This is a genomic window from Halomonas ventosae (assembly GCF_004363555.1).
Classification (GTDB): domain Bacteria; phylum Pseudomonadota; class Gammaproteobacteria; order Pseudomonadales; family Halomonadaceae; genus Halomonas; species Halomonas ventosae.
On the sequence record NZ_SNZJ01000019.1, the window covers coordinates 1 to 55800 of the forward strand.

The 55800-nt window shown below is 67.3% G+C and carries 52 protein-coding genes (1 of these 52 only partly in view); 11 read left to right on the forward strand and 41 right to left on the reverse strand.

Annotated features, from left to right (window positions below):
- The 3 genes from DFP85_RS14755 to DFP85_RS14765 all read right to left on the reverse strand — a co-directional run.
- Positions 1–284 (reverse strand): dioxygenase (locus tag DFP85_RS14755; RefSeq protein WP_279512947.1); only part of this gene is annotated, 284 nt, incomplete at its 3' end.
- A gap of 65 nt (positions 285–349) precedes the next feature.
- Positions 350–640, reverse strand: a complete 291-nt coding sequence (gene catC, locus DFP85_RS14760) for a muconolactone Delta-isomerase (protein WP_106232437.1) — start codon at positions 638–640, stop codon at positions 350–352.
- Between the two features lie 66 nt (positions 641–706).
- On the reverse strand, positions 707–1825 hold the full coding sequence (locus DFP85_RS14765) for a muconate/chloromuconate family cycloisomerase (RefSeq protein ID WP_133637204.1): 1119 nt from the start codon (positions 1823–1825) through the stop codon (positions 707–709).
- Between the two features lie 104 nt (positions 1826–1929).
- Between DFP85_RS14765 and DFP85_RS14770 the strand changes: the two genes are divergently transcribed.
- Positions 1930–2832, forward strand: coding sequence for a LysR family transcriptional regulator (locus DFP85_RS14770; RefSeq protein ID WP_133637205.1), 903 nt, complete (start codon positions 1930–1932; stop codon positions 2830–2832).
- A 92-nt stretch (positions 2833–2924) separates the two neighbouring features.
- Here the strand turns inward: DFP85_RS14770 and pobA are convergent, their stop codons facing one another.
- A complete protein-coding gene (pobA, locus tag DFP85_RS14775) occupies positions 2925–4109 on the reverse strand; it encodes a 4-hydroxybenzoate 3-monooxygenase (RefSeq protein WP_133637206.1) in 1185 nt (394 codons plus the stop codon).
- 160 nt (positions 4110–4269) lie between these two features.
- Here pobA and DFP85_RS14780 point away from each other — a divergent pair, with 160 nt between their 5' ends.
- Positions 4270–5163, forward strand: coding sequence for a helix-turn-helix domain-containing protein (locus DFP85_RS14780; RefSeq protein WP_133637207.1), 894 nt, complete (start codon positions 4270–4272; stop codon positions 5161–5163).
- Between the two features lie 70 nt (positions 5164–5233).
- Here DFP85_RS14780 and DFP85_RS14785 read toward each other — a convergent pair whose 3' ends face one another.
- The 5 genes from DFP85_RS14785 to DFP85_RS14810 form a co-directional block, all read right to left on the reverse strand.
- On the reverse strand, positions 5234–6523 hold the full coding sequence (locus DFP85_RS14785; RefSeq protein WP_133637275.1) for a TRAP transporter large permease: 1290 nt from the start codon (positions 6521–6523) through the stop codon (positions 5234–5236).
- Position 6524: 1 nt separating this feature from the next.
- The gene (locus DFP85_RS14790; RefSeq protein ID WP_133637208.1) at positions 6525–7052 is read right to left on the reverse strand and encodes a TRAP transporter small permease; all 528 of its coding nucleotides are present in this window, start codon (positions 7050–7052) and stop codon (positions 6525–6527) included.
- Positions 7053–7058: 6 nt separating this feature from the next.
- The gene (locus DFP85_RS14795; protein ID WP_133637209.1) at positions 7059–8087 is read right to left on the reverse strand and encodes a TRAP transporter substrate-binding protein; all 1029 of its coding nucleotides are present in this window, start codon (positions 8085–8087) and stop codon (positions 7059–7061) included.
- Between the two features lie 393 nt (positions 8088–8480).
- A complete protein-coding gene (locus DFP85_RS14805) occupies positions 8481–9296 on the reverse strand; it encodes a M48 family metallopeptidase (RefSeq protein WP_133637210.1) in 816 nt (271 codons plus the stop codon).
- Positions 9297–9335: 39 nt separating this feature from the next.
- A complete protein-coding gene (locus DFP85_RS14810) occupies positions 9336–10259 on the reverse strand; it encodes a LysR family transcriptional regulator (protein ID WP_133637211.1) in 924 nt (307 codons plus the stop codon).
- A gap of 156 nt (positions 10260–10415) precedes the next feature.
- Here DFP85_RS14810 and DFP85_RS14815 point away from each other — a divergent pair, with 156 nt between their 5' ends.
- Genes DFP85_RS14815 through DFP85_RS14825 form a run of 3 tightly spaced genes read left to right on the forward strand, consistent with a single transcriptional unit; the run spans position 10416 to position 13401 of the window.
- Entirely contained in the window at positions 10416–10628 is a 213-nt protein-coding gene (locus DFP85_RS14815; protein WP_133637212.1) for a hypothetical protein, read from the forward strand.
- Positions 10621–12084, forward strand: coding sequence for a sodium:solute symporter family protein (locus DFP85_RS14820; protein ID WP_133637213.1), 1464 nt, complete (start codon positions 10621–10623; stop codon positions 12082–12084). The genes DFP85_RS14815 and DFP85_RS14820 overlap by 8 nt, the downstream gene beginning before the upstream one ends.
- Before the next feature lie 18 nt (positions 12085–12102).
- Positions 12103–13401, forward strand: a complete 1299-nt coding sequence (locus DFP85_RS14825) for an amidohydrolase (protein ID WP_133637214.1) — start codon at positions 12103–12105, stop codon at positions 13399–13401.
- Positions 13402–13535: 134 nt separating this feature from the next.
- Here the strand turns inward: DFP85_RS14825 and DFP85_RS14830 are convergent, their stop codons facing one another.
- The 6 genes from DFP85_RS14830 to DFP85_RS14855 form a co-directional block, all read right to left on the reverse strand.
- Positions 13536–14624, reverse strand: a complete 1089-nt coding sequence (locus DFP85_RS14830; RefSeq protein WP_133637215.1) for an NAD(P)-dependent alcohol dehydrogenase — start codon at positions 14622–14624, stop codon at positions 13536–13538.
- 105 nt (positions 14625–14729) lie between these two features.
- Positions 14730–15641 (reverse strand): SphA family protein, encoded by a 912-nt coding sequence (locus DFP85_RS14835; RefSeq protein WP_133637216.1) that lies wholly within the window; start codon positions 15639–15641, stop codon positions 14730–14732.
- Positions 15642–15710: 69 nt separating this feature from the next.
- Positions 15711–17177: an aldehyde dehydrogenase family protein gene (locus tag DFP85_RS14840; RefSeq protein WP_133637217.1), complete on the reverse strand. Its 1467-nt coding sequence runs from the start codon at positions 17175–17177 to the stop codon at positions 15711–15713.
- Positions 17178–17212: 35 nt separating this feature from the next.
- The gene (locus DFP85_RS14845; RefSeq protein WP_133637218.1) at positions 17213–18763 is read right to left on the reverse strand and encodes an FAD-binding oxidoreductase; all 1551 of its coding nucleotides are present in this window, start codon (positions 18761–18763) and stop codon (positions 17213–17215) included.
- Between the two features lie 32 nt (positions 18764–18795).
- Complete coding sequence (locus DFP85_RS14850) at positions 18796–19341, reverse strand: hypothetical protein (RefSeq protein ID WP_133637219.1); 546 nt, start codon at positions 19339–19341, stop codon at positions 18796–18798.
- A gap of 4 nt (positions 19342–19345) precedes the next feature.
- Positions 19346–19735, reverse strand: coding sequence for a c-type cytochrome (locus tag DFP85_RS14855; RefSeq protein ID WP_133637220.1), 390 nt, complete (start codon positions 19733–19735; stop codon positions 19346–19348).
- Between the two features lie 346 nt (positions 19736–20081).
- On the opposite strand from DFP85_RS14855, the gene DFP85_RS14860 reads away from it, so the two are divergent.
- Positions 20082–21791, forward strand: a complete 1710-nt coding sequence (locus DFP85_RS14860; RefSeq protein WP_133637221.1) for a sigma-54-dependent Fis family transcriptional regulator — start codon at positions 20082–20084, stop codon at positions 21789–21791.
- A 111-nt stretch (positions 21792–21902) separates the two neighbouring features.
- On the opposite strand, the gene DFP85_RS14865 is transcribed toward DFP85_RS14860, so the two are convergent.
- From DFP85_RS14865 to DFP85_RS14905, 9 genes are all read right to left on the reverse strand, one after another.
- Positions 21903–22595: a protocatechuate 3,4-dioxygenase subunit alpha gene (locus DFP85_RS14865; protein ID WP_133637222.1), complete on the reverse strand. Its 693-nt coding sequence runs from the start codon at positions 22593–22595 to the stop codon at positions 21903–21905.
- A gap of 58 nt (positions 22596–22653) precedes the next feature.
- Positions 22654–23382 carry a protocatechuate 3,4-dioxygenase subunit beta gene (gene pcaH, locus DFP85_RS14870; protein ID WP_133637223.1) on the reverse strand — a complete coding sequence of 243 codons (729 nt, stop codon included), beginning with the start codon at positions 23380–23382 and terminating at the stop codon, positions 22654–22656.
- A gap of 103 nt (positions 23383–23485) precedes the next feature.
- On the reverse strand, positions 23486–24412 hold the full coding sequence (gene pcaQ, locus DFP85_RS14875; RefSeq protein WP_133637224.1) for a pca operon transcription factor PcaQ: 927 nt from the start codon (positions 24410–24412) through the stop codon (positions 23486–23488).
- A gap of 136 nt (positions 24413–24548) precedes the next feature.
- On the reverse strand, positions 24549–25727 hold the full coding sequence (locus tag DFP85_RS14880) for an alpha/beta fold hydrolase (protein WP_133637225.1): 1179 nt from the start codon (positions 25725–25727) through the stop codon (positions 24549–24551).
- Positions 25728–25829: 102 nt separating this feature from the next.
- Positions 25830–26660 carry a 3-oxoadipate:acetyl-CoA acetyltransferase gene (locus DFP85_RS14885; RefSeq protein WP_133637226.1) on the reverse strand — a complete coding sequence of 277 codons (831 nt, stop codon included), beginning with the start codon at positions 26658–26660 and terminating at the stop codon, positions 25830–25832.
- A 72-nt stretch (positions 26661–26732) separates the two neighbouring features.
- Positions 26733–27935, reverse strand: coding sequence for a 3-oxoadipyl-CoA thiolase (pcaF, locus tag DFP85_RS14890; protein ID WP_133637227.1), 1203 nt, complete (start codon positions 27933–27935; stop codon positions 26733–26735).
- Between the two features lie 12 nt (positions 27936–27947).
- A complete protein-coding gene (locus tag DFP85_RS14895) occupies positions 27948–28721 on the reverse strand; it encodes a CoA-transferase subunit beta (protein WP_133637228.1) in 774 nt (257 codons plus the stop codon).
- Positions 28721–29566 carry a CoA transferase subunit A gene (locus tag DFP85_RS14900; RefSeq protein WP_133637229.1) on the reverse strand — a complete coding sequence of 282 codons (846 nt, stop codon included), beginning with the start codon at positions 29564–29566 and terminating at the stop codon, positions 28721–28723. The genes DFP85_RS14895 and DFP85_RS14900 overlap by 1 nt, the downstream gene beginning before the upstream one ends.
- Positions 29567–29743: 177 nt before the next feature.
- Positions 29744–31132 carry a class-II fumarase/aspartase family protein gene (locus DFP85_RS14905; protein WP_341776980.1) on the reverse strand — a complete coding sequence of 463 codons (1389 nt, stop codon included), beginning with the start codon at positions 31130–31132 and terminating at the stop codon, positions 29744–29746.
- Between the two features lie 101 nt (positions 31133–31233).
- Here DFP85_RS14905 and DFP85_RS14910 point away from each other — a divergent pair, with 101 nt between their 5' ends.
- Entirely contained in the window at positions 31234–32025 is a 792-nt protein-coding gene (locus DFP85_RS14910) for an IclR family transcriptional regulator domain-containing protein (RefSeq protein WP_208108518.1), read from the forward strand.
- Between the two features lie 27 nt (positions 32026–32052).
- Complete coding sequence (locus DFP85_RS14915) at positions 32053–33003, forward strand: AEC family transporter (RefSeq protein WP_133637230.1); 951 nt, start codon at positions 32053–32055, stop codon at positions 33001–33003.
- Positions 33004–33013: 10 nt separating this feature from the next.
- On the opposite strand, the gene aroQ is transcribed toward DFP85_RS14915, so the two are convergent.
- A complete protein-coding gene (gene aroQ / locus DFP85_RS14920) occupies positions 33014–33469 on the reverse strand; it encodes a type II 3-dehydroquinate dehydratase (RefSeq protein ID WP_133637231.1) in 456 nt (151 codons plus the stop codon).
- Positions 33470–33836: 367 nt separating this feature from the next.
- Here aroQ and DFP85_RS14925 point away from each other — a divergent pair, with 367 nt between their 5' ends.
- The gene (locus tag DFP85_RS14925; RefSeq protein WP_133637232.1) at positions 33837–34640 is read left to right on the forward strand and encodes an SDR family NAD(P)-dependent oxidoreductase; all 804 of its coding nucleotides are present in this window, start codon (positions 33837–33839) and stop codon (positions 34638–34640) included.
- 25 nt (positions 34641–34665) lie between these two features.
- On the opposite strand, the gene DFP85_RS14930 is transcribed toward DFP85_RS14925, so the two are convergent.
- The 16 genes from DFP85_RS14930 to trmB all read right to left on the reverse strand — a co-directional run bounded on the left by DFP85_RS14930 (position 34666) and on the right by trmB (position 53402).
- Positions 34666–36438 carry an ABC transporter substrate-binding protein gene (locus tag DFP85_RS14930; RefSeq protein ID WP_133637233.1) on the reverse strand — a complete coding sequence of 591 codons (1773 nt, stop codon included), beginning with the start codon at positions 36436–36438 and terminating at the stop codon, positions 34666–34668.
- An 80-nt stretch (positions 36439–36518) separates the two neighbouring features.
- On the reverse strand, positions 36519–37256 hold the full coding sequence (locus DFP85_RS14935) for a sulfite exporter TauE/SafE family protein (RefSeq protein WP_133637234.1): 738 nt from the start codon (positions 37254–37256) through the stop codon (positions 36519–36521).
- Positions 37257–37378: 122 nt separating this feature from the next.
- Complete coding sequence (locus tag DFP85_RS14940) at positions 37379–37969, reverse strand: malonic semialdehyde reductase (RefSeq protein WP_133637235.1); 591 nt, start codon at positions 37967–37969, stop codon at positions 37379–37381.
- Positions 37970–38024: 55 nt separating this feature from the next.
- Positions 38025–38888, reverse strand: coding sequence for an intradiol ring-cleavage dioxygenase (locus tag DFP85_RS14945; RefSeq protein ID WP_133637236.1), 864 nt, complete (start codon positions 38886–38888; stop codon positions 38025–38027).
- A 4-nt stretch (positions 38889–38892) separates the two neighbouring features.
- Positions 38893–39795, reverse strand: a complete 903-nt coding sequence (locus DFP85_RS14950) for an NAD(P)-dependent oxidoreductase (protein ID WP_133637237.1) — start codon at positions 39793–39795, stop codon at positions 38893–38895.
- Complete coding sequence (locus DFP85_RS14955) at positions 39792–41156, reverse strand: amidohydrolase family protein (protein WP_133637238.1); 1365 nt, start codon at positions 41154–41156, stop codon at positions 39792–39794. Before DFP85_RS14955 ends, DFP85_RS14950 begins: the two co-directional genes overlap by 4 nt.
- Entirely contained in the window at positions 41153–42232 is a 1080-nt protein-coding gene (locus DFP85_RS14960; RefSeq protein WP_133637239.1) for a maleylacetate reductase, read from the reverse strand. Before DFP85_RS14960 ends, DFP85_RS14955 begins: the two co-directional genes overlap by 4 nt.
- A 53-nt stretch (positions 42233–42285) precedes the next feature.
- Positions 42286–43860 carry a sugar ABC transporter ATP-binding protein gene (locus DFP85_RS14965; protein WP_243737312.1) on the reverse strand — a complete coding sequence of 525 codons (1575 nt, stop codon included), beginning with the start codon at positions 43858–43860 and terminating at the stop codon, positions 42286–42288.
- Positions 43857–44816, reverse strand: coding sequence for an ABC transporter permease (locus DFP85_RS14970; RefSeq protein WP_133637240.1), 960 nt, complete (start codon positions 44814–44816; stop codon positions 43857–43859). Before DFP85_RS14970 ends, DFP85_RS14965 begins: the two co-directional genes overlap by 4 nt.
- 14 nt (positions 44817–44830) lie before the next feature.
- On the reverse strand, positions 44831–45841 hold the full coding sequence (locus tag DFP85_RS14975; RefSeq protein WP_243737313.1) for an ABC transporter permease: 1011 nt from the start codon (positions 45839–45841) through the stop codon (positions 44831–44833).
- A gap of 238 nt (positions 45842–46079) precedes the next feature.
- On the reverse strand, positions 46080–47018 hold the full coding sequence (locus tag DFP85_RS14980; protein WP_133637241.1) for a sugar ABC transporter substrate-binding protein: 939 nt from the start codon (positions 47016–47018) through the stop codon (positions 46080–46082).
- Between the two features lie 428 nt (positions 47019–47446).
- A complete protein-coding gene (gene glnE / locus DFP85_RS14985; RefSeq protein WP_133637242.1) occupies positions 47447–50434 on the reverse strand; it encodes a bifunctional [glutamate--ammonia ligase]-adenylyl-L-tyrosine phosphorylase/[glutamate--ammonia-ligase] adenylyltransferase in 2988 nt (995 codons plus the stop codon).
- Positions 50435–50501: 67 nt separating this feature from the next.
- The gene (locus DFP85_RS14990) at positions 50502–50873 is read right to left on the reverse strand and encodes a diacylglycerol kinase (RefSeq protein ID WP_133637243.1); all 372 of its coding nucleotides are present in this window, start codon (positions 50871–50873) and stop codon (positions 50502–50504) included.
- 18 nt (positions 50874–50891) lie between these two features.
- The gene (gene dacB, locus DFP85_RS14995) at positions 50892–52325 is read right to left on the reverse strand and encodes a D-alanyl-D-alanine carboxypeptidase/D-alanyl-D-alanine endopeptidase (RefSeq protein ID WP_133637244.1); all 1434 of its coding nucleotides are present in this window, start codon (positions 52323–52325) and stop codon (positions 50892–50894) included.
- Positions 52326–52356: 31 nt separating this feature from the next.
- The gene (locus DFP85_RS15000) at positions 52357–52689 is read right to left on the reverse strand and encodes a DMT family transporter (RefSeq protein ID WP_181243640.1); all 333 of its coding nucleotides are present in this window, start codon (positions 52687–52689) and stop codon (positions 52357–52359) included.
- Positions 52686–53402 (reverse strand): tRNA (guanine(46)-N(7))-methyltransferase TrmB, encoded by a 717-nt coding sequence (trmB, locus tag DFP85_RS15005; RefSeq protein ID WP_133637245.1) that lies wholly within the window; start codon positions 53400–53402, stop codon positions 52686–52688. The genes DFP85_RS15000 and trmB overlap by 4 nt, the downstream gene beginning before the upstream one ends.
- A gap of 189 nt (positions 53403–53591) precedes the next feature.
- On the opposite strand from trmB, the gene DFP85_RS15010 reads away from it, so the two are divergent.
- Both DFP85_RS15010 and coaD read left to right on the forward strand, forming a co-directional pair.
- Positions 53592–55481 carry a beta-ketoacyl synthase gene (locus DFP85_RS15010; RefSeq protein WP_133637280.1) on the forward strand — a complete coding sequence of 630 codons (1890 nt, stop codon included), beginning with the start codon at positions 53592–53594 and terminating at the stop codon, positions 55479–55481.
- On the forward strand, positions 55481–55800 hold the 5' portion of the coding sequence (coaD, locus tag DFP85_RS15015; RefSeq protein ID WP_106232470.1) for a pantetheine-phosphate adenylyltransferase. It continues 160 nt past the right edge of the window; the window shows 320 of its 480 coding nt (coding positions 1–320); its start codon is at positions 55481–55483; the stop codon falls past the right edge of the window. Before DFP85_RS15010 ends, coaD begins: the two co-directional genes overlap by 1 nt.

A 55800-nucleotide genomic window follows, 5' to 3' on the forward strand; every position in this document is an offset into this window, starting at 1 on the left:
CGCTCGCGGTCGGCGGCGTCCATGCGCATGTCCAGGTAGTGGTCGAAGCCCAGCCCCGGGGCCAGCAGGCCGAACTGGGTGCCGTTGCCCAGCGCATTGAGCACGCTGACGGCGGACCAGAACTCCTCGGCGCTGACGTCGTAGTCGTCCATCAGGCGGAACAGGTCGGAGAGCAGGCGGTGCATGATCTGCTTGGCGCGCTCGCTGCCGCCTTGCTGGTCGAAGCCGGCGACGGTGGTCAGGAAGTCCTGGACCTCGGGGGTGTCGAATATCTTCACGGTCATGGTCGGTTATCCTCGATCGTTATCTGGTGCAGTCCCGCAGCGGACTGGCGTGCTTCATCCGCGACTCAGGCGTCGTCCTCGCGGATGGAGGACGGGTGGCGACACAGCGGTTTGACGCTGATCTCCATGTAGGGAAAGAGCGGCAGGTTGCTGACCAGCTCCTGAAGCTCGGCGTTGTCCTCGACGTCGAAGATGCTGACGTTCGAGTAGCTGCCGGCCACGCGCCACAGGTGGCGCCACTTGCCGGAGCGCTGCAGCTCCTGGGAGTAGGCCTTCTCGGTCGCCTTGATCTCGGCGGCCTGTTCGGCCGGCATGGACGGCGGCAGCTTGACGGTCATTTCCACCTGAAACAGCATGATGTTCTCCTCCTCTCTTCGGGACTGGCCCGATAACGATTGATGGCGGCCTCTTTGGGGCGGGCCTTACTGGCGCGCGTAGTGGGCCAGCTTGTCTTCGTCCAGGGTGATGCCGAGCCCCGCGCCCTGGGGCAGGTCGACACCGAACTCGCGGTAGTTGAGCGGCTCGGCGACGATGTCGTCCTTGAGCAGCAGCGGGCCGAACATCTCGGTGCCCCAGGCCATCTCGTCCTGTGTCGCCCAGGCGTGCAGCGAGGCCGCGGTGCCGATGGTGCCCTCGAGCAGGGTGCCGCCGTAGAGGCCGATGCCGGCGGCCTGGGCCACATGGGCCAGCTCCAGCACGCCGTGCAGCCCGCCGGACTTGGCGATCTTGAGGGCGAAGGCGCCACTGAAGCCGCCAGCCACCAGGTCGAGCCCGTCGCGGGCGTCCTGCACCGCCTCGTCGGCCAGCATCGGCACGTTGAAGCGGTTGGCCAGGCGAATCAGGCCGGCATGCTCGCGGGCGGGAATGGCCTGCTCGATCAGCTCGATGCCGGCGTCCTGCAGCGCCTGGATGCCGCGCACCGCGGTGGACTCGTCCCAGGCCTGGTTGACGTCGACCCGCACGCTTGCCCGGTCACCCAGCGCCTCCTTGATGGCGGCCACGTGGCGCACGTCCTGATCCACCGGGTTGGCGCCGATCTTCAGCTTGAAGTCGCAGTGGCGACGCTGCTCGAGGCGCAGCAGGGCCTCGTCGATGTCCTTGCGGGTATCGCCGCTGGCCAGGGTCCAGAGCACCGGCAGGTGCGTCTGGCGGGCGCCGCCCAGCAGATCGGCCACGGAGAGGCCCAGGCGCTTGCCCTGGGCGTCGAGCAGCGCGGTCTCCAGCGCCGACTTGGCGATGGCGTTGCCGCGGGCATGGCGATTCAGCCGGGCACGCAGCGCATGGACGTTGCCCGAGGGCTGGCCGACCAGCAGCGGCGCCAGGTAGGTGTCGATGTTGGTCTTGATGCTCTCGGGACTCTCAGGGCCATAGGCCAGCCCGCCGATGGTGGTGCCCTCGCCGAGGCCCTCGATGCCATCGCTGTGGCGCATCCGCACGATGACCATGGTCTGGCAGGCCATGGTGGTCATGGAGAGCTTGTGCGGGCGGATGGTCGGCAGGTCGACCAGCAGCGTCTCGATGCTTTCGATAACGGATGACATGGGGGCTCCGAAGTCCGGGAATCTGGTGATTGCATGGCAGTCTGATTGCAGCGGGAAGACCGAACCAATATTGTTTGGGTGCCCTGCCATACCCAGGAGGTATCATGGAACTGCGCCACCTCAGGTACTTCTGCGTGGTCGCCGAGGAGCTGAACCTGACCTGTGCCGCCGAGCGGCTGCACATGTCACAGCCGCCTTTATCCAGGCAGATCAAGCAGTTGGAGAAGGAGGTCGGGGCCGAGCTGTTCGAGCGGGGCTCCCGCGGCCTGCGCCTGACCACCACCGGGCAGTTCTTCCGGCAGCACGCCATCCAGATACTCGAGAAGGTGGACGTCACCCTCGAAGCCACACGACGCATGGCCCGCAGCAAGCGCGTCATGTTCGGCATCGGCTTCGTGCCCTCAGTGTTCTATGGGCAGCTGCCGCTGCTGGTCCGCGACTTACGACAAAAGGATAATGTCGAGCTGAGCCTGGCCGAGCTGACCACGGTGCAGCAGATCCAGGCCCTGAAGGCGGGTCGTATCGACATGGGCTTCGGTCGCCTCAGGATCGACGACCCGGACGTAGAACAGGAGGTGCTGTTCGACGAGCCGCTGATGGCGGTGGTGCCGACCGGCCACCCACTGGAAGGCACCACCCCGACCCTCGAGCAGCTCGCCCGCTACCCGCTGATCCTGTTTCCCGCCAAGCCGCGCCCCAGCATGGCCGACATGGTGCTCGGGCTCTTTCGTCGCCAGGGGTTGAAGGTGGAGGTGGTGCAGGAGGCCAACGAGCTGCAGACGGCACTGGGCCTGGTAGCCTCGGAGATCGGCATCAGCCTGGTGCCGGAGCAGGTGCGTCGCGTGCAGCGCGACGGCATCAGCTATGTCTACCTCGCCGACAGGAGCATCACCACCCCCGTGATTTGCAGCCGTCGCCGCGGAGAGGCCCCCTCCCCCGTGATGCAGGAGGCCAACGCCATCCTCGAGGTACTGGTGGAGAACCGCCGCAGCGGGCGCTATCCCTGAGACGCCGCCGGGGCCCTGCGGACAGTGATCGCCCACGACGACACCCGGGCCATCGGGCCCGGGTCGCGAGGTGATACTGGCGAGCGGTCGCGTTACTCGAGCGACTCGTAGGGCAGCCCCACGTAGTTCTCGGCGATGGTGGTCAACCCCGCCTCGGAGCTCGTCACGTAGTCGAGCTCGGCCTGCTGCATGCGAGTGGCGAAGTCCTCCTCCTCGGAGAACTTGTGCAGCATGGAGGTCATCCACCAGGAGAAGCGCTCGGCCTTCCAGATGCGCTTGAGGCAGGTCTCGGAGTAGCTGGGGATCAGGTCGGTGCGCCCCTCCTGGTAGACCTTCACCATCAGCCGATAGAGGGTGTTGACGTCGCTGGCCGCCAGGTTGAGCCCCTTGGCGCCGGTGGGCGGCACGATATGTGCGGCATCGCCGACCAGGAAGAGGCGCCCGTACTGCATGGGCTCCACCACGAAGCTGCGCAGCGGGGCGATGCTCTTCTCGATGGAGGGCCCCGTCACCAGCTTCTCCGCCACGTCGTCGGGGATGCGGCGCTTGAGCTCCTCCCAAAAGCGCTCGTCGGACCACTCCTCGACCTTCTCGTCCAGCGACACCTGGAGGTAGTAGCGACTGCGGGTCGAGGAACGCATGCTGCACAGGGCGAAGCCGCGCTCGTGGCGGGCGTAGATCAGCTCCTCGGCCACCGGCGGGGTGTCGGAAAGCAGGCCCAGCCAGCCGAAGGGGTAGACCTTCTCGAACTCCTTGATGCGCCCCTCGGGGATCGACTTGCGCGAGATACCGTGGAAGCCATCACAGCCGGCCACGTAGTCGCAGTCGAGACGGTGCGTCTCGCCATCCTTTTCGAAGGTGATATAGGGGCTATCGCTCTCGAGGTCGTGGGGCTGAACGTTATCCGCCTCGTAGAGGGTCGTGCCCCCAGTGGCCTCGCGAGCCTCCATCAGGTCGCGGGTCACCTCGGTCTGGCCGTAGACCATCACGGTCTTGCCGCCGGTGAGCCCGGCGAGGTCGACGCGCACGCGGCGATTGTCCAAGGCCAGCTCGACACCGTCGTGGACTTCGCCCTCCTCGTCCATGCGCTTGTCGACACCGGCCTCGCGCAGCAGGTCGACCATGCCCTGCTCCAGCACGCCGGCACGGATGCGGCTCAGCACATACTCGCCGGACTTGCGCTCGAGGATGACGTTGTCGATGCCCTGGCGGCTGAGCAGCTGGCCGAGCAGCAGGCCCGAGGGGCCGGCGCCGATGATCGCGACCTGTGTCTTCATGGGGAGACTCCGTTGTCAGGCAGTGGTGAACATCTGTTCGCTATGTGGATTGTATTTTTCACTGAAATCCACGCCCGTATAAGGCAATATTGGCAGAGTTAATTGGACGATCCCAATATGCATGGCCGACTTTAGTCGTAAAGCGCTGACCGGAGGCCCGATGTCCGACGCTGCTGTCCCCGTCTTCAAGCTGTATGGCGAGACGCGCCACTGGCCGACGCCGGACCTGCTCCACTGGGAATCGATTCCCGAACGCAGCCGGCTGCACGACTGGAAGATCCACCCCCATCGCCATACCGACCTGCTGCACCTGCTCCACCTCTCCTCGGGTCGCGTCAGCCTCGAGCTGGAGGGGAGCCTGCACGCCCATGACGCCCCCCTGGTCATCGTGGTGCCGGCCATGAGCATTCATGGCTTCCATTTCTCGCCGGATACCCAGGGGCATATCATCACGCTGGCAAGTCCCCTGGCCGAGCGGCTGGAGGCGCGCCTGGGTGGCCAGGCCGAGGTGCTGTCCCGGGCCACCGCACACCCTCTCGAGGGAACCCGGCAGGCCGGGCGTATCGCCACCCTGGTGGATCAGCTCGGGGAGGAGTATCGCCACCCTGCCCCCGGCCGCGAGCGGTTGCTGGAGGCGTTCGCCGAGGCACTGTTCATCGAGATCTCGCGCCTGATCGACAAGCGCGCTGCTGATGGCACCACAAAACGCCCGCAACCCCCGCACCGCGGGCTGGCCCACCTGCAGAACTACCAGGCGCTGATCGAGAAGCAGTTTCGCCAGCAACCCAGCATCGAGCGGTTCGCCGAACAGTTGGGCATGACCAGCGCCCACCTCAACCTGCTGTGTCGGCGACTGGCCGACCGCAGCGCCCTGCAGCTGCTCCATGAGCGCCTGCTGCTCGAGGCCAAGCGCCAGCTCACCTACACCAACATGACCATCGGCCAGGTCGCCGACAGCCTGGGCTTCTCGGAGCCCGCCTACTTCACCCGCTTCTTCAAGCGACTCACCGGCCTCTCGCCCCGGGACTTCCGACGGCGCCAGCCGGAGGCTTAGTACCGATACAAAAGTGCCCCCGGCCAGGGACGCTGAGCCGAGGGCGCGGTTAACCGCCGAGAGAAGCGGCTCAGAGCAGGAACAGGGTGGTCAGCACCGGGAAGGCGATCAGCAGCGCCAGGCGCAGGAAGTCCGAGACGATGAAGGGCGCGACGCCCCTGAAGATCTCGCCCAGCCCCACGTGGGGCGCCATGGCCTTGATCACGAAGACGTTCATGCCCACCGGCGGGGTGATCAGCCCCAGCTCCACGGTCAGCACGGTGATGATGCCGAACCATACCGGGTCGATGCCCAGCGACTGGATGATCGGGAACACCACCGGCACCGTGATCACCAGCATGGCGATCGCGTCCATGAACATCCCCAGCACGAAGTAGAGCAGCAGGATGCACAGCACCACCACGATCGGTGCCAGCTCCATGCCATAGAGGACGTCGGTGATCGAGAAGGAGATCCGCGACACCGAGATGAAGTAGCCCAGGGTCTCGGCCCCCACCAGCATGAAGAACACCACCGCGGAGAGCGCCAGGGTCTCCTGCACGCTGCGCCACAGTTCGGCCCCGCGCATGCCCTTGGCCAGGGCGTAGAGCAGGGTGGCGAAGGCGCCGACGCTGGCCCCCTCGGTGGGGGTGAAGGCACCGAAGTAGATGCCCAGGATCATCACCAGGAAGACCGCGAAGAAGGGCACCAGGCCGGTCATCGAGGCCAGCTTCTCTCGCCATGACGTCGGCTCGCCGGCCACCGCCAGCGAGGGCTTGAGGCGCATCACCACGCTCACCGTGAGCGCATACATCAAAAGCCCCATCAGCCCCGGCACCAGGCCGGCCATGAACATGTCGCCCACCGACTGCTCGGTGAGGATGGCGTAGATCAGCAGCGCGATAGAGGGCGGGATCATGATCCCCAGGGTGCCGCCGGCGGCCAGCGCGCCGGTGGCCAGGCCACGGTTATAGCCGTAGCGCTCCATCTCCGGCAGGGCGACCCGGGTCATGGTGCTGGCGGTGGCCAGCGACGAGCCGGAGATCGCCGAGAAGATCCCGCAGGAGCCCACGGCCGCAATGGCCAGCCCGCCCTTCCAGCCACCACAGATGGTGCGTGCCGAGAGGAACAGCTTGCCGGCCATGCCGGAGTGCGCCGCCAGCACCCCCATCAGGATGAACATCGGCACGGCGCTGAAGCTGTAGTTGGAGAGCACCTCCACCGGCACGGTCTTGAGCTGGGCGATGGCCGCGCTCCAGCTGATCACCTGGGCGAAGCCCACCACCCCGACGATCAGCATGGTCAGCGCCACCGGCACCCGAAGCACCATCAGCACCAGCAGCAGGCCCAGGCCGATGGCCCCGATCATCTCACTCGACAGATCAATCCCCACGGGAGACCTCCCCCTCGGCGCCGAAGACGGCACTCAGCACGGCATGGACCAGGCTGCGCAGCCCCAGCAGCAGGCTGAGCACGGCGGCTGCATGGTAGATGGGCCCCATGGGAATCCGCAGGTCCTGGGTCACCTCGCCATGGCGGGCCGCCGCACTGGCGGAGTCCAGCAGGCCGAGGAAGAGAATCAGGCCGAGTGCCGTGAACCCCAGCAGGTAGACGCCATGCAGGCGGTTCTTGATGCCGGGCGACAGGCCATGGGAGAAGGCCTCCACCACCACCTGGCTCCTCTCCACGTTGGCGGCCATGGCCGCCAGCAGGGAGAAGAGCATCAGGTAGCTGACCAACTCCACGCTGCCGGAGACGCGCAGGGCGATGGCGCCCTCGGTGAGCCGGTAGAGATAGCGGGTGCCGACGTCGGCGATGGTCACCCCCAGCAGCGCCACCAGGGCGATGCCCGCGACGAGCTTGCACAACAGGGCCAGCCACTGGCTGGCCCGTTCCAGGGTGGACTGCATGTCCCCTTACCCCTGCTCGGTGGCACAGGACTCGCTGGCGGCGAGCGCCGCCTCGTAGACCTCTCGACCCGGCAGGCCGCGCTCCTCGAGCCGGGTCAGGTAGCTCTCGATGCCGTCCTGAAGCGGCTTCTGCCAGTCCGGATGCGAAAGCGGTTCCTCGATCTCGCGGATGGTGTGGCCGGCGTCCCTGGCCTCCTGCTTGCCTTCCACGTCCAGGCGGTCGAACACCTCGCCGGCATTCCCGGCCCACTTCATGCCGGCGTTGGCGTCGATCACCGCCTGCTGTTCGGGGCTCAGGTTGTCATAGGCGCGCTGGTTCATGGTGGCCACGAAGATCAGGGTGTAGAACGGCACCTCGGTGTGGTACTCGACCAGCTCGTTGATGCGGAAACCCTTGAGGCCCTCCCAGGGGAAGCTCAGGCCATCGATCACCCCGCGCTGCATGGCGGTGTAGATGTCCGGGGCCGGCATGCCCACCGGGCTCGCCCCCATGTTCTCGAGCATTTCGCCGGCCACCGCGGTGGGGCGGCGGATACGCAGCCCCTCCAGGTCGGAGGGCACCTGGACGTCGGTGTCAATGGTGTGGATACCACCCGGACCAGTGGTAAAGAAGAACAGCGGCCGGGTGTCCTCGTACTCGCTGTCGAGGTGCCCCTCGTCGTAGAGGGTCTGCAGCACGCAGGCGCCCTGGGTCGCCGTGGTCGCCACCCCGGGCAGCTCGACGATCTGCGACAGCGGGAAGCGCCCGGCGGTATAGCCCTGGGCGGTGGCGCCGATATCGGCGATGCCGTTGGCCGCCGCCTCGTAGATGGAATCGGGCTTGGCCAGGGTGCCGGAGGGGAACATCTCGACCCGGAGCTCACCATCGGACTCCTCCTCGAGGGTGGCCGCCCACGCCTCGAAGATCTCCTGGTTGACGCCCGAGGCGCCCGGCCAGAAGTGGGCCATGCGCAGGGTGGTGGCCGACTGGGCAGACGCGGCGCCCAGGCCGGCGATGGACGCGGCCAGCAGGCAGGCGGTGAACTTGGCCTTCATGGTGATCCTCCGAGCTCATTGTTATGGATCTGGAAAAGTTCGATATACGAATACAAGTTCGTAATGGTTGCCAAGCTACCCCAGATGACAACACATGGATAATCGACATTCGTCTAAAGAAGCACCTGTGCAGGATGAAGCCCTTATAGAGAAGCTTCCAGGCGGTCAAAGCAGGACGAAACAATGAAAAATTTGGACTTTTCACAACTAACACCCTAAGGAAGGTGGCACCTGCCTGATGCAGGTGCCACCTTCCTTCAGACTATCCATGCGCTAGTCGCCGATCTTCAGCACCGGCTTGACGGTGGTGCCATTCTTCGAGTCCTCGAAGGCCTGGTCGATCTGCTCCGGCGCATAGAGCTTCACCAGCCGGTCGAAGGGGAAGCGCCCCGCCTAGCCGGCGCAGTCGGCCGGGGTGGTGGCGCGATAGGCTGCTTCGGCCTCCCCCATGGCGTCTTGAAGTGCCTCGATGCGCGAGCCGTGGGCCGGATGGGTGGAGAGGAATTCGGGCGGCTGGCCACCTCCGGCTTCCGCCATGTTGCGCCACAGCGCCACGCTCGCTTGCGGGTCGAAGCCCGCCCGCGCCATGATCGCCAGGCCCATCAGGTCGGCCTCCTCCTCGTGGGCGCGGCTGAACGGCAGGCTGATGCCAAGCCGGGCGCCGAGGCCCAGGGCCTGCATCAGCTGCTGCTGACCCAGCTCTCCCTCGCCGAAGAGACCCACCAGCAACAGCACGGCCTTGATGCCGAGCTGCTGGGTGAGGCGCTCATTGCCGTGGTCGGCCAGCACATGCCCCACCTCGTGACCGATCACCGCCGCCAGCTGGGCCGGGGTCTCGGCCACCCGCAAGAGGCCGGCATGTACGCCGATGCGCCCACCCGGCAGGGCGAAGGCGTTGGGGGAGGGATCCTCGAAGACCACCACCTCCCAGGCCTCGGGCCGGTCGGCGGCCGGGTAGCGCGCCTCGGCGGCGGCTACCACCGCCCGGGCCACGCACTGCACCCGGCGGTTGACGGCCGCGTCGCGTGACACCGGCTGGCGCTGACGCAGCTGGTCGAAGGCATCCCCACCCATCCGGGCCATCAGGGTGTCCGGCACCAGGGCCAGCTGGGAGCGGCCGGTCGGAGTCTCCTCGCAGCCGGCCAGCAGCACCAGGGACAGCAGGAACGGAATTACCCATAACAGGCGCAACCGGCAGCGCAGGCGCATCACGTCATCCTTCTCGTCAGTCGTACCAGGCAGGCCAGCCTAGCCCGCCAGGCCAGGGGAGGAAACGCCCTCCTCCCCGAACAGCTCCTCGACGAGGCCGACCAGGTTGTGGAGGGCCGGCGCGTCGTTGCTCGACCGCCAGGCCATCCACAGCGGCATGTCGCAGGCAGTGAGCTCTGCCAGATGCAGGAAACGGATGCCGGGCATGGGATGGGCGCTGCTCGCCGAGGGCACGATGGCGATCCCCAGCCCTGCCGCCACCATGCTGAGGATGGTGATGTTGTCGGCGCCGTACTGGACCACCCGCGGCTCGAAGTCGAGGCGGGCGAAGTGGGCCATCACGCGGTCGTAGTAGACCGGCGAGACGCTGCGAAAGCCCCATACGAAGTCGGCTTCCTTCAGTTCGCTCAGACGGCTCGGCGGCGAGGACGACCAGCGCGAGGCCTCGGGTACGGCCAGCATCAGGTGATCGTGCTGCAGCAGGCGGGTCTCCAGGCCCGGCTGGTCGGCGCTGTCCAGGTAGAGGATGCCGGCGTCAAGGCTGCCCTCCCGCAGCCGCTCCAGCTGGGGCCCCGAGAGCAGCGGGAAGACCTCGAAGGCGACCCTGGGGTAGCGATCGCGATAGTGTCTCAGCAGCGCTGCCACTTCCGGCACCCAGAGATGGGTCACCGTGACCCCCAGGCTGACCTTGCCGATCAGCCCCTGGCCCAGCGAGGTGAGTCGCGTCCGGATCTGGGTGCGCCGGTCGAGCAGCTGGACGGCCTCCTCAAAGAGCGCCTGGCCGGCCACCGTCAGGCTGACCCCGCGGGCATGGCGCTCCAGCAGCCGGATGCCCAGGTCCTCCTCCAATAGTCGAACCTGCCGGGTCAGTGCCGGCTGGGCGACGTGCACCCGGCGGCTGGCCGCGGAGATGGACCCGGTCTCCGCAACGGCAATGAAGTAGCTGAGCTGGCGGAATTCCACGGCCGTCTCGTCTCATCCAGGGAGGGGCATTCACTCTAGCCATATCATAACGGCATGTCAGCAATGCCAAACCTATATTTTTTCTATCGAGCAAGGCGTTCCATAGTCTGGGGACAACCCATAACAAGACTCGCCCTCGGCGAGCTGGACTCTCCCATGACCAAGACCTACCACCTGTTGACCGGGCTGCACTTCGCGCTGTGCACCCTGGCCATGATCTGGCCCGGCGCCCTGATCGCCAACCGTATCGAGCCCATCGTGCTGGGCCTGCCCTTCCTGTTCTTCTGGTACACCCTGTGGATGCTGGTGCTCTTCGCCGGCATGTGGATCGCCTTCGTCGTTCGTCACGGAGGTGGCCGCCATGAGTGATTCCGTGATCATCGTCGGCATTACGCTCGTCTACCTGGCGATGGTGCTGGTGGTGGGGCTGCGCGCCCGCGGCCAGTCGAGCGCCAGCCTGGAAGGCTATGTCGCCGGCGGCCGCCACGTGGGCGTGGTGATCCTGTTCTTCATCCTCGGGGCCGAGATCTTCTCCGCCTTCGCCTTTCTCGGCACGCCGGGCTGGGCCTACCAGCACGGCGCGCCGGCCTTCTATATCCTGGCGTATCTCTCGCTGGTGCCGATCACCATCTGGGCGTTGGGCCCGCGGGTGGCCAAGCTGGGCCGCGAGCGGGGCTACCTGACCCAGGGCGACATGATCGCCGACCATTACCGCAGCAAGCCGCTGGGCATGCTGGCCGGCATCATCGGCGTGGTCGCCCTGGTGCCCTACCTGACCATCCAGATCGCCGGCGCCGGCCTGCTGTTCCAGGCCGCGACCGACGGCATGGTGCCCTTCTGGCTGGGTGGGCTGCTGGCCTTCGTGGTGGTGGCCGCCTACGTGTTCTGCAGCGGCCTGAGCGGGATCGGCTGGACCAACCTGGTACAGGGCGTGATGATGATCGCCATCGCCTGGTTCCTGGGACTGGCCATCTCCGAGCGCCTCTACGGCGGCGTGGGGGAGATGTTCACCCAGCTCCAGCAGCAGGCCCCGGAGTACCTGACCATGCCCGGGGCCACCGGCATGGGCTGGGGCTACTTCAGCACCGCCGTGCTGGTCAGTGCCTTCGGCGGCGCCATGTGGCCGCACCTGTTCATGAAGTTCTACTCGGCGGACAGCGGCAAGACCCTGCGCAAGGTCAGCGTCTTCTACCCCCTCTACGCGTATCTGCTGGTGCCGCTGCTGTTCATCGGCTTCGCCGGCATCCTGGCCTTCGCCGACTCGCCCCTGGAGCGCGCCGACACCGTGCTGCTGAAGATGGTGATGGAGGTGGCCAACTTCTCGCCCTGGGTGATCGGCCTGATGCTCTCCGGCGCCCTGGCAGCGGCCATGTCCACCGGGGCCAACCTCGCCCACACCGCCGCCATCGTGCTGGTGCGTGACGTGATGGGCCCCACCGTGATGAAGGGTGCCAGCGAGAAGACCACGGTCAGCGTGACGCGCTGGAGCGTGCTGGGGCTGTCGCTGGCCGCCTACCTGATCGCGCTGCTCAACCCAGGTTCGCTGGTCATGATCCTGCTCACCGCCTACGGCGTGATCATCCAGCTGTTCCCGATGGTGATCGGCGCGCTGTTCCTGCCACGGCTGCGCCGCGCCAGTGTGATGGCGGGTGCGCTGATCGGCAGCCTGGCCTTCCTGCTGATGGAGTTCGTCTGGAGCTCGCCGCTAGGTTGGCACGCCGGGGTCTGGGCCATGCTGCTCAACGTGGCGGCGGTCGCCGCCTGGCAGCAACTGAGCCATGCCTCGCACAACGGCCTTCGCGTGCCCGACACCTCGAGCCACTGAATCGCCATGGAGACCACAATGACGACGCAAACCAATATGCCGGATCTCAAGGGCGCCATCGGCGCCCAGGTGGAGGCGACCCTCGAGGAGGTTCAGGCGCTGTACCGCCAGATTCACCAGCATCCCGAGCTGCCCTTCGAGGAGCACGAGACCAGCGCGCGGCTCGCCGAGGCGCTGGAAGCGCTGGGCTATGAGGTGACCCGCGGCGTGGGCGGCACCGGCGTGGTGGCCCTGCTCGAGAACGGCGACGGCCCCACGGTGATGCTGCGCGGCGACATGGATGCCCTGCCGATCAGGGAGGAGACTGGCCTGGACTACGCCAGCACGCGCACGGTGGAGACCGAGGGCGGCTCGGTGCCGCTGATGCATGCCTGCGGCCACGACCTGCACAGCAGCTGTGTGGTCGGCGCCGCTGCGGTGATGGCGGGGCTGAAGGAACACTGGTCCGGCACCCTGATGCTGGTCTGCCAGCCGGCCGAGGAGGTCTTCGGCGGGGCCAGGGCCATGCTCGATGACGGCCTCTACACGCGCTTCGCCCGGCCCGAAGTCATCCTCGGCCAGCACAACATGCCGGCGCTGGCCGGCACCGTCGGCCATCGCGCCGGCAGCGCCATGGCCGCCTGCACCAACCTGGCCGTGACGATCCACGGCGCCGGCGGCCACGGCTCCATGCCGGCGCAGACGGTGGACCCGGTGGTGATCGCCGCCCATGTGGTCACCCGCCTGCAGACCATCGTCTCCCGCGAGGTGCCGCCAGAAGAGACCGTGGTGGTGACCGTCGGCAAGCTGCATGCCGGCACCCAGGCCAACATCATTCCCCACTCCGCCGAGCTCGAGATCAATATCCGCAGCTTCGACAACGCCCTCCACCGCCAGGTGGTGGAAGGTATCGAGCGCATCATTCGCGCCGAGTGCGAGGCCGGCCGCTCGCCGACGCCGCCGGAGTTTCGCGTGCTCAACGAAACTATTGCCCTGCACAACGACCCGGCGACGGTCGAGCGGGTGCGCCGGGCCCACGGCGCGCACTTCGGCGAGGCCAACCTCTACGCCATGCCGCGCCTCAACGGCAGCGAGGACTTCCCGTTCTTCGGCAACGCCGAGGCCGGCGGCTTCGGCGGCGAGGACATCCCCTACGTCTACTGGTTTATCGGCGCGACGCCAGAATCACGCTGGGTGGAGACGCCGGGGACGAGCGTGGCGGAGAAGATGCGCCACCTGGAGATGCCCCACTCGCCCTACTACTTCCCGGGCAACGAGGTCACGCTGCGCACCGGCATCGAGGCCATGGCCGCCGGGGCACTCGCCTACCTGGGGTAGCCTCGCTGGGACGGCGACGCCCTGCAGAATGGAAAGGGGGCGGCATCCGGGGATGCCGCCCCCTTCGTTGCGGGTGGGCTTTAGGGCGCCGGCCGTGGAGGGCCCCGATGCGCCTGCCACTGGGTCTCGGCGGGTCAGTCGAACCTCAGCACCGGCTTGACGGTGGTGCCGTTCTTCGAGTCCTCGAAGGCCTGGTTGATCTGCTCGGGCGCATAGAACGTCACCATCCCGTCGAAGGGGAAGCGCCCCGCCTTGTGGTAGGCCACCAGCTGCGGGATGAAGACCCGCGGCACGGAGTCGCCCTCGATCACCCCGATCATCGACTTGCCCTCGGCCATCAGGTCCTGGTGCACGTCGAGGGTGACCTCGGGGGTGACGCCGACGATCGCCGAGACGCCCAGCGGGCGCAGCGCCTGAAGCGACTGGCGCACCACCGCCGGCACCCCGGTGGTTTCCACCGCAAACTCGCTGCCGCCACCGGTGATCTCGCCAATACGTTCGACCACGTCGTCGTGCTTGCCGTTGAGGGCATGGGTCGCGCCCAGTTCCCGGGCCAGCGCGAGTCGGCTGTCGTGGACGTCCACCGCGATGATGTGCCGGCAGCCGGCGATGCTGGCCGCCATGATGGCGGAGAGCCCCACCGCGCCACAGCCGTAGACCACCAGGCTCGTGCCGAAGTCGGGCTTGAGCCGGTTGAGCACGGTCCCCGCGCCGGTCTGGATGCCGCAGCCCAGCGGGCCGAGCAGCGCCAGGTCCACCTCGGGGTCCACCTTCACCGCATTGCGGGCGCTGACCACGGCATGGGTGGCGAACGACGACTGGCCGAAGAAGGTGGCCAGCGCCTCGCCGTCACGTGCCAGGCGGTAGCCGCCGTCGTCCATGGCACCGCCGAAGTTGAGCTCGTTGAAGGTGTCGCAGACGGTGGGATGGCCGGTCAGGCAGTGGCCACAGCGCCCGCAGTGGGCAAACGACAGCACCACGTGGTCGCCCACCGCGAGTCCCGTCACGCCCCCGCCGAGGGCCTCGACCACCCCGGCGCCCTCGTGGCCCAGCACGATGGGAAAGGGCGCGATGCCCAGGTCCCTGGCCACGGCATCGGTATGGCAGACACCCGTCGCCACGATACGCACCCGCACCTCGCCCAGGGCGGGCTCGGCGAGCTCCACCGCCTGCCATTCGAAGTCACTCCCCTGCGCCGGGGTCACGGCCGCTTGAATCTGCATGGATACTCTCCTCCCTCGAAGGCCCCGCCCGGCCGGCGGCCGAGCGGGGTCGGTAGCGCTCCGGTGATGCCCCCGGCCGCCACGTCGGTGGCCGCCGGGGAAGGCTCACAGGAACTTGGTCAGCTGCAGGCGGATGGCGTCGCCCTCGCTCTCCAGGCCATTGAGGCCACCCGCCTCGGCATCGTACTCGTGATAGGCGGCGCCCTTGAGCTGAACGCCGACTGCCGGCCAGAGGTAGCCCGCCTCGAGGCCGATGGCGTGCCGCTCGGCCTTGGCGCCGGTCGCCGCGCCGTCATCGGCCTCCAGCTGCCAGGCGTCATAGCCCACCAGGCCAAGCTCCAGGCCGTTCTCCAGGCGATGGCCGAGGCCCCACTCCACCAGCCAGCTGTCTCCCGGTGTGATGCCGGTCACGTCCTGCTCGGTCTTGATCTCGTAGCGCGACAGGGCCGAGACGTTCCAGCGCCGCTCGGCATCGAGGTGCCACATGCCACCCAGGGTGAGCATGGTGGTGCCATAGCCCTTGCCCACCGAGGCCGGGTTGTCGGCCTCGAAGTCGGCGGTGTCGAACCAGTGGCCGGCGGCGAAGGTGGCGTCCCAACGCTCGCCGTGCCAGCCGAGGATCACCGGGCCCACGAACACATCGCCGAGGCCGTCGTCCTCGAAGCGCTGGCCGCCGACCGGGGTCTCCAGGTCGAGCTCGGTATCGAGCATCGGCACGATCGCTTCCATCCCGTAGTCGGCGCCCAGGAACTGCTGGCCGGTCATCCAGATGACGCGATGGGCCCAGGCGTTGACCGATCCCGTGTTGCGCCCGGGTGCGGCGTCGCCGCTGGCGTCACGGAAGCTGTCGATGTCGTAGTGCATCAGGTAGCCCCGGTAGTAGAGGCCTTCCGGTGGGGCGGCCGCCGCGCTCAGCCCCTCGATGCCCGGAACGTAGTGGCCGTTCACGGCAAGCGCGGGCGTGGCAAGGAGGCTGGTGCCAAGGGCAGCCAGCCAGGCAGTTGTCGGATACTTCATCGCGTGTTGTCTCTCTTGTTGGCTCGCCCTGCCACCCCCGGAGAGGGATGACAGGGCCATCGGTCGTGCCTAGAACGGGTAGGCGCGCGGCGCATGCTGGACGCTGATCCACTGGTCGGTGGTGAACTCCTCGATGGCCCAGTCGCCGTTGAAGCGTCCGAGGCCGGAGTTCTTCTCGCCGCCGAAGGGCACGTGGGCCTCGTCGTTGACCGGCATGTCGTTCACATGGGTCATGCCCGCCTTGATGCCCTGGGCGAAGCGGGCGCCTCGCGCCAGGTCGGCAGTGAACACCGCGCTCGAGAGTCCGTACTCGCTGGCATTGGCAAGCGTCAGGGCATGGGCCTCGTCGCGGGCCTTCTGGATGCCCACCAGCGGACCGAAGATCTCCTCGCGACTGATCTCCATCTCCGGGGTGACGTCACCGAACACGTGCGGCGGCACCAGCTGGCCGTCGATCTCGCCCTCCAGCAGCACGGTTGCGCCCTCCTGCCGGGCCGTGGCGATCTTGGCCTCCAGGCCCTCGCGCTGCTTGGCGTTGATGATCGGCCCGACCACCGTTTCCATCTCGTTCGGGTCGCCGACACGGAGCCCCTTGACCTTCTCCACGAAGCGCGCAACGAAGTCGTCATAGCGGCGCTCGTCGACGATGATGCGGTTGATGGCCATGCAGATCTGCCCCTGGTGCAGGAACTTGCCCATGGCCGCGGCGTTCACCGCCTGGTCGAGGTCGGCATCGTCGAGCACCACGAAGGGGCTGTTGCCGCCCAGTTCCAGCGCCACCTTCTTGATATGCTCGCCGCCGCTGCAGATCCCGCCGATGCGCCGCCCCACCGGGGTCGAGCCGGTGAAGGAGACCATCCGCGGCACGCGGTGCTCCACGAAGGCGTCGCCGATCTCGCTGCCGGCACCCACCACCACGCTGAGCAGCCCCTCGGGCAACCCGGCCTCCTCGAAGATCTTTGCCAGCAGCAGGCCGCCGGTGACCGGGGTGTCGCTGGCCGGCTTGACCACCACGGCGTTGCCCAGCGCCAGCGCCGGGGCGATGGAGCGCTGGGAGAGGTGCAGCGGGAAGTTCCAGGGGCTGATCACCCCCACCACACCCAGCGGCTTGCGGTAAACGCGGTTCTCCTTGCCCGGCACGTTGGAGGCCAGGGTCATGCCATGCACCCGGCCCGGCATGCTGGCGGCCTCCTGGGTGATGCCGCGGGCCGCGCCCCACTCGACGTTGGCCTTGAGGCGGGTGCTGCCCGACTCGCGAATCAGCCAGTCGATGATCTCCTCCTTGCGGGCGTCGAAGATCTCCACCACCCGCTGCAGCAGGGCGCTGCGCTCGGACGGCGGGGTCGCTGCCCACTCGGCCTGGGCCTTTTCGGCCGCCAGGAAGGCGGCATCCAGGTCGCTGCGATCCGCCAGGCGGATATCGAGCAGTGCGCTGCCATCAAAGGGGTTGGTCACCTCGGCACGGCGTTCGCTGCCGCCCTCACGCCACTCGCCGGCGATGGGCTGGAGATGGAAATCGCGGTATGCAGTACTCATGGGTCACTCTCCTCTGGGATATCGCGGGCCGAGGGTCACTGGCGAATGCCGGACTTGCCGGGCGACAGGATGCCGTTGGGGTCCAGGGCATTCTTGAGGGTCCTGTGCACCTCGCGCAGCGGCTCGCCGAAGGTGCCGGCGACCTGCTCCATGAACTCGGTGTTGGTGCGGTAGAGCCCGTAGCCGCGCTTGGCGAATTCGTCGATCAGCTCGGCGAAACAGTCATGGGCACGCTGGGTCTCCTCCGGGTCCTGGCGGTTGTAGAGCAGGTCGATGACGTGGTGCATGTCGCGCCAGCCGACGATGTACTCCGCGACATAGTCGAAGCCGTACTTGCCGAGGATCTGCTGGGCCAGCTCGGTCTGGTCCCTGGTCTCGCTGCCCTTGGCCTGGGAGACCGGCGCGAACCACATGGAGCCACCGCCCCCGCGCCAGTTGTAGAGGCCGAACTCCTGCAGGTTCATGTCGCCCTTCATCAGCGCCGAGCGATACTCGAAGCCGCCGCCGCGCTTCTCGGCCTCCTCGCCATACATGATCTTCGCCTTGCCGCTGGCGCCGAAGGCCTGCTCGACGATCTTCCAGTTGACCTCGATCTGCTCCGGGGTGCCGTAGAGCGCCGCGTAGACGTTCCACTCGCCGATGCCTTCATCGGCCTTGATGCGCTCGATGGCCTCCCGCGGGATGGAGTCGCTGCCGTCGTAGTACTCCTTGCGCACCACGTGGGTGCCCGCATCCCAGAGGGTATGCACGATGACCACGGCGTTGGGGATGATCTGGGCGATGCGCAGCGGGCGCAGCACGTCGACGATCTCCTCGATGTCCTCGGGATCCTGGTACTGGATCAGGAAGGGACGATAGGCAGGCGGCTCCGGCATCAGCCACAGGCCCATCTTGGTGACGATGCCGAAGTTGGACTGGGTGAAGAGCCCGTCGATGTAGGGGCCATAGCCCCACTTGAAGACCTGCCAGGAGCTGGAGTTCTCGATGCCCCCCATGCCGGTGCGCACCACCTCGCCGTTGGCCAGTACCACCTCCATGCCGCACTGGAACATGAAGTGCTCACCGTAGGGGGTATAGCCCACGCCGCGGTCCAGGGTGTTGCCCACCGGCCCGGCGATCGCCGAGGGGGCCGGGGGGTCGAGCCACAGCTTGAGGTCGTGCTCCTTGATGTAGTCGTAGAGCTGCTGGTAGGTCACGCCGGGCTCGAGCAGCGCCGTGCAGACCTCGGCATCCACGTCGAGGATCCGGTTCATGCGGTGCATGTCGAGCATCACCTGGCCGGTCTCGCCCGGGGCGGCGGAACCGTAGCCCAGGTTCTTGCCGGTGGAGATGGTCCAGATCGGCACCTTGTACTCGTTGCAGGTACGCACGATCCCCTGCACCTGCTCGGTGGTGGTGGGCAGCAGGGCCGCGGAGGGGATGTAGTCCGCGTCGTCGCCGGCCATCATGATCTTGGTATAGGGCGCGAGCTGGTCACTCTCGGTCAGGACGCTGTCGGCGCCGAGGATCTCGCGAAAACGGGCCAGGGCGGCATCGAAGTCCGCCTCGCTGACGCCCTTGGGAAGAATGCGCTGTGTCGTGCTCATGGATGGGTCTCTCGATTGTTGTGATCAGGGGCTCAGAGCCGAACCAGGAAGCTCAGCTCGGTAGCACTCGTGGCCTCTCCGGCGGGACGCCTGGCCTCCCGGGAGTGGCGACCATGGCCGTCCGCCAGCGCCAGTCGGGCATATTCGCGCCCCAGCGCGGCCTGCCAGCTGCCGGTCTCCACCGCCAGCGGCGCCGACAGCGGGCCGCGATGGCTCAGAAGCTGGTGGCGTCCCGCCTCGTGGCGGCCCAGGGCCAGCACGCGACCGCGACCGGCCAGCAGGCTGGTGAGCAGCACCAGGCCCGCCTCGTCGGTAAAGCCGGTCGCCAGGGTGCCGGCAGGCAGGGCGTTCAGCGCCAGCGGGTCGAGGCGGCCCTCGTAGCGCGGTGCCCAGCCCTGCTGGCGAAGCCCCAGCCCCAGCTCGGTGGTCGAGCGGTCGGCCCCGTAGAGGCGGATCGGCCCATGCACCGGGGCATCGGCGAGGCCGCGCTCTGCGGCCCAGGCGGCCCCCAGGGAGAGCGGCACCGCGGAGCCCAGCAGCAGGCCATTCTTGAGCAACTGTCGACGTGTCAGGTTCATGGCCTCACTCCTCACCGCCCTGGGCGGGCGCGTCGTCCAGCTCTCCGCTGACCAGGGCCTGGATCAGCGCCTCCAGCTCGGGGTCGCTGATCTTGGCCGCACGGAAGGCCGGCATGGCGGCCCGGCCGTTGCGCACGGTCATGCGGATGTAGTTGCCGCGGGCCTCCCAGGCCGCCTCGGGGAAGGCGATGGTGATCTCGGGACCGACGGCCTTGTCCGGGGCGTGGCAGTGGGCACAGACCTGGCGGTAGACCTCGGCGGGGTCGCGAACGTCCGGCGCGCTGTCGGGGGCTGCCGAGGCCGCCGCCGGGAGCAGCAGGGCCCCGAGCAGGGCGAGGGGCTTGAGCCTGAGCGAGGGGAGGTGCCGGCAAGGTACCCTTGTTGTGTTGTGCATGTCAGTGTCACCCGTCTGTTCGTCAAGGGCATGTCGCCTTCGGAGCACACCGACACCAACGCCTTAGACTTTGGTATAAATCAAGAAGTTAGCATCGTGCTCCACGTCATTTAACTGTCAAGAACCATGCCGTTATCGGAAAAAACCTTGTCATCAAGGCACTAGGCGAGTTCCCGGCACCGGATTGTCCGGATTGCGGACACCTGTTCGATACTATGGCTCAACCATTTGGTGACCCCCTGCGCAAATGGTGAAGCTCTGCCGTCACCCTGACGGGGGTCCTTGCCCCTCTCCTCCGGACGGGGTGATATCCTCTGGCCTTGATCCGCGACAGCTGGAAGACGTCATGTCCGCCTCACCCCCCGACTACCCCAGTGCCCGCGACCTCATGGATGCCCTGCGCTTCCTGCCGGAGGAGGGCCAGATCTGGCTCGGCGAGCAACGCATGCTGCTGATGCCGCTGGCGGCCTCGTCCTTCTTCCGCAACGAGCTGGTGACCACCCTGGGCATGGAGCGTGCCCGCGGGCTCTTCATGCGACTGGGCTACCATTCGGGACTGATGGATGCGGAGCTCGGCAGGTCACTCAGGGGAGACGACGAGGCACTGGAGGAGAGCTACCTGGCGGGCCCCCAGCTGCATGCCCTGCAGGGCCATGTCCAGGCGGTGCCGGTGCACCTGGAGATGGACCTGGAGAACGACTGGTTCTATAGCGAGTTCATCTGGAAGGGCTCCTTCGAGGTCGATGTCTGGCACCCGCGAGGACCCCAGGCCGAGCCCGTCTGCTGGACCCTGCTGGGGTACGCCTGCGCCTATGCCAGCCACCTGCTGGGCCGCGAGGTGCAGTTTCGCGAGGTCAGCTGTCGCGGCTGCGGGGAGGGCGAGTGCCGCATCGTCGGCAAGCTGGCCGAGGAGTGGCCCGACCATGAGGCCTTCGCCGAGCACTTCCGCGAGGAGCCGCTGATCGATGAGCTCTACGAGCTGCAGGCGCGCATCGCCACCCTGGAGGGGGACCTGGCCCGCACCCGCGGCCAGGAGGACTGGGCGCCCATCGGCTCGACGCCGGCCTTCCAGGAGATGCTCGCCATGCTCGACAGCGCGGCGCCCTCCGAGGTCCCCGTGCTGCTGCTGGGCGAGACCGGTACCGGCAAGGAGATCCTGGCCCGGCGCCTGCACGACCAGAGCCACCGTGCCGAGGGCCCCTTCATCGCCGTCAACTGTGCGGCCATCCCCCCGGAGCTGATCGAGTCGGAACTGTTCGGCGTCGAGAAGGGGGCCTACACGGGCGCCGTGCAGTCGCGGATGGGGCGCTTCGAGCGGGCCGACGGCGGCACCCTGTTCCTGGACGAGCTCGCCGAGCTCTCGCCGCGGGCCCAGGCCGCCCTGCTGCGGGTACTGCAGGAGCAGCAGATCGAGCGGGTCGGCGCCCAGGCGGTGCAGGACGTGGACGTGCGCATCGTGGCCGCCACCCATACCGACCTGCTGCGACGCGTCGAGGAGGGCAGCTTCCGACAGGACCTCTTCTACCGCCTGAATGCCTTCACCCTGACCGTGCCGCCCCTTCGCGAGCGACGCGAGGACATCCCCGCCCTGGCGGAACACTTCCTGTCACGCTTCGAGCACCACTACCAGCGCCGCACCCTGGGCTTCTCCGACCAGGCCCGCTCGGCCTTGTGCCAGTACCGCTGGCCGGGCAACATCCGCGAACTCAAGAACAGCGTCGAGCGCGGCGTCATCCTCACCGCCGACCACAAGCGCATCACCGAGAAGGCGCTGTTCGGTGACTATCGGGTCCCCACCCTGGAGCGCGAGAAGGGCCAGGGGCTCGATGCCTCGGGCATGCTCACGGCCTCACCGGGCGGCACGCCCGTCGAGGCGTCACCGCGGGAGCGGGTCCGTGCGTTGATCGAGGCCGGCATGACCCTGGAGGAGGTCGAGCGCACCATGCTCGAGGCTGCCCAGGCCGACAGCGACGGCAACATCACCGCCGCCGCTCGCCGGCTGGGCATGACCCGCGCCGCCTATGCCTATCGGCTCAAGAAGCACGGCATGCGCTAGGCCAAAGTGCAACGGCGAGAGGAAGGCCCCCGTAACGCAGAAGGCCCCGCCATCCTTATCGGGATGGCGGGGCCTCGCGTGGGGCGCGCGCCCGATCAGGCGTCGACGCGTCTAGACGTCAAAGAACACCGTCTCGCCCTCGCCCTGCAGGCGGATATCGAAGCGATAGCGCACCTTGCCATCGGCCTCCTCGCGCCTGGCGATCAGGGTCTCTCGGCGGGCCGGTGACTCGATGCGCGAGAGCACCGGGCACTCCGCATTCGCCTCGGCCTCGTCCTCGAAGTAGAGGCGGGTCTGAAGGTGGATATTGATGCCGCGGGCGAAGAGGGTCAGGTTGACATGCGGGGCCATCAGCAGGGCGCTGCGGGCACTCGCCAGGTCGTTCTCCTTGTCGTCGATGGCACCGTGCGCCTCGTCGATGCCATCTACCCGCACGCGACCCGGCTTGACGGTCTTGAGGGTCCACTCACTGCCGTGCTCGAAGGTGGTGGCGGTGCGCCCGAAGCTGTTGAACGGCTTCTCGAGGTCGTACTCGCGCTGGTAGACCCCCTTGCTGTCCGCCTGCCAGGCCTCGAGGAAGGCGTCGCGCACCAGGTCGCCGTTGCCGTCGATCACGGTACCGACGATCTCGATGTGCTCGCCCTCGGCCTCGGGACGGGCCATCTCGTTCCAGATCTCCTCGTCGCGGGTCGGGTTGCCGGCGGCGGCCAGGGCCAGGCCGATGTGAACGTAGGGCCCGGCGGTCTGGGAGGCGGTCTCGCGCAGCATCAGCTCGCTGGCGGGCTGGGAATTGGGCTGTTTCATGGTCTGGTTACCCCATCCTGTCACTGGTTCTCGCACCGATCACTGGTTTTCAAACCGGTTACTGGTTTTCGAAATAGGTCTGCAGTTCGCCGCGCACGACCAGGTCGAAGCGGTAGGCCAGGCAGTCCATGGGCCGGCTGCGCGCCATGTCCAGGCGACCGATCATGGTCTCGACGGCGTCGGGATCCTTGAGGGTGTTGACGATGGGGCACAGCGGGATCAGCGGATCGCCCTCGAAGTACATCTGGGTGATCAGGCGGGTGGAGATCGCCGGGCCCATCACCGAGACGTGAATGTGGGAAGGACGCCAGCTGTTCACGTCGTTGGGCCAGGGATAGGGGCCCGGCTTGATGGTGCGAAAGCGGTACCAGCCCGCCTCGTCGGTCAGGCAACGCCCCACACCGCCGAAGTTGGGATCCAGCGGCGCCAGGTAGTTGTCGTTGCGGTGACGATAGCGGCCGCCGGCGTTGGCCTGCCACATCTCCACCAGGGTATGCGGCACCGGCTTGCCGAACTGGTCGACCACGCGACCGAACATGATGATGCGCTCCCCCACCGGCAGGCCCTGGCCCTGATCCTGGCGAAAGTTGAGCAGCAGGTCGTTGTCGTGGGGGCCCATGCGCAGGCCGCGGAACGCCGGGCCGGTGAGCTCGGAGGCGGTGGCATGCTGCATGCTGACCAGCGCCTGGCGCGGGGAGCGGGCCACGGAGGTCTTGTAGCCGGGCGCATAGGCCGGCGGATGCCAGTTGCGGTCGCGCTCCACGAAGCGCTTGTTGCGGTCCTGCATTTCGATTCGTCTCCAGGGGGTATGGATCACGGCCAGTGTGGCGCCCTGTCGCGGAGCTGCCAATTGACGTCTTCATCGCCTTGCATAACCCCTGGGTTATGCCTCACCTGCCACCCACCAGGTTCGCCGCCACCTCGCGGAGCGTCTCGCAGAACCCCTCCAGGGCCAGCGACGGCGCCAGGCTGGCGTTGGTGCAGAGCCCCACCGAGCCGCCCTGCTGCTCCAGTGCCAGGGCCAGCTCGGCCAGCCGGCCGTCGTGCAGGGCGTCGCGCACCGCCTCTTCCGGCGCCACCCAGACGGCGTCGCTCTCCAGGGTGTAGCGGTGGCTCAAGGGCAGCGACAGGGTCTCCAGCTGTTGCCCCGGCAGGCGCAGCGAGTGGCGCACGCAGAAGCTGTCGACCTGCTGGCGCAGCGTGGTCCGGGGCGGTGGCAGCACCCAGGGGTAGCCCCCCAGCCGGTGGGGCTCGAGGGGCTCGACCCCGGCCAGCGGGTGCCCTGCCCGCACCACCAGGACAAGGCGCTCGTAATAGAGGTGCTCGAAGGCCAGGTCGCGGATCTCGCGGGCCTCGGTCATGCGCCCCACCACCAGGTCCAGCTCCCCCCGGCGCAGCCGGGAGAGCAGGAAGGCACTGGGCCCGGTCACCACGTTGACACCGGCCTCGCCGGCCTCGGCCTGCTGCCAGCGCCGGATCGCCTCGGGCAGCAGGTGGCTCTCCACCGTGGAGAGCGCCCCTACCCTGAGCCAGCGCACCGCGGCATGGGCCTCGCCCAGCGCGCTGACGCCCTCCTCCAGGGCGCGGATCGCCGGGCCAGCGTGGCGCAGCAGGGTCAGGCCGGCCTGGGTGAGCGCCACCCCTCGGGAGGTCCGCTCGAAGAGCGCGGTGCCGAGGATATCCTCGAGCTCCTTGATGGTCTTGGACATGCCCGGCTGGGTGATCGCCAGGCGCTCGGCGGCACGCGCGAAGCTGCGCTGGCGGGCCACCTCCAGGAAGGCCTGGAGGTGGCGCAGCTTGATGCGGGCATTGAGCATTCGGACCTCCCGTTGGCGCGGGGCGAACCGCCGCCGACTCGCCATAGCCAAAAAGACGAAGCCGGCCCTTCGGCCGGCTTCGTATCTTGCCATAGTGGCGTGGGCTTCAGCGCCCTCGCCAACGTCCGCGGCAGGATCAGGCCTCGCCGGATCCCCAGCCCAACTCCTTGGCCAAAGAGAAGGCATGGTTGGCCGCCGGCACGCCGCCATAGATGGCCACATGCATCAGGACCTGGCGCAGCTCCGCCTCGGAGAGCCCGATGCGCCTGGCGGTCTTGAGGTGCAGGGTCAGCTCCTCGCGCCCCAGGGCGGCGAGGATGCCGGTGGTGATCATGCTGCGCTCGCGACGGGTCAGGTCGTCATTGCTCCACAGCTCGCCCCAGGCCAGGCGGGTGATCATCTGCTGGAAGGGCGCATCCAGGCTGGTGGCCTTCGCGGTGGAACGCGCCACGTGCTCCTCGCCCAGCACCTGCTGGCGGGTCTCGAGGCCGGTGGCGTAGGCCACGCCCTGGTTGGCCACGTCGCCCAGGTCCACCGCCATCACCGCCAGCAGCTTCTCGGCGAACAGGCCCGGCACCTCCACGGAGGGCACATGGCCGACGCCCTCGAGGATCTCCAGGGGGGCACCGTCGAGTTCGGCGGCCAGGGCCTCGAGGGTCGCCGGCGGGGTCGCCAGGTCCTCGCTGCCACCCAGCAGCTGCACCTTCACGTTCTTCCCGCCGAGCCTGCCGATAAAGGAGTGGCTGCCCAGCATCTCGCAGAGCTTGGCGTAGGCCTCGTCGTCGCCGCGGCCCATCTGGGTGCACCAGCCCGCCTTCAGGGCCGGCTCGGCCTCGAAGCAGGCCGGGGCGAACCAGCGCGGCACGATCTCCTCGGACATCGCCGCCAGGCCCTCCTGGCGCACGCGGCCGGCGCGGGTGTTCCACAGCTCGGCGTTGCCGATCACCGCCCCGGTGTTGGTCAGGGTGGCAGAGAGCAGACGCTCACCGTGCTCGCTGACCAGTTGCTGGCCCACTACCCCGCCGATGGAGGTACCGGCGAAGTGGAAGCGGCCGACGCCGGCGTGGTCGGCCAGTGCCAGGGCCTCGGCGGCCAGGTCGGCCGGGGTGATCGCCCCTTCGCCCCAGGCCTGGCTCGCGCCGTGGCCGGGCAGGTCCCAGGTCAGTACGCGGTAGCGCGGCAGCAGCGCCGGCAGCACGTCGTCCCACACCGCCTGGCTCATGCCCAGCGGATGGGCCAGCATCACCAGGGGATTGGCCTCGGCGCCGAGCAGGCGATAGGCCACGCTGCGGCCGTTGATGTTCAGAAATGCCATGGAAGTCTCTCCTGACTCCGTACGTCAAAATTCAATGTTGCCCCCTCGACGGCGGTCCATATCGCCCATCAGTGGCCCCGACATGGACCCGATGGCGAGTCGTCAGCCAGCCTCGAGCCCCAGGATCTGGCGGGCCTGTTGCCAGGTAGCCACCGGGCGCTCGTACTTCTCGCAAAGCGCTGCCACCCGCTCGACCAGGGCGGCATTCGAGGGGGCCAGGCTATCCTTGTCCCAGCGGACGTTGTCCTCGAGGCCGGTGCGCGTATGGCCTCCGGCGGCGATCGACCACTCATTGAGCTTGAGCTGGTTGGCGCCGACACCAGCCCCGCACCACTGGGAACCCGGCGCCAGGCGTTCGAGGGTCTCGATGTAGAAGTCGAAGGTCGGCTTGTCGGCCGGCATGGCGTTCTTCACGCCCATCACGAACTGGACGTACAGCGGCGCCTTGATCTTGCCCTGCTTCATCAGGTTCACCGCCTGATGGATATGCGACAGGTCGAAGGCCTCGATCTCGGGCTTGATGTCGTGGGCCAGCATCTCGGAGGCGAGCCAGTCCACCAGGTCGGGGGAATTCTCGTAGACGCGCGTGGGGAAGTTGTTGGACCCCACCGACAGGCTGGCCATGTCGGGCTTCAGCGGTAGCATGCCGCCGCGCTCACGGTCGGCACCGGAGCGGCCGCCGGTGGAGAGCTGGACGATCATGCCCGGACAGTGCTTGCGCAGTCCCTCGAGCAGACGGGCGAACTTCTCGGGATCCGAGGTCGGGGTCTGGTCCTCGTTGCGGACATGGCAGTGCGCAATGGTCGCCCCGGCCTCGAAGGCCGCCTGGGTGCTCTCGATCTGCTCCTCGATGGTGATCGGAACCGCCGGGTTGTTCTCTTTGCGTGGCAGGCTGCCGGTGATGGCAACACAGATAATGCAGGGATTTGACATGGGAACCTCGCGTTATGCCCAGGGGCTGTTGTGGAGGGTATGAAGGAATCTCAAGGTCGGTGCCGCAGGCGCCTAGGCCCGCTCGATCAGGGTGGCGATGCCCTGCCCCACGCCCACGCACATGGTGCACAGGGCGTAGCGCTTGCCGCTCTTGTGCAGCTCATGGGCGGCGGTCAGCAGCAGGCGGGCGCCGGACATGCCCAGCGGATGGCCCAGGGCGATGGCGCCGCCGTTGGGGTTGACCCGCGGGTCGTCATCCTCGAGGCCGAGGTCGCGCATGCAGGCCAGCGCCTGGGCGGCGAAGGCCTCGTTGAGCTCGATGACGTCGATCTCGTCGAGCGACACGCCGGTACGCGCGAGCAGCTTGTTCACCGCCGGCACCGGGCCGTAGCCCATGATGCGCGGCTCGACCCCGGCGGTGGCCATGCCGAGGATCTTCGCCATGGGTGTCAGGCCATGCTGCTCCACCGCGGCGGCGCTTGCCACCAGCATGGCGGCGGCGCCGTCGTTGACCCCCGAGGCATTGCCGGCGGTGACGCTGCCGCCCTCGCGGAAGGGGGTGGGCAGGCCGGCGAGCTTCTCGAGGGTGGTCTCGCGCAGGTGCTCGTCCCGGTCGAAGAGCAGCGGCGCTTGCTTGCGGCGCGGGATCTCAATGGCGGTGATCTCCTCGGCAAAGCGGCCGGCCTGCTGGGCGGCGGCGGCCTTCTGCTGGGAGCGCAGGGCGAAGGCGTCCTGGTCCTCGCGGGAGATCGAGAACTGCTCGGCCACGTTCTCGGCGGTCTCGGGCATGGAGTCCACGCCATAGGCCTCCTTCATCAGCGGGTTGATGAAGCGCCAGCCGATGGTGGTGTCCTCGATCTTCTGGCCACGGGAGAAGGCGCTGTCGGCCTTGCCCATCACGTAGGGCGCACGGGACATGGACTCCACGCCGCCGGCCAGGGCCAGTTCCATCTCGCCGGCCTTGATGGCACGGAAGGCGGTGCCCACCGCATCCATCCCGGAGCCGCACAGGCGGTTCAGCGTGGTGCCGGGCACGGAGGTCGGCAGGCCGGCGAGCAGCAGCGACATGCGCGCCACGCTGCGGTTGTCCTCGCCGGCCTGGTTGGCGCAGCCCATGAAGACATCGTCGATGGCCGCCGGGTCGAGCCCCGGGGCATCATTCAGCACCGCCTTGAAGATGCTGGCGGCGAGATCGTCGGGCCTGACGCTTGCCAGGGTGCCACCGAAGCGGCCCACGGCGCTGCGCCGCGGATGACAGAAGAATACGTCGCTCATGGGGGTCTCCTGTTACTCGCCGGCGTGCTGGCGTTCGGTGCGTTCTTTAAGCTCGCGCAGGATCTCGAGCTCATGCGCGGAGGGCTCGGGGGTGCTCGCGAGCTCGCCGGCGAAGCGGATCTCCCAGCCGGTGGCATCACACACGTCTTCGCGGCTCACGCCCGGATGCAGGGAGACGACCGTGAGCTCCTTGGTCTCGGGGTCGGGCTTCATCACGCAGAGGTCGGTGATGACGCGCGTGGGCCCCTTGCCGATGTTCGGCACGCCGTCGCGGCCCTTGCCGTCGCGGCCGAAGCCCAGGGTGGTGACGAAGTCCACGTCCTTCACGAAGGCGCGCTTGGAGTGTTTCAGGGTGATGAAGACCTCGCCCGCGTTGGTGGCGATCTCCGGTGCCCCGCCACCGCCCGGCAGGCGCACCTTGGGATCATGGTAGTCGCCGATCAGGGTGGTGTTGAGGTTGGCGTAGCGGTCTATCTGGGCGGTGCCCAGGAAGCCCACGCTGATCTTGCCGCCCTGCAGCCAGTAGCGGAACATCTCCGGCACCGCGACGGTGGTCAGGGCCGATTCGGCGAGTTCGCCGTCGCCGATGGAGAGCGGCAGCACCTCCGGCCTGGTCTGCAGGGTGCCGGACTCGTAGATCAGCACCACGTCGGGGGCATGGGTCAGGCGCGCCAGGTTGGCGGCCTCGGAGGGCAGGCCGATGCCGACGAAGCAGGTCATGCCGTTTTCGAGGGCGCGGGCGGCGGTGACGGTCATCATCTCCGAAGACGTGTACTCGATGCTCATCAGGCCTCTCCTCCTGCCGGCTTGTCATCTTGGTGGAAGACGTTCTCGTCGAGCCACCGGGTGAAGGCGTCGCGATCCCGGGCGATGGCATCCCACTCCTTGTAGAAGCGGTTGTTACGCGGGTAGTAGCCATGGGCATAGGAGGGCAAGGCGCCCTTCTCGGCCACGGCGATGGCATCGATGGCCCAGCCCGGGATGATGCAGGCGTTGGGGTGGTAGTCCGGCTCGGCGATCAGGTCCTCGACGATCTCCTCGACGGTGACGATGCTCTTGGCAGCCGCCAGCACGGCCTCCTTCTGCACGCCGACGATGCCCTCCACCAGCACATTGCCCTTACGGTCCGCCTTCTGGGCGTGGACGATGGAGACATCGGGTCGCACCGCCGGCACCGCGGCCAGGCGCTCGCCGGTGAAGGGGCACTCGATGAACTTGATCTGGTCGTTGACGTTGGGCAGTTCGCTGCCCACGTAGCCGCGCAGCACGGCCAGCGGCAGGCCGGCGGCCCCGGCCTCGAAGGCACAGGCCATTGCGGCGTGACTGTGCTCGAGGATCTCGATCTGGCGGGGCCAGCCCTTCTCCACGGCGTCGCGCAGGCGGTGCAGGGAGCCCACGCCGGGGTTGCCGCCCCAGGAGAAGATGACCTTCTTCGCACAGCCCGCGCCGATCAGCTGATCGTAGATCAGGTCGGGGGTCATGCGGATCAGCGTCAGGTCGCGCTTCTTCTGGCGGATCACCTCGTGACCCGCGGCGAAGGGAATCAGGTGGGTAAAGCCTTCCATGGCCACGGTGGCGCCGTCCTCGACGTAGCGCGCGACCGCGTCATGCAGGCTCAGGAACTCGGCCATGGGATCTCCTCCTGGCGGTGTCTCTCTCGGCAAGTTCGAATAACGAACATTGATTTGTGATGCGAACAAATTACCCCCGTCGCGATCAGCCGTCAAATCCCGCCGTGCGCGCACGAAAAAGGGGAGGCCCGGCCTCCCCTTGCGATCACTCCGCGCAACTGTCGAACTTTCAGTCGATTACTTGCCCTCCAGCCAGGCGATGGCACGCTGCACCTGGGCACGACTACTACCAAGGTATAAGGCGGGGTCACTGGCCCGCTCGAGATCGGCACGCTCGACGCGCCCCGCCAGCTCCTCGTGCCCCGCCAGCAGCTGTTCGTGCAGTACCTGGGCATAGGGGCGCCCCGTCAGGCGCGCCGTCTCGGCGGCCTCGGCGCTGATCCGCCTGGCGGCATCCTGGCCCACGAGCGGGGCCAGCAGGCGCGAGACCGGCTCGGCCATGATGCCGCCGCCCGTCGCCGCCAGGTTGCGCCGCATCGCCTCGGGGTGGACCTCCAGGCCCTTGAGCAGCACCGCGGCCTGTTCCAGCGCGCCTTCCAGCAGCAGGGCACTGTCGAGCAGCGGCGCCCACTCGGCGTGCCACTCCCCCAGCCCCCGCTCCAGGGGCTGGGCCGCGGCGTTGAGGATCACCGTGGCATGGCCGTGCACCTGGCGGGCGGCGCCGCGGATCAGCGCGCAGCGCACTGGATTGCGCTTGTGCGGCATCGAGGAGGACTCCCCCATGCCGGGAGCCGCCGGTTCGGCCACCTCGCCGAGCTCCGTCTGGGTCAGCAGCGACACGTCCAGGGCCAGCTTCTCGGCGGCACCGGCAGCGGCATCCAGCCCCGTGGCCAGGGCATGGATCGGTTGGCGATCGGTGTGCCAGGGCAGCACGGCGGTCGCGAGGCCCAGCCGCTCGGCCAGGGCGTCCATGAAGGCGAGACCCTGGTTGTCCCGGCCCGGCCCTTCCAGACCAGAGTGCACCGCCACGGCGCCGCCGAACTGCACCGGCAGTTCAAGCCCGGCCAGGCGGCGACGGGCCTGCTCCAGGCCGATGGCCCAGTGGGCCACCTTGACGCCGAAGGTGATCGGCAGCGCCTGCTGCATCAGGGTGCGGCCCACCATCACGGTCTGGTCATGGGCCTGCATCAGGCTGAGGGCCGCGGTGCGACAGCGCACCAGCAGGGCATCGAGGGACGCCAGCCGAGGCGCCAGCAGCAGCATCAGGGCCGTATCGACCACGTCCTGGCTGGTGGCGCCCTGGTGCCAGTAGCGCTTGAGCGCCTCCGGCAAGGCCGCGCGCCCCTGCTTGACGAAGGGGATGGCAGCATTGCCGCCGCTGGCGATGCCGGCGGCGATCGCCTCGAGGTCGAAGTCATGCGCCTCGAGGGTCCTGCGCATGGCCTGGCTGGCGCCCTCGGGGACCGCCCCGCGGGCTTCCTGGACCTCGGCCAGGGCCAGCTCGAAGGCCAGCATGGCGTCGACCATGGCCCGGGCATTGCACTCGGCCAGCGCCTGCTGGCTCATGAAGGGGTGCTGGATGAAGGCGGCAGGCATGGCGGTCTCTCCGGTGGTGGCGTGGGGCATCGACCCGGGCTCCCCCTATGGTCGCACACATGTTCGCATTTCGAACAAATATGCTAGATTAGACCAAGGTTCTCCGGCAACACGACCAAGGATAACGACGGATGGAAACGTCTCTGCAGGATGAGGCCCTGAGCCCCGACGATCGTGACTTCGTGACCGCACTGGCCAGTGGCCTCGAGGTCATCCTGGCCTTCGACGAGGCCCACCCGCGCATGACGCTCAGCGAGGTGGCGTCGCGCACCGGCATGAACCGTGCCCGGGCGCGACGCTTCCTGCTGACCCTGCATGCCCTGGGCTATGTCCGCAAGCAGCAGCGCCACTTCGAGCTGGCCCCCAAGGTGTTGAACCTCGGCTATGCGTTCCTCTCCGCCAACAACTACCGCAGCGTGATCCAGCAGATCCTCGAGGACATCACCAACGAGTGTGGCGAGTCCTCGTCGCTGGGCGTGCTGGACGGCGATGACGTCACCTATGTGGCGCGCTCCTCGTCGCGCCACCGGCTGATGGCCATCACCCTGTCGGTGGGTACGCGCCTGCCGGCGGCCCACACCTCCATGGGGCGGGTGCTGCTGGCCCAGCTGCCGGACGCCGAGCTCGACGCCTTCCTGGCGCGGGTGGTCCTCGAGCCGCATACCGACAAGACCATCACCGACAAGGCCGAGCTCAGGCGCTGCATCCTCGAGGTGCGCCAGCAGGGCTACGCCATCGCCGACCAGGAACTCGACTCCGGGTTACGCTCGGTGGCCGTGCCGGCCTTCGATGCCAACGGCCGGCTGCTCGGCGCGATCAACATCAGCACCAATGCCGCCCGGGTCGACTTCGACACCCTGATGCGCCAGTACCTGCCGCTGCTGCAGGAGAAGGCGCGAGAGATCCGCGCCAGCGTCAGCTGATCCATCTGCCACCCCAAGGACGGCGAAGTGCTAGAGATACTGGCGATCACGCTGCCGATCTTCCTGCTGATCGGCGCCGGCTTCACCGCGGCTCGCACCGGCCTGCTGAGTCGCGACAACATGCAGGGCGTGGGCACCTTCGTCATGTTCCTGGCCCTGCCCTCGCTGATCATCCGCGCCCTGACCGAGCACCCGCTGGCGGAGGTCTTCAACCCGAGCTACCTGCTGGCCTACGGCCTGGGGTCGCTGGCGACCTTCCTGCTGGGGCTGGCGCTCTCCATGGGGCTGCGCGGCAAGCGACTCGATGCCGGCGCCATCCACGCCCTGGGCATGTCGGCCTCCAACAGCGGCTTCATCGGCTACCCGGTCGCGCTGATGGCGATCGGCCCGCCGGCGGCCATCTTCATGGCACTGAACATGGTGGTGGAGACGCTGTTCATCATCCCCACGGCGCTGATACTGGCCGAGGCCAGCCGCCAGAACGGCAACGACGTCGGCCAGGTGGCGCGCCAGACCCTCGCCCGCCTGACACGCAACCCGGTACTGATCGGGCTGTTGGTCGGCATGCTCCTTGCCCTGACCGGGCTGAGGCTTCCAGGCCCAATGGCCCGGGCCGTGAGCATGCTGGCCGACGCGGCAGGCCCCGCGGCCCTGTTCACCATCGGCGGCATGCTGCATGGCCTCAAGGTGCGTGGCATGGCCATGGATGTCGGACAGGTGGTACTGGGCAAGCTGCTGCTGCACCCGCTGGTCGTGCTGGGCGCCTTCCTGCTGCTGCCCGACCCGGACCCGATGCTGATCGCCGGCGCCATGCTGTTCGCCTGCGCACCGATGATCAGCGTCTACCCGCTGTTCGGCAAGCAGTACGGCCAGGGCGACACCAGTGCCGCGGGGCTGATGGTCAGCACCCTCGCCTCCTTCGTGACCATCAGCCTGGTGATCTGGCTGCTGACGCAGTTCGGCCTGCTGCCGATCTGAGCGCCAGCCGTCAGGAGCCTGCCCCCTCGCCGGCGGCCATCACCGCCTCCAGCGCGCTGACATAGCCGCGGCTCCCCAGGCCCGCGATCACCGCGTCGGCCCGCAGCGAGACATAGGAGTGGTGGCGGAAGCTCTCGCGCTTGTGCACGTTGGAGAGGTGCACCTCGATCACCCTGCCGTCGAAGGCGTTGAGCGCATCCAGGATCGCGACGGAGGTGTGGGTATAGGCCGCCGGGTTGATGATGATCGCCGCGGTGCCATCCAGGCGAGCCGCCTGGATGAGGTCGATCAGCTCGCCCTCGTGATTGCTCTGCCGACAGGTGATCTCCCAGCCCCCCATCGCCGCCTGCTCATAGAGGGCGTTGTTGATGTCCTCCAGGGTCTCATGGCCATAGATCTCCGGCTGCCGGGTGCCCAGCAGGTTGAGGTTGGGGCCATGGAGTACCAGTACCTTGCGCTGACTCATCCGGCAGTCTCCCTTGATTGTTTGTCCTTGGGGTTGAAGAGATCAGCCAGCGATGTCCCTGGCAGCCCGGCAATTGTCAGTGCCACCCCTCAGGGTTGCAAGGCAGAGGCCATCCTCTCGGCGAACTGACGGCAAAAGACGCCGCCCCTCGGAAACATCCAATCTGGTCAGATTGGCCCTGGGGGCAACTGTCATTGCCAGGCTGGCCTGCAGACAATACGGATCAACAAGGAAGCACGACGCATCGTTGACGCGAACGCACACGTGACAGGATTCCTTGTCGACCCAGGCTCCATGCGCCCAGACAACAGGCCATCAGGTCGGCGGTGGCATGGAGAGACCCACAACAAGACCCCGAGGTGACACCATGGACAAGACCCGTCTTGAAGGAAAGAACTGCCTGATTACCGGTGCCGCGCGTGGCATGGGTGCCGCCGTTGCCGAACACTATGCCGCACAGGGCGCCAATGTGTGCGTGGCCGACCTCAACCTCGAAGGCTGTGAGGAGGTCGTGGCACGCATCAAGGAAAAGGGTGGCAATGCCATCGCCGTGAAGCTCAACGTGACCGAGCGTGACCAGATGAAGGCGGCCGTCAAGGCCACCGTCGATGCCTTCGGCAGCCTCAACGTCATGGTCAACAACGCCGGCATCAACAAGCCACTGATGTTCATGGACATCACGGAAGAGAACTGGCACCAGATCATGGACGTCAATGCGCTGGGTTGCCTGATCGGGATGCAGGAAGCCGCCAGGCAGATGATCGACCAGGGCAAGGAGAACGGTCCCTACAAGATCATCAATGTCGGCTCCATCCTGTCCCGCCAGGCCTTCGATGACGTGGTGCCCTACTCCTGCAGCAAGCATGCCGTGCTGGCCATGATCAACGGTGGTGCCAAGGCGCTGGTCGACCACAACATCACCGTCAACGGCTATGGCCCCGGCGTCGTGCGTACCGAGCTGTGGGAGCAGCTCGACAAGGACCTGGTCAGCATCGGCAAGTTCGACAAGCAGGGCCAGTCCATGGACGAGCTCGCCGAGAAGATGATCCTGATGAAGCGCTACTCCTACCCGGAAGATGTGGTCGGTACAGCCTCCTTCCTGGCCAGCCCCGAGTCGGACTACATGACCGGCCAGCTGCTGATGATCGACGGCGGCATGATCATGCAGTGACGCCACCGGCAACCCGGCGGGTGGCTCAGTAATACCCCCTGTCGCGCATCACCCGATCGGCCCTGTCCTGCGCCATGGACAGGGCCTTCTTGATGGAGCGTCGTCCGTCCAGCACCTCGAAGATCTCGTGACCGGCGATACTGATCACGTCCGTGATGCCCGGCACCGGGGGGCGCGGCCAGGCCTGCAGGATATCCTTCCTCGCCATGTCATCCACGATCTTGATCAACGGCGACAGCGCCGAGACCTCCGGGTCCTGGCTGACGCTGAAGCGCGGGGTCACCAGGCTGCCGTTCAGGATATAGAGCTTGGACATGTTGGCCGAGGTGAGGTGACGAAGTGCCGTCCAGACATTCTCGATCCGCTCCTCCGAGAGGTTGGCCGGAATGGCCAGGGCATAGCCTCCGATCGGGGTGATCGGACGGCCATGGTTACCGACGGGGTGCGACAGGTAGCCGGTCTTTCCCCAGGCCGGAGACGTCTGATCGAACTCGATGAGCGGGGCCAGCAGCGTATAGCAGTAGGCCATGCAGGCTTCGCCGCTCGCATAGGACTGGGCTCGCTCATACCACGCCATGTGGAGGATGTTGGGCGGCGAATACTTGAGGATATCCAGCATGTACTCGCAGGCGCGGTAGGCCGCATCCGACTGGAACATCGGTCGCAGCGCCTCCCCGGTTGCTTCCTGGAAATCATAGCCACCCTCGCAGCGGCGAAGGTTGATGATCGGCTGGCCGAACTTGGCCATCAGGAAGCTGAAGGTATGGCCCAGGGGCGTGCCTCGCGCGGCGTTCCAGGCGATGCCATAGCGCCCCCTGCCGGGGTCGTGCAAGCGCCTGGCCGCCTTGACCAGTTCCTCGGTCGTCGTGGGAGGCGCGAGCTGCGCCTCCTCGAGGATGTCCTTGCGATAGCAGAGTAGCTCCGGCGTGGTCTGCAGGGGAATGCCGTATTGCTGTCCGGCGTAGCGCGAGCTCTGAATGGCGACCGGGTGAAAGTCCGAGAGGTCGTAGGCATCGCGGCGAATGAAGCGGTCGAGGGGCAGCAGGATTCCCTTGGAGGCCAGTTCGCCGAACCAGGGGAGGTCGCAGGCGACGAGGTCGTAGCGAGACTTGGGGCGACCGGCATTGGCCAGGATCGCCTCGAGCAGGTCGTCGATCGAGCGGGCAGAGTTGTGGATCTCGAGGCCGAAGATGGACTCCAGCTGCTGCTTGAGGTTGTGCATCGCCGTGAAGGTGGGGTCGGCGTGGATGAGCCCCCGCAGCCCGCCCTTCAGTTCGAGCCGTGCCGACAGCACCGCCGGCGGCGAGATCACGCGATCCGTCGCGGCCTCGTCGAGGAAGATGCGCCGGCCGGTGTCCGACGCCGGATCCACGCCGAACAGGGGCCCCAGCAGGCCCTTGATCCGGTTCGCATAGGCCTCCCACTCATCGATCATCATGGGCGAGGGGTGCAGCGAGACGGTCTTGCCCGACTTCGTCCTGGGGCGTGACAGGATCAGCCCGCGCTGGATGATGCTCTCGATTCCGCGCTTGGCGGTGCCGTAGGAGAGCCCGGAGGCATCCGCCAGCGAGGTGGGCGTCGTCAGTCGGCCGGCGAGGTGGTTGCGCATGAGATGGAGCATCATGCGCATCTCCCGGTAGCCGTGGCTCAGGGAGAGCGAGTGTTCGGTCTCCTCCTCGAACTTCTCGATGAAGTCGATGAAGCGCGAGAGCTCCGTGTTGGAGAGCTTCGGCCTCGGCGTCTGGGACAGCCTGTCGTAGGGCCCCTCAGGATGGCTCTCGTCGGGGAGGTCGCTCATGGTCGCCTCGGGGCAAGAAGGAGGGAGAGCCACAAGATAGCGCCGCCTCGCGCCTGGCGGCAAACGCGACGCCAACGCGGCTACCCCCAGCCGTCAACGATCAGCCGAATGCCCAGCAGGATCAGCAGGCCCAGGATGATCCGGAAGAAGAGCTCACCGCTCAGCCGTTTCTGTATGACCAGCCCCAGGCGCACGCCCAGCCAGGCCACCGGGATCAGCAGCAGCGCGATGGTGAGGTTCTCGACATTCAGCAGGCCGAGCATGCCGTAGGGCACCAGCTTGACCAGGTTGGTAGCGGCCAGGAAGACCACGGCGGTTCCCAGGAACTGCTCCTTGGAGAGCCGGCACTGCAGCAGGTAGAAGTTGAGCGGCGGGCCCCCGGCATGGGCGATGAAGCTGGTGAAGCCGGCGATGCCGCCGCTCACCCCACCGACCCAGACCGGCATGACGCGGCCGCGGAAGGGCTTGAGCAGTCCCCACAGGCCGAACAGGATCGAGAACACCCCCAGCAGCACCTTGAGCAGGGCCTCATCGAAGAGGCCATAGGTCAGGTAGCCGACCGCCACGCCCAGCACCGCCGGGGGAAACATCCGCCACAGAACGGCCCCCACTCGGTGGCGCCACCAGGCCCGCAGGCTGAAGACATCCATGACGATCAGCAGCGGCAGCATGACGGCCACGGCAAAGGCCGGGCTGGCCTTCAGCGAGATCAGCGGCACCGCCACGACCCCCACGCCCCCGGCGAAGCCCGATTTCGATATGCCGGTAATCAGCACGGCGATGATGATCAATACAATGAACTGCCAGTCATACGCCATATGACGCCTCGTGATTTCCGGAAGAGAATAAAAAAGGGCCGTGCTAACACGGCCCAAATCGGAGGAACCTGCAGTGTCCCGTGCCTGCCTCGGCGTACCAAAGCGGCAGCCTCTCGGCCCTGTCAGAGGAACTGGCAGACCTCGTCGAACTCGAACCGATCCTGGCGCGGGAAGAGCGCCGAGGCATCGCCGTAGCCCAGATTGCAGAGGAAGTTGCTCTTCACCCGACCATCGGGGAAGAACTCCTCATCCACGGCCGCATTGTTGAAGCCGGACATCGGCCCGGCATTCAACCCCAGGGCGCGGGCGGCCAGGATGAAGTAGCCCCCCTGGATGGAGCTGTTGCGGAAGGCCGTGGCGTTGATGAAGTCCGTCTTGCCCTCGAACAGCGACTTGGCATCCTTGTTGTGGGAGAACATGCGCGGCAGGTGCTGGTAGAACTCGGTGTCATAGCCCAGCACGGCCACCACCGGCGCCTTCATGGTCTTCTCCTGGTTGCCGGGAAGCAGCGCCGGCTTGAGCCTCTCCTTGGCTTCCTGGCTCTTCAGGAAGAGCACGCGAAGGGGCTGGCAGTTCATGGAGGTGGGGCCGAAATGCATCAGGCGATACAGCTCGCGCAGCTTCTCCTCGCTGACCTCCTGATCCGTCCACACATTATGGGTACGTGCCTCGGTGAATAGGGTCTCGACCGCGTGGTTATCGATGACAGTCATGTCGCTTTCCTCTTGCTGGATGGTGGTTTCTGGGTGGTTTCGTCTTGCGATGCGACTAGCGGCTCGCCTTCAGGCCGAAGTCGTATGTCAGATGGCGGAAGGGGACTTCCATCGACCGTCCATCCGGTGCTCTTCCCGGCGGCAGCAGTTCATACGCCCTGACCAGGGAATCCTTGACGCCGAAGACGGCATCCGAATCAAGGTAGGGATCGTCCTCGGCGAAGACCTGGGTCACCAGGGTCTCGTAGCCCTCGGCCATCAGCATGAAGTGCACATGCGCCGGCCGGTAGGGATGACGACCGGTGATCTCCAGCATCTGGCCGACCGGGCCGTCGGTGGGGATCGGATAGGGTGAGGGGGTCACCGTCCAGAAGGCATAGCGTCCCTGGTCGTCGGTGGTGAACCTGGCCCGCAGCGAGGCACTCTCGAGCTCCTTCTGGACGTCGTAGAACCCTTCGCTGTCCGATTGCCAGACATCGACCACGACATTGGCCAGCGGCTCGCCGCGCCCGTCATGCACCCGCCCCTCCACGAAGAAGGGCTCTCCCTCGACGTTCCAGTCGATCGACTCGCCCTGGGCAGCCTGGGGCGGGTCGGCCACGTAGAAGGGACCCAGCACCGTGCTTTCCGACACCATGGGGTCGGACGTCTGGTGGTTGATGGCATCGACCAGCATCGTCACGCCCAGGGTATCGGAGAGCAGGATGAACTCCTGGCGCTTGTCGTCGCACATCTGGCCGGTGCGGGTCAGGAAGTCGATGGCCTGGGTCCACTCCTGCTCGGTGGGCTCCACCTCACGGATGAAGGCGTGCAGGTGGGTGACCAGGCTGTTCAGTATGCTCTTCAGGCGCTCGTCACTGCAGCCGGCGAACTGCTCGATCACGGCATCCGTGATGTTCTCGGCATTCAGGTTTCGCATGGGGTCATTTCCTCTCGATGGCCGGCAGCCCGGAGAGGCGCTCGGTATGGTGGATCGTGGCGATGTAGTCATCCTCACCATGCCCCGTGCCGATCAGCGAGCTGTAGGCCTCGCGCATCTGGGCGGCCAGGGGTACGGCGACACCGTCCCCATGGGCACAGCCGAGGATCAGGTCCAGGTCCTTGGCCATCTGGGCAGCCGAGAAGGTGGAGGTGAAGTCGCGGTCCTTCAGCGGCTGGGTCTTGTACTTGACCATCGGCGAGCCCACGGCGCTGTCGGCCATCAGGTCCAGCATCGCCTCCCAGCCGATGTTGCCCTTGCGGGCCATCGCCAGGGCCTCGCCCATCATCCCGGCGCTCACCGCGATCATCAGGTTGATCGCCAGCTTGGCGTAGCGCGCCTGCTCCTCGTCACCGAGCCAGTACTGGGCCTTGGTGAAGGTGGCCATCACCGGCACGGCCTCATCCAGTGCCTCGCGCGGCCCGGAGACCATGGCCGACAGGGTGCCGGACTCGGCGGCGACCGGGTTGCCCGACACCGGACTGCGCAGGTAGGCGATGCCCCGCTCCTCGGCGGCGGCGGCCACCCTGGCGGAGGCCTCGATGCTGACGGTGCTGGTCTCGACCAGCACGCTGCCCGGGGCCAGCTTCGCCAGCAACTGGCCGCTCTCCAGCGTCAGGCCGAGCAGCGCCCGGTCATCGGGAATCGAGACGAAGACCAGGCGGCAGCCCTCGACGGCAGAGGCCAGGTCATCGTGTGCCGTGATGCCGACCTGTTCGGCCAGCGCCATCCGCTCGGCGCTGAGGTCGAATCCCTGGACGGGATAGCCGGCCGCGGCGATCCGCGTTGCCATGGGCAAGCCCAGCTTGCCAAGGCCAACCCAGGCTACCTTGGTGGTGGTTGTCATTGTGACGCCCCCTCTTGTTGGCGTGACTGAAGCTCGGCGTAGATGCGGTGACCGGAGGCTGCCAGGTGGCTGATCCCCTCCTCGACGTCCGCCAGCAGCTTGCCGTGTCGCTTGTGGAACTCTCCCGCCACCATGACGCTGTCGACATTGGCGAGACTCGCCTGCATGACCACGGTCGAGACCGGATCGCTGACCGGCTGCATGTTCAGCCGACCGCTGTCCAGCAGCACGATGTCGGCCTGCTTGCCCGGCGTCAGGCTGCCGATGCGGTCCTCGAGCCCGAGGGCGCGGGCACCGTCGAGGGTGATCCACTGAAGCGCCTCACGGGTGCGGATGGTCGAGGTGTCGGGAATGCTGCCCTGCTCGCGCCGCGAGGCATCGTTGTCCAGCGAACGCTGCATGCCCAGCGCCATCCGGGCCACCGTGAACATGTCCCCGGAGATCACCGATTCGAGATCCACCCCCAGGGAGACGACGCCGCCGTGCCGGCGAACGTGGCCGGTGATCGGGAAGCCATGCCCCTGGGTCATCTCGTTCTCGGGGGCGATGGAGAAGGTCACGCCCTTCTCGCAGAACCGCGCCAGTTGCCCGTCGGTGAGACTCTGCCCGTGCACGATATTGATGTCCGGCCCCAGCAGCCCCTTCTCCTCGATCACGTCCCAGCCACCGGGGGTGACCGCCTTGCCGCCGCCCTGGTGCATGGAGGCCACCAGGCCGAACTCCTTGGCCAGTTCGAAATCGTGCAGGGTGACATCGAGGGTGGAGTAGTGCGGCCCGAGGATGGCCAGGCCCAGGGTCACGCGCCCCTCGCGATCGCCCAACGGGCCGGCGAGCAGCCGCTCGACCTCGCTGCGCGGATGGGGAATCTCGCTGAAGTGCGGCTGGCCCGGCTTGGGGTCCGGCTTGGGCGAGCCATGGAAGAACAGCGCCCGGATACCGGACGCCTCGAGCCCGCGAATCGCCGCATCGGTATGCTCGGGCGTGGGGTTGTTGTGGCACCAGTCACCCAGGGTGGTGGTTCCGCAGTTGAGCTGGTTGAGCGCCCCCATGCGCGTGGCGATATGGATGTCATCAGGGCTGAACAGGGTCGCCAGGCCGCGATGCACGTGGCCGAAGTACTCGAGCAGCGTCCAGTTGGCGGCGACGCCGCGCAGGGCCGTCTGCCAGGTATGCATATGGGCATTGACCAGCCCGGGGATCAGGATGCCACCCTGGCAGTCGACCACCTCGGCGCCCTCGGCGGGAAGGTCCTGGCCCACGGCCAGGATACGATCGTTCTCCACCAGCACCTGGCCATCGGCCAGATCGCCGATCTCGGGGTCCATGGTCACCACGGTGGCGTTGGTCAGCAGGGTCTTCATGCGTCGGTCACCTCCCTTGGGGTCGGTCGGCGGCCGGCAAAGGCATCGCTCAGGAGGCGATGGATGCCGTCGGCCTCGATCTCGCGGGGATTCCAGTAGGGATTGCTCGTGGCGATCTGGGTCGCCCGGTCGATATCGCTCTCCTGCAGGCCGATGTCGGCCAGGGCCAGGGGCGCCCCCACGGCGCGCGCCAGGTCATGGAGTCCGCCGGCCGCATCGTCGCTGCCCAGCGCCCGGGCGATGCGGGACATCGCCTCCGGGGCGGCCCCGGCGTTGTAGGCGACGGCGTGGGGCAACACGATGGTATGGGTCTCGGCATGGGGCAGGTCGAAGGAGCCGCCCAGGGTGTGGCAGAGCTTGTGATGCAGCGACATCCCGACGGAGCCCAGGCAGGCACCGCACAGCCAGGCGCCATAGAGGGCATCCGAACGTGCGGTCTGGTTGGCCGGTTCCTGGGCGATCAATGGCAGGCTGCGCGCCAGGGCCGCAATGCCCTCCTCCGCCATCAGCGAGACCACCGGGTTGCGGTCCTTGGCGTAGAGCGCCTCCACCGCATGGGCGATGGCATTGATGCCGCTGGTACCGGACATGCCAACCGGCAGACCCAGCGTCAGGTCGACGTCGTAGATCACCACCTCGGGCAGAACCTCGAGGGTGCGCTGGGTCGTCTTGAGGCCGTCCCGGGTTTCCCCGAGGATCGGCGTCATCTCGGAGCCGGCATAGGTCGTGGGGATCGCCACCTGGGGCAGGCCTGTCCGCAGGGCGATGGCCTTGCCGAGCCCGATGGTGGAGCCGCCCCCGATGGCCACGGTGCAGTCCGCCTCGAGTTCCTCCAGGTGGCGCATCGCCTCGTCGGTGACCTCGACCGGGGTATGCATCCTGGCCTCGGCGAAGAGGCCGCCCCCGAGCTCGCCCAGCTGGGCGAGCACCTCGCGGGCCTGGCCGGCCTGCTCGGGCGTTGCCAGGACGAGTGCCCGGTGGCAGCCCAGCTCACGGACCTCGTCGGCGAGCCGGGACAGGGTTCCCTGGCCGAAGATGACGCGTGACGGCAGGCCGTTGTAGATGAAGGGCATCATGGTGGTGTCCTCGTGATTGCGTGGGAAGGTCGGGCGCGGGGCGCGTGGGCCCATCAGGCCGAGGCCGCCGGGGCTGGCCCGCGGGCGTCCGTGACGTTCTGTCCGGTGATGGCCTGGACCAGCTTGTCCTCGGAGACCGCATCGCCGTCGAATTCTGCCGTCACCCGGCCGTCGTACATCGCGATGATGCGGTTGCTGACACCCAGCACCTCGGGCATTTCCGACGAGATCACCAGCACCGCATAGCCCGACCGGGCCAGTTCCTTGATCAGCGCATGGATCTCGGCCTTGGAGCCCACGTCGATGCCGCGGGTCGGCTCATCCAGGATCAGCAGCTTGGGATGGGTATGCAGCCACTTGCCGATGACGATCTTCTGCTGGTTGCCGCCACTCAGGTTGCCGACCTTCTGGCGCCAGCTGGGCGTCTTGATCTTCATCGCCTGCTGGTACTTGTCGTAGACGACCTTCTCTTCCCCGGTCTTCATGAAGCCCATGGAGGAGACACTGCCAAGCGCCGAGAGGGTCATGTTGTCGCGACAGTTCATGCCGAGGATCAGGCCCTGATCCTTGCGATCCTCGGGGACCAGGGCGATGCCCTTGACGACCGCATCGTGGCTGGAGCGGATCGTCTCGGCCTTGCCTTCGAGCAGGATCTCGCCGGCCGATGGCTGGCGCAGACCGAAGATCGTCTCGGCGACCTCGGAGCGGCCCGCACCGACCAGGCCGTACATGCCGACGATCTCACCCTTGCGGACGTTGAAGCTGATGTCCTCGAACACTCCCTTCACGGTGAGGTGACGCAGTTCCAGCATCTTCTCGCCGAACTCGCTGGGCTTGCTGGCATGATCGAGTTCGAGGGTCCTGCCGATCATCAGCTTGGTGACCTCATCCTCGCTGGTCTCGGCCGTGTTCAGGGTCCCGTTGTACTCGCCGTCACGCAGCACCGAGATGCGCTGGGAGAGGTGGAAGATCTCGTCCATGCGGTGCGAGATGTAGACGATGCCGACCCCCTGCTCCTGGAGGTTGCGGATGATGTCGTAGAGCACCGGCTTCTCGTGGTCGGTCAGTGATGCCGTCGGCTCGTCGAAGACCACGATCCGCGGCGTGAAGACCAGGGCCCGGGCGATCTCCACCATCTGCTTCTTGGCGATGGAGAGGTTGCTGACCATGTCGCGGGAGCTGAAGGTGCACTTGAGGCGCTTGAGTATCTCGGTGCTGTCGGCATGCAGCTTCTTCCAGTCGACGCGATTACCCCGTTTCAGCGGCAGGCTGCCCAGGAAGATGTTCTCCGCCACCGACATCTCGGGGACCAGCGACTGCTCCTGGTGAATCAGCACGATGCCACTCTTCTTGGCCTGCTTGGGGTTCTCGAAGGACTTCTCCTCGCCAGCGAGGATGATCTTCCCCCCGTTGGGCTGGTGCTTGCCGGCCAGCACCTTCATCAGGGTGGACTTGCCGGCGCCGTTCTCGCCCAGCAGGGCATGGACCTCGCCCGCCCTGACATCGAAGCTGACCTTGTTCAGGGCCACCACACCGGGAAACTTCTTGGTGATGTCGATCAACGACAGCACGGGGCTCGAGGAACTCGCACCGTGAGCGGCGTTCCGGTTCATGGCTGCAGTGCTCATATGCTGACTCCCTTGCTGGCATGGACGTTGAGCCGCTGGTCGATGATCAGCACCGAGATCAGGATGGCGCCGAGAATGACCAGCACGTAGAAGGCCGGCACCTGCATCAGGTTCATGCCGTTGCGCAGGATGCCGATGGCCAGCACGCCACCCAGAGTGCCGGTGATACTGCCGTATCCGCCCGTCAGCTTGGTGCCGCCGAGCACCACGGCGGTGATGGTCCAGAGCTCGTAGTCACGGCCCAGGTTCGGCGTGGCGGCCCCCATCTGTGTCGCCAGAAGCACACCGGCCAAAGCAGCGAAGAACCCGACGATGATGAAGTTGATCATCATGTGACGACCGATGCGGATACCCGCATCCAGGGCCGCCTCGGGGTTGCCACCCACGGCAAAGGTGTTGCGACCATGGCCGGTCTTCTTCAGCACCAGGTGCATCACCAGGGTGCAGACGAGGAAGATGATGGCGAGCACGGGAAATGGCCCGATCGAGGCGGCCCCGAAGTCGGAGAAGGCGAAGTTGGTGGCGTAGAAGGACTGCTCTTCGGTGTAGACGAAGATGAGGCCACGGACACCGATCATGGCCCCCAGCGTCACGATGAAGGCGTTGACGCCGGTCTTCCAGACGATCAGGCCATTGATGGCACCCAGTACCAGGCCCGATGCCAGAGCGGCGATGACCGCGATGGTGATGCCATAGTCCTGAAGGCCGACCGACAATGATGCCGCCAGGCCCAGGACGGCCCCCACCGAGAGATCGATGTTGCCGTTGATCATCACGTAGGTCATGCCCAGGGCGATCAGCCCGATGGTCGAGGTCTGGACCAGGATATTGCTCAGGTTTCCGACGGAGAGGAAGTACTCCGACATGAAGCTGAAGAAGACGGTAATGGCGATGACAAACACCCAGATCGGCTGGATGAAGCCACTGCCCTTGAGAAAATCCTTCATGTTAATCATGTTGATCACCAGGTTCAGGAGTGAGTCGTGAACAGACGCTTGCGCTTGTTGGCAAGGTCCAGCCACACCGCCAGGATGATGATCACCCAGGTGACGAGCCATTGGGTGTAATAGGGATACCCCAGCAGCAGCAGGCCATTCTGGATGAAGCCCAGGATCAATACCCCGATGATCGTCTTCCAGACACTCCCTGCCCCGCCCAGCAGGCTGGTTCCCCCGAGAATGATCCCGGCCAGCACCAGCAGTTCGTAGCCCTGCCCGACGTTGTTCTGTGACCCCATGACCCGCGAACCCAGCACCAGAGCGGCACAGGCCACGCAGAAGGCCGAGATCAGATAGGTACTGAATACGCACCAGTTCTTGCGGATACCGGAATAGACGGCAGCAGCCGGGTTACCGCCGACGGCGAAGATGCGACGACCATAGCTGGTATAGGACATGACGACCTGCACGATGATCGCCAGCAAGGCAAAGAGGATGACCGGGACCGCAATACCCAGCACATAGCCTCGTCCGAAGAAGGCGAACCAGGTGTCGCTCTGGTTGGCGATATCGACGTTCTTCCCGCCACTGTAGATCAGCACCAGTCCCTGGATCGCCGACAGCATCGCCAGGGTGACGATCAGCGAATTCAGCCTCATGAAGCCGATAAGGAAGCCATTGACGGCCCCGATCAGAAGCGTGAGGACGAACATCAGGATGATGGCACCGGCCGGCCCGATCTTGTCATGCAGGTCGACGACCAGCACCGTCGAGAAGGAGAGCATCGACCCGACGGAGAGATCCAGGTTACCGCCGATGATGACCACCGTGACACCCACGGCAATGATGCCGATGATCGAGGCCTGGCGGACCACCGTCATGATGTTTGACTGGGAAAGGAACTGTTCGGAGAACAGCGAGAAAGCAAACATGCAGATAAGGAAGAAGACCAGGATGCCCTGAGCGGAAAGAAAGTTCAGGAGACCTGCCTTATACTTCTTATTCAGCATGATGGCTTGTTTACCTTGTTCTACAGAAGCCATGATACTCACCTTTGTTGGCGCTACAGACTGAAGGCCAGGATGTTTCCGTTGCAGTCGACGCCCCGTTGGCATACCCGGGGGCATGCCACCGAAGCGAGTGATTTTCTGACCATTCGTCAAGGCCAACGGAGTGTGGTTTTCGGTATTCCGCGAGGGCCTTCATCGACCGTTGCGGAGCCATTGGCCAGGGATACGCGGGATGGCACGAGTTCCTTTCGTGCCCCTAGGCTTGCGATATTCAGAACACGGGCTTGTCGAACTCGGCCAGGTTGTCGGCGGTGATCTTAGGTGTCTCGAAGAAGTTCATCTTCGGCACCTCTTCACCCGCCAGGACATCGAGGGCCGTCTGGAGCGCCGCTTCTGCGTCATCGACCGGGGACTGGTAGATGGAGCCGTAGTACTCGCCACGCTCGATGGCCTCGTAACCCACGGCGAAATTGGTGGCACCGATGAACACGATCTCATCGGCACGGCCGGCACTCTTGGCGGCATTCAGGGCACCGACACCCATGTTGTCATCGCCGGCATAGACGCCGTCGATGTCGTCATACTTGGTGAGGAAGTTCTCCATGACCCGCTGGGCCTTCTCACGGTTCCAGTCGGCGGGCTGGGTCTCCACGAGTTCGACCCCGGGGCATGCCTCGGCCAGCTTGTCCTCGAAGCCCTTCGAGCGCTCCATGGCGGTGGTATACCCCGGCTGGCCGGCGATCTGTACGATCTGACCCTCACCGTCGAGGGCCTCGCACATCATCTCGGCTGAAGAGGCCCCCTGCTGGACATTGTCGGGACCCGAGAAGGCCGCAATGTAGTCAAGCCCCGCCTCGGCGATCTTGGAATTGGTCACCACGACAGGAATGCCAGCCTTGTGGGCCTGGCGGATGGCCGGGATGACCGCCTGGCCGTTGGTCGGCCAGATGATGATGGCATCGACACGCTGCTGGATGAGGTTGCGCACCTGGCCGATCTGGCGGGCCACATCACCGCCGGCATCGAGCACGACGACGTCGACATTGCCATGCTTGTCGGCGGCTGCCTCGAAGGCGCTCTCGTAGGTGGTCTGGTAGCTGTCGACACCGACATTGTTCTGGGTGATGCCGATGCGGTAGGACTCCTCGGCCTGGGCAAGGCCCGCGGAGAGAATCATGACACTGGTCGCTAGCGCTGTTTTGTAGATCATGTTGTCACCTGCTTTGTTTTAGTTTGCTCTCGCCGACTCGCCGGAGGGGCTTGTCAGGGTCAGGGGGAGCTTAGGGCCGCGGCTTGATTCACCGCAACGCGACCATCCTGGCGAAATGACCAATCTGGATACTTTTTCGGCTCGCTCCGCCTCAGGAAGGGGCAATGGCAGGGAGAAGGCGGCACGGCGGCCCGTTAACCCGCTGTAAAGGCAAGGGGAAGCAGCAAGGCAACGGTTACTGAGGAATTTCGTGATCGCGGCACCGCGATGGTGCGGACTCAAGGCGCCCCGCCTGAAGATCACAGGCGAGGCGCCGGGTTTTCACTTCTCGAGGGGCGGGGAGAAGGTGAGTGGGGTATCAGGCCACCGGCGTCAGCCAGCTGGCATCGATGGCCTGCTTGCCGCGCACCGTATCGAGCGCGGCGCGCTCAGTGACTTTGCGGTTCCAGCAGCCGCTGCCAGGCCTCGATCACCACCTGGCGGTGCTCCTGGAACGCCTCGTCGCGTCCACGAACGGGCTCGCGGGTCAGCGAGGCGCGATGGGCAGCGCTGCGCAGGGCCAGGTAGGCCTCGCGCAGCCGCTGGCATGTCTCGGCCGGCAGGCGCTCGGTGGCCTCCAGGGTCTCGAGGATGCGCATGTTGTCGCTGTAGGCCAGCAGCTCCGGCGCCTCATCGCCCATGGCCAGCACGGCGTACTGGCAGAGGAACTCGATGTCGACCATCCCGCCGGGGTCGTGCTTGAGGTCGAACTCGCCCTCCCCGCTCTTGCCGCCCAGGTGGTCACGCATCTTGTGGCGCATCTTGACCACCTCCTCGCGCAGCGCCTCGAGGTCCCGCTTTCGGCCGAGGATCTCGCCGCGAATCGTATCGAAGCGCTCGGCCAGGCGCGGATGGCCGGCCACCACCCGGGCCCGCACCAGGGCCTGGTGCTCCCAGGTCCAGGCCTGCTCACGCTGGTAGTCGGCGAAGGCCGAGAGCGTCGCAACCAGCAGCCCCGAGTTGCCCGAGGGGCGCAGGCGCATGTCCACCTCGTAGAGGCTACCCGCCGGCGTCACCGCGGTGAGCAAGTGGATGATGCGCTGGCCCAGCCGGGTGAAGAAGACGGCATTGTCGATGGGTCGCTTGCCGTCGGTACTCCCCTGGGTGGCGCCGTCGTGGAGGAACACCAGGTCCAGGTCGGAGCCGTAGCCGAGCTCGATGCCACCGAGCTTGCCATAGCCGACCACCAGGAACTCGGGCTCGCTGTCGCAGCGCCCGCCCTCGCGGCGCTCCGGGAAGCCGTGCTTGCGGGTCAGGTGCTTCCAGGCCATGGCCAGCACCGCCTCCAGGACCACCTCGGCGATGTAGGTGAGGTAGTCGCTGACCTTCATCAGGTGGCGGGTGCCGGCGATGTCGGAGGCCGCCACGTGCAGCACCTGGGCATGCTTGAAGACCCGCAGCGCCTCGAGCTGGGCCTCCTCGTCCTCCTCGGGAATCCGGCCCAGGGCCTGGCGCAGCTCGTCGGCCAGGCGCTCCTTGTCGGCCGGCGTGTAGAGGGTCTCCGGAGTCAGCAGCTCGTCGAGCAGAATGGGATGTCGGGCAATCTGCTCGGCGATCCAGGGGCTGGCACTGCACAGCTTCATGAGGTGCCCCAGGGCATCCGGGTTCTCGCGCAGCAGCGCCAGGTAGGCAGTGCGTCGCAACACCGCCTCGACCAGCGGCAGCACCCGCTCCAGCGCCAGGTCCGGGGTCTCGCTTCCCGCCACGGCATCGAGCAGCAGCGGCAGCAGGGCCTCGAGCCGCTCGAAGCCGATGCGCTGCATGGCCTGCACCTGACGGGACTGGCGCAGCGCCCGCAGCCGCCGCAGGGCAGCCTCCGGCTCCGCCAGACCGGCCTCCTCCAGCAGCTCCCGGGCCTCGTCCTCCTCCAGCTCGCCGCGCCACATCGCGCGCCACTCCTCCAGGCCGACGGCACCGGTGGGCTGGTCGGCGTCATCGGCCTCCTCCACCTCCTCCTCGGGTTCGGCGATCACCGCATCGAAGTGACGGCGCACCCGCTCCCGAACCTCGTCGAGGCGTGCCATCACCGCCGGCCAGTCTTCCATGTCGAGCGCCAGGGCCACCCGTTCGCGGTCGATGTCGTCGTCGGGCAGGGTCTGGGTCTGGCGATCCTCCAGGGCCTGCAGCACGTGCTCCAGGTCGCGCAGGAAGACGTAGTCGGGCAGCAGCTCGTCTACGACCTCCTGGGGCAGCAGGCCGAGCTCGGGCAGGCGCTCCAGGGCGGTCTTCAGCGAGGTGACCTGCAGCTCGGTGTCACGGCCGCCACGGATCAGCTGGAAGGCCTGGACGACGAACTCCACCTCTCGGATGCCCCCGGGACCGAGCTTGATGTTGCCCTGCATGCCCTTGCGCCGCACCTCGCGGTTGATCATCGACTTGAGCTCGCGCAGCGACTCGATGGCACCGAAGTCGAGGTACTTGCGATAGACGAAGGGGCGCAGGCTGGAGAGCAGCTCGGCGCCCGCATCCCGGTCGCCGGCCACCGGTCGCGCCTTGAGCATGGCGTAGCGCTCCCACTCGCGCCCCTGGTCCTGGTAGTAGCCGGCCAGCGAGGAGAAGCTGCCCACCAGGGGGCCGCCATCTCCCAGCGGGCGCAGGCGCATGTCAACGCGAAAGGCGAAGCCGTCGGCGGTCACCGCGTCCAGGGCGGTGATCAGCCGCTGGCCAAGCTTGGTGAAATACTCCTGGTGCTCCAGGGACTTGCGCCCGCCCTCGGTCTCGCCCTTCTCCGGGAAGGCAAAGATCAGGTCGATGTCGGAGGAGAGGTTCAGCTCGCCGGCGCCGAGCTTGCCCATGCCCAGTACCACCAGCCGCTGCTCGCTGCCGTCGCGACGCGGGGCGGGGTGCCCCCAGCGCGGCGCGAAATGGGCCTCGAGCCAGGCCAGGGCGCCCTCCAGGCAGGTCTCGGCGAGCCGTGACACGGCGCCGCTGGTGGCCCACATGTCGATGCCCGGGGGGCGGGTCAGGTCACGCCAGACGATGCCCAGCATGCGGGCGCGGCGGAAGCGGCGGATGGCCCCATGCAGGGCCGCCTCGTCCTCGGCGGCCTCCAGCCGCTCGTCGAGCCAGTCGCGCAGGGCCTCCGCGGAGGGCGTCGCATCCAGTTCGCCGCTGGCATCCAGGTGCAACAGCCACTCCGGATAGCGCACCAGGGTCTCGGCGGCGAAGGTCGAGATGGCCAGCACCTTCGCCAGTTCACCGCGCCGCGAATCCGACAGCGCCAGCCAGTCCTCCAGCGGAGAGTCGCTGCCGTTCATGTCGGCCAGATTGTCGGCCTGCTGCAGCGAGCTCGCCAGCCGGTCACGGGCATGCGCCAGGGGAGCCCTCAGGGGCTCGGGAATGTCATCCAGCGGCAGGAAGTCATCGGGCAGGGCCATGGGCATCTCGCATCCGGTTCACGAATGCCTCCAGCATAGCGAAGCCTGCCCCGCCCCATAACCCGGCCTAGCCGAGGAATTTCTCCCAGGCCAGCAACCCCCAGGTCAGGCCAGCGGTAATCAGCGACAGCATCACGGCCGCCGAGCCGATGTCCTTGGCGCGCCCCGAGAGCTCGTGGAGCTCGGTGCCGATGCGATCCACCACGTTCTCGATGGCGCTGTTGAGCAGCTCCACGATCAGCACCAGCAGGCAGCTGCCCACCAGCAGGATCCACTCCACCGGACCCTGGCCGATCCACCAGGCCAGCGGCAGCAGGACCACACCGATCCCGAGTTCCTGGCGGAAGGCGGCCTCGTTGCGAAAGGCCGCCCTGAGGCCCTTGAGGGAGTAGCAGGTGGAGTGCACCAGGTGCCGCCAGCCGGTGTGTCCTGGCTTCATGTCGCGCGCTCCGGGGGTTCAGTGGGCATCGATCATCGCCTCGAGGTCGGCGGCCAGCGGGTCGAGCACCTGCTGCCAGTTGAGCCAGGGGGTGCTGGAGGTGCCGTTGACGAGCGCCGCGAACACGCCCCACTGCCCGCTGCGGGTGCGGAAGTAGCCGCCCACGGCGCGCACCGCCACCGGCTGGTTGAGGGTGCCGGTCTTGAGCATGACATGCTGCTGGAAGGTCATCGAGCCGCGGCGCAGGAAGCGCATCACGCCGTTGGCCGGCGACTGCAGGGCCGCGACGAAGCTGGGGAAGAGCGCCGGCCGGCGGTACATGCTCTCCAGCAGGGCGGTGATGCCCGCCGCCGAGGTGCGGTTCTCCGGGGTCAGGCCGCTGCCGCTGCGCAGGGTCACGGGCCCGTGGTCGGGCAGCCCGGCCACGAAGGCCTCCAGCGCCCCGCCAGCCTGCACCAGGCCGGCGCGGGGCGACTCCACCAGGTTCAGCGCCAGCTGGTCGGCCATGAAATTGTTGGAGTGGTTGAGGGTACGCAGCAGCAGCTCCTGCAGCGGCTCGCTCTCCACGTAGGCCAGGGCGCGCGCCTCGGCCGGCGGCTCGGTGGAGGCCACGCCGGCACCGTCGCGCACGCCGATCCCGGCCTGTTCCAGCATCGCCAGCAGGGTGGCCGCGCTCTGGCGCGCCGGGTCGGAGCTGGCGCGGTAGATGGTGCGGGGACGGGCATTGGTAGAGATCTGTCCGCTCACCACCATGACGTCGCCGCTGTCGCGCAGCACACGCTCGGCATTGAGCCGGGTGCCGCTGTCGTCGGGCTGGGTCTCGACGCGATTGTCGATCCCGACGATCGGCGCCTGGCTGTCGCAGCTGGTGATGCGGGCGGGGTCGCCGGGCACGGCGGCGGGTGCCACGCTGACGCACCAGCTGCCGTGGTTCACCCCGGCCGAGGAGAGCAGCGCACTGTAGGCGTTGGCCACCCGGGAGTGGGCCTGGCAGCGGTCGGTGGTGATGCACTCCACCGGGCCATAGCGCCACTGGCTGACCACCAGGCGCCCCTCGACCCGACGCACGCCGGCCTGGTGGAGTCGCTGGGTGAGGCGCCACAGGTCCTCGCTGGTCAGCATCGGGTCGCCGCCGCCGTCGAGCACCAGGTCACCGTGCAGGACCCCGTCCGCATCGGGCTCGGCCAGGCTCACCAGCCGGGTGGAGAAGCGGTGCTGGGGGCCCCAGCGGTCCAGCGCCGCCGCCGCCAGGTAGACCTTGGAGACCGAGGCCGGCGACAGCTGGCGTTCGGGCTCGATGGCACCTAGGAGCTCGCCGCTGTCCAGCAGGCGGGCCTCGGCACCGAGCAGGAAGCCCTTGTCGGCGAGCTCCGCCAGGCGGGTAAAGCCGCTCGCCTGGGCGAACAGCGGCAGCAGCATCAGCAGGACGCAGAGCAGCGGGCGACGGCGCATGGGACCTCCAGGCAGCATGAGAGGCCTCAGCTTAATGGGACGAGACGGAAGAGAACACCTGGATCACCACCACGCCACCAACGATCATGGCGAGGCCCAGCAGTGCCGGCAGGTCCGGCTTCTCGCCATAGACCAGGATGCCCACCAGGGTCACCAGCACGATGCCGAGTCCCGCCCAGAAGGCGTAGGCGATGCCCACCGGCATGGTGCGCAGCACCAGGGCGAGCAGGTAGAAGGCCAGCCCATAGCCGACCACCACCGTGACGCTGGGCCATAGCCGGCTGAAGCCCTCGGAGGCCTTCAACGCACTGGTGGCGACCACCTCGGCGACGATCGCCAGGGCCAGGAACAGGAATGCCATCACTCTTCCTCCCCGGCGGCCGGCAGTGCGCCCCCGGGCACCAGCCCCGGGTCGTGGGGCAGCTCGACCACCAGCCGCCAGAGCGCCTGCCCGCTGGCATGGTACTTCTGCTCGAAGGGCGTCAGGCAGGCCTCGCCCGGCACATAGGGTTCTGCCTCGGCCGCCACCCCGGTCACCTGGGTCACCGCCAGGGCGAACTCCTCCACGTAGAGCCGCCAGTTGGAGCGCAGCTCCAGCCGACCGCCCAGCGCCAGGATCACCGGCAGCACCGGATGCCCCTGCCAGCGCATCTTCAGGTGGGCGGCCTTGGGATAGGGGTTGGGATAGAGCAGGTAGTGGCGCGCCGGCCGCCAGCCCTCGGCCAGGGCCAGGCGCCAGAAGTCCACCAGGTCGGCCCGCACCAGCAGGGCGTTGTCCGGCAGCCGGCCATGGTCGCGGGACAGGCGGTCGGCGCTGCGGTCGACGCCGATCACCGCGGCGGCCGGGGTTTGCTCGGCCAGCCGGCGCGTCGAGAGCCCCACGCCGCATCCCGCATCCAGGATCAACGGTGTCTCGCCACGCTGTTCGAGCCAGTCCCTGGCCCGGCCAAAGGCCTCGCGGGTATGCCCGGCGAGTGGCCTGCGCAGCGGATGCTCAAGAGCCCGGCTCACGCGGCGGGCCAGGTCCTGGTGGGGGCCGGTCTGGCGGCTGACGATGGATCGCGAACGGGCAGTCATGGCAGCGGGCTCGGCGCAAACGGAAAGGGCAAGCATTCTACCAGCCGCAAGCCCGCCGCGCAGGGGCGCCGGCATGACGCCGCCACGGGCCGGGTGCTATGATCCATGGCCTGACAGCGACACATGCAGCCACGATATCAACCGCACAACGAGGAACCCGGCTTGCCACACTTACCGGTGATCGTCGGCATGGGCGGCGTGAATCCCGCCGGCCGAACCTCGGGCCACCAGGCGTTTCGCCGTACCGTGCTCGACGCCCTGCCCGACGACGACCAGGCCCGCACCCTGCTGGGCCTGGCGGCGATGATGCGCCTGGCCGACTGCCAGGCAGATGGTGCCTGGCATGACGCCGAGGGACGGCCGCTGGACGCCGCCGGGATCGTCGCGCAGACCCGCCAGCAGGTGCTCGACCACACCCTGATCCGGCGCATCGAGGATCCCCGCTTCAACGAGGAGGGCCTGCCGGCCAACCGCAAGGCGAGCCTCGCGCTGGACACCCCACTCACCTTCCGCATCCGTCGCCGGCAACTGCCCGACGACCTGCCCCCCACCTGGCAGGTCCAGGAACTGGACCGCCAGAGCCTCGAGGTCACCGTCCCGGCCGGCATCATGGAGGTGATGCTGCCGGAGACGCGCCCGGCCCAGGTGCGCGCCGCCGGCCAGCTGCCCACGGGCTTCGAGCCCAGCCGGCTCTACCGCAGCGTGCACCACCCGCGCGGCCTTTCCATGACCGTCTTCGCCGCCAGCGACTGCCTGGGCGACAGCGGCCTCGAGTGGGACGGGCTGCGTGACCGCCTGGACCCCGACGAGGTCGCCGTCTACGCCGGCAACTCCATCGGCCAGCTCGACGACGAGGGCTGGGGCGGCCTGCTCAAGAGCTTCGTCTCCGGGAAGCGCGCCACCTCCAAGCAGATGCCGCTGGGCTACGGCCAGATGCCCGCTGACTTCATCAATGCCTACGTGCTGGGCAGCGTGGGCGGCACCGGGGCGGCACTCGGCGCCTGCGCCAGCTTCCTCTACAACCTGCGCCTGGGCGTGGACGACATCCGTGCCGGCCGCCGCCGGGTCGTGCTGGTGGGCACCGCCGATGCCCCGATCACGCCCGAGGTCATCGAGGGCTTCCGCACCATGGGCGCGCTGGCCGATGACGACGGCCTCAAGGCGCTGGATGCCCTGGAGCTGCTCACCGACGCCGACTACCAGCGGGCCTGCCGGCCCTTCGCCCGCAACTGCGGCTTCACCATGGGCGAGTCCAGCCAGTTCATCATGCTGATGGACGACGCCCTGGCCCTGGAAACCGGTGCCGAGGTCCTCGGCAGCGTGCCGGGCGTGTTCGTCAATGCCGACGGCTGGAAGCGCTCGATCTCCGCCCCCGGCATCGGCAACTACATCTCCCTGGCCAAGGCGGCCGCACTGGTGCGCGACATGCTCGGCGAGAAGGCCCTGCGCGAGCGCACCTTCCTCCATGCCCATGGCACCAGCACGCCCAAGAACCGCATTACCGAGTCCCACGTCTTCGACCAGGTGGCCCGCGCCCACGGCATCACGGCGTGGCCGGTGGTGGCGGTGAAGGCCTTCGTCGGCCACTCCCAGGGCAGTGCCGCCGGCGACCAGCTGACCAGCGCCCTGGGCAGCTTCGCCCACGGGCTGCTGCCGGGCATCTTCACCCTGGATGCCGTGGCCGACGACGTCCATGCCGAGCGCCTGAGGCTGTTCCGCGACCCGCTGCCCTTCATCGCCGATGCCGCCTTCATCAACGCCAAGGGCTTCGGTGGCAACAATGCCACCGGCGTGGTGCTATCCCCCGCGGTGACCGAACGGCTGATGGTGCAGCGTCACGGCGAGACCGCCGTGGCCGCCTGGCAAGCGCGCCGCGAGGGCACCCGGGAGGTCGCCGCGGCCTATCATCAGGCCGCCGACCGAGGCCGCTTCGAGGCCCGCTACCGCTTCGGCGAGGGCGTGCTGGAGGGGCCCGAGCTCGATGTCGGCCGCGATGCCATCCGCATCCCCGGCTATGCGCGGGAAGTCTCGCTGACCGTGGACAACCCCTTCGGACGACTCGACGACGGAGACGCGTGATGAACACCGCCGTCTATCCCGGCACCTTCGACCCCATCACCAACGGCCACCTCGACCTGATCGAGCGCGCCGCCCGGCTGTTCGACAAGGTGGTGGTGGCCATCGCCACCAGCCCCGGCAAGGGGCCTGCCCTGGACCTCGATACCCGCATCGCCCTGACCCGGGAGGTGGTGGCCGGCCTCGACAACGTCGAGGTGGTCGGCTTCTCGGGGCTGATGACCGAGTTCATGAAGCAGCAGCAGGCACGCGTGCTGCTGCGCGGCCTGAGGGCGGTGTCGGACTTCGAGTACGAGCTGCAGCTGGCCAACATGAACCGCGC

Coding starts and splice junctions, on each gene's coding strand:
- DFP85_RS14955 (WP_133637238.1), bottom strand. CDS start 41,156: ATGAAGACCCTGCTGACCAACGCCACCGTGGTGACCATGGACCCCGAG.
- DFP85_RS14940 (WP_133637235.1), bottom strand. CDS start 37,969: ATGACTGTCATCGATAACCACGCGGTCGAGACCCTATTCACCGAGGCA.
- pcaF (WP_133637227.1), bottom strand. CDS start 27,935: ATGAGCGACGTATTCTTCTGTCATCCGCGGCGCAGCGCCGTGGGCCGC.
- DFP85_RS15010 (WP_133637280.1), top strand. CDS start 53,592: ATGGGCGGCGTGAATCCCGCCGGCCGAACCTCGGGCCACCAGGCGTTT.
- DFP85_RS14965 (WP_243737312.1), bottom strand. CDS start 43,860: ATGAGCACTGCAGCCATGAACCGGAACGCCGCTCACGGTGCGAGTTCC.
- DFP85_RS14930 (WP_133637233.1), bottom strand. CDS start 36,438: ATGAGCGACCTCCCCGACGAGAGCCATCCTGAGGGGCCCTACGACAGG.
- DFP85_RS14990 (WP_133637243.1), bottom strand. CDS start 50,873: ATGAAGCCAGGACACACCGGCTGGCGGCACCTGGTGCACTCCACCTGC.
- DFP85_RS14815 (WP_133637212.1), top strand. CDS start 10,416: ATGACCAAGACCTACCACCTGTTGACCGGGCTGCACTTCGCGCTGTGC.
- DFP85_RS14925 (WP_133637232.1), top strand. CDS start 33,837: ATGGACAAGACCCGTCTTGAAGGAAAGAACTGCCTGATTACCGGTGCC.
- DFP85_RS14900 (WP_133637229.1), bottom strand. CDS start 29,566: ATGGCCGAGTTCCTGAGCCTGCATGACGCGGTCGCGCGCTACGTCGAG.
- DFP85_RS14770 (WP_133637205.1), top strand. CDS start 1,930: ATGGAACTGCGCCACCTCAGGTACTTCTGCGTGGTCGCCGAGGAGCTG.
- DFP85_RS14960 (WP_133637239.1), bottom strand. CDS start 42,232: ATGATGCCCTTCATCTACAACGGCCTGCCGTCACGCGTCATCTTCGGC.
- DFP85_RS14935 (WP_133637234.1), bottom strand. CDS start 37,256: ATGGCGTATGACTGGCAGTTCATTGTATTGATCATCATCGCCGTGCTG.
- pcaQ (WP_133637224.1), bottom strand. CDS start 24,412: ATGCTCAATGCCCGCATCAAGCTGCGCCACCTCCAGGCCTTCCTGGAG.
- trmB (WP_133637245.1), bottom strand. CDS start 53,402: ATGACTGCCCGTTCGCGATCCATCGTCAGCCGCCAGACCGGCCCCCAC.
- aroQ (WP_133637231.1), bottom strand. CDS start 33,469: ATGAGTCAGCGCAAGGTACTGGTACTCCATGGCCCCAACCTCAACCTG.
- DFP85_RS14980 (WP_133637241.1), bottom strand. CDS start 47,018: ATGATCTACAAAACAGCGCTAGCGACCAGTGTCATGATTCTCTCCGCG.
- catC (WP_106232437.1), bottom strand. CDS start 640: ATGCTGTTTCAGGTGGAAATGACCGTCAAGCTGCCGCCGTCCATGCCG.
- DFP85_RS14825 (WP_133637214.1), top strand. CDS start 12,103: ATGACGACGCAAACCAATATGCCGGATCTCAAGGGCGCCATCGGCGCC.
- DFP85_RS14830 (WP_133637215.1), bottom strand. CDS start 14,624: ATGCAGATTCAAGCGGCCGTGACCCCGGCGCAGGGGAGTGACTTCGAA.
- DFP85_RS14880 (WP_133637225.1), bottom strand. CDS start 25,727: ATGGCATTTCTGAACATCAACGGCCGCAGCGTGGCCTATCGCCTGCTC.
- glnE (WP_133637242.1), bottom strand. CDS start 50,434: ATGGCCCTGCCCGATGACTTCCTGCCGCTGGATGACATTCCCGAGCCC.
- DFP85_RS14945 (WP_133637236.1), bottom strand. CDS start 38,888: ATGCGAAACCTGAATGCCGAGAACATCACGGATGCCGTGATCGAGCAG.
- DFP85_RS14895 (WP_133637228.1), bottom strand. CDS start 28,721: ATGAGCATCGAGTACACGTCTTCGGAGATGATGACCGTCACCGCCGCC.
- dacB (WP_133637244.1), bottom strand. CDS start 52,325: ATGCGCCGTCGCCCGCTGCTCTGCGTCCTGCTGATGCTGCTGCCGCTG.
- DFP85_RS14855 (WP_133637220.1), bottom strand. CDS start 19,735: ATGCACAACACAACAAGGGTACCTTGCCGGCACCTCCCCTCGCTCAGG.
- DFP85_RS14885 (WP_133637226.1), bottom strand. CDS start 26,660: ATGTCAAATCCCTGCATTATCTGTGTTGCCATCACCGGCAGCCTGCCA.
- DFP85_RS14840 (WP_133637217.1), bottom strand. CDS start 17,177: ATGAGTACTGCATACCGCGATTTCCATCTCCAGCCCATCGCCGGCGAG.
- DFP85_RS14835 (WP_133637216.1), bottom strand. CDS start 15,641: ATGAAGTATCCGACAACTGCCTGGCTGGCTGCCCTTGGCACCAGCCTC.
- DFP85_RS14805 (WP_133637210.1), bottom strand. CDS start 9,296: ATGCGCCTGCGCTGCCGGTTGCGCCTGTTATGGGTAATTCCGTTCCTG.
- DFP85_RS14795 (WP_133637209.1), bottom strand. CDS start 8,087: ATGAAGGCCAAGTTCACCGCCTGCCTGCTGGCCGCGTCCATCGCCGGC.
- DFP85_RS14910 (WP_208108518.1), top strand. CDS start 31,234: ATGGAAACGTCTCTGCAGGATGAGGCCCTGAGCCCCGACGATCGTGAC.
- DFP85_RS14820 (WP_133637213.1), top strand. CDS start 10,621: ATGAGTGATTCCGTGATCATCGTCGGCATTACGCTCGTCTACCTGGCG.
- DFP85_RS14865 (WP_133637222.1), bottom strand. CDS start 22,595: ATGAAACAGCCCAATTCCCAGCCCGCCAGCGAGCTGATGCTGCGCGAG.
- DFP85_RS14845 (WP_133637218.1), bottom strand. CDS start 18,763: ATGAGCACGACACAGCGCATTCTTCCCAAGGGCGTCAGCGAGGCGGAC.
- DFP85_RS14975 (WP_243737313.1), bottom strand. CDS start 45,841: ATGGCTTCTGTAGAACAAGGTAAACAAGCCATCATGCTGAATAAGAAG.
- DFP85_RS14780 (WP_133637207.1), top strand. CDS start 4,270: ATGTCCGACGCTGCTGTCCCCGTCTTCAAGCTGTATGGCGAGACGCGC.
- DFP85_RS14790 (WP_133637208.1), bottom strand. CDS start 7,052: ATGCAGTCCACCCTGGAACGGGCCAGCCAGTGGCTGGCCCTGTTGTGC.
- DFP85_RS14905 (WP_341776980.1), bottom strand. CDS start 31,132: ATGCCCCACGCCACCACCGGAGAGACCGCCATGCCTGCCGCCTTCATC.
- DFP85_RS14850 (WP_133637219.1), bottom strand. CDS start 19,341: ATGAACCTGACACGTCGACAGTTGCTCAAGAATGGCCTGCTGCTGGGC.
- DFP85_RS14860 (WP_133637221.1), top strand. CDS start 20,082: ATGTCCGCCTCACCCCCCGACTACCCCAGTGCCCGCGACCTCATGGAT.
- DFP85_RS14950 (WP_133637237.1), bottom strand. CDS start 39,795: ATGACAACCACCACCAAGGTAGCCTGGGTTGGCCTTGGCAAGCTGGGC.
- pobA (WP_133637206.1), bottom strand. CDS start 4,109: ATGAAGACACAGGTCGCGATCATCGGCGCCGGCCCCTCGGGCCTGCTG.
- pcaH (WP_133637223.1), bottom strand. CDS start 23,382: ATGCAGGACCGCAACAAGCGCTTCGTGGAGCGCGACCGCAACTGGCAT.
- DFP85_RS14970 (WP_133637240.1), bottom strand. CDS start 44,816: ATGATTAACATGAAGGATTTTCTCAAGGGCAGTGGCTTCATCCAGCCG.
- DFP85_RS14765 (WP_133637204.1), bottom strand. CDS start 1,825: ATGTCATCCGTTATCGAAAGCATCGAGACGCTGCTGGTCGACCTGCCG.